This window comes from Pseudorhizobium halotolerans, from assembly GCF_902153235.2.
GTDB classification, from domain to species: Bacteria; Pseudomonadota; Alphaproteobacteria; order Rhizobiales; family Rhizobiaceae; genus Neorhizobium; species Neorhizobium flavum.
Genome location: NZ_CABFWE030000008.1, coordinates 99,710 through 152,057 on the forward strand (window position 1 = coordinate 99,710; position 52,348 = coordinate 152,057).

General features: G+C 64.0%; 60 protein-coding genes and 1 pseudogene (2 of these 61 cut by a window edge). 36 read left to right on the forward strand and 25 right to left on the reverse strand.

The annotated features are described in order from the left end of the window. Window positions 1–228: the start of a putative bifunctional diguanylate cyclase/phosphodiesterase gene (locus FN060_RS14545; protein ID WP_142588873.1), read on the reverse strand. The gene continues 1,755 nt to the left of window position 1, outside the view; the window shows 228 of its 1,983 coding nt (coding positions 1–228); the start codon lies at window positions 226–228; the stop codon falls past the left edge of the window. A 267-nt stretch (window positions 229–495) separates the two neighbouring features. On the opposite strand from FN060_RS14545, the gene FN060_RS14550 reads away from it, so the two are divergent. Continuing rightward, window positions 496–1,539: a class I SAM-dependent methyltransferase gene (locus tag FN060_RS14550; RefSeq protein ID WP_142588733.1), complete on the forward strand. Its 1,044-nt coding sequence runs from the start codon at window positions 496–498 to the stop codon at window positions 1,537–1,539. A 103-nt stretch (window positions 1,540–1,642) separates the two neighbouring features. Here FN060_RS14550 and msrB read toward each other — a convergent pair whose 3' ends face one another. Then, window positions 1,643–2,053, reverse strand: coding sequence for a peptide-methionine (R)-S-oxide reductase MsrB (gene msrB, locus FN060_RS14555; RefSeq protein WP_142588734.1), 411 nt, complete (start codon window positions 2,051–2,053; stop codon window positions 1,643–1,645). Window positions 2,054–2,218: 165 nt separating this feature from the next. Here msrB and FN060_RS14560 point away from each other — a divergent pair, with 165 nt between their 5' ends. The 10 genes and pseudogenes from FN060_RS14560 (at window position 2,219) to FN060_RS14605 (ending at window position 10,716) form a co-directional block, all read left to right on the forward strand. Next, on the forward strand, window positions 2,219–4,594 hold the full coding sequence (locus FN060_RS14560) for a putative monovalent cation/H+ antiporter subunit A (protein ID WP_142588735.1): 2,376 nt from the start codon (window positions 2,219–2,221) through the stop codon (window positions 4,592–4,594). After that, window positions 4,591–5,010, forward strand: a complete 420-nt coding sequence (locus tag FN060_RS14565; protein WP_077547707.1) for a Na+/H+ antiporter subunit B — start codon at window positions 4,591–4,593, stop codon at window positions 5,008–5,010. The genes FN060_RS14560 and FN060_RS14565 overlap by 4 nt, the downstream gene beginning before the upstream one ends. Then, entirely contained in the window at window positions 5,010–5,387 is a 378-nt protein-coding gene (locus tag FN060_RS14570) for a Na+/H+ antiporter subunit C (RefSeq protein WP_052637534.1), read from the forward strand. Before FN060_RS14565 ends, FN060_RS14570 begins: the two co-directional genes overlap by 1 nt. A 16-nt stretch (window positions 5,388–5,403) precedes the next feature. Beyond that, a complete protein-coding gene (locus FN060_RS14575) occupies window positions 5,404–6,990 on the forward strand; it encodes a Na+/H+ antiporter subunit D (protein ID WP_142588736.1) in 1,587 nt (528 codons plus the stop codon). Continuing rightward, entirely contained in the window at window positions 6,987–7,460 is a 474-nt protein-coding gene (locus FN060_RS14580; protein ID WP_142588737.1) for a Na+/H+ antiporter subunit E, read from the forward strand. The genes FN060_RS14575 and FN060_RS14580 overlap by 4 nt, the downstream gene beginning before the upstream one ends. Beyond that, window positions 7,460–7,729 (forward strand): annotated as a pseudogene (locus FN060_RS14585) (cation:proton antiporter); the annotation flags it as partial. The gene FN060_RS14580 and the pseudogene FN060_RS14585, both read left to right, overlap by 1 nt. A gap of 395 nt (window positions 7,730–8,124) precedes the next feature. Beyond that, window positions 8,125–8,469 carry a monovalent cation/H(+) antiporter subunit G gene (mnhG, locus tag FN060_RS14590; RefSeq protein ID WP_172973615.1) on the forward strand — a complete coding sequence of 115 codons (345 nt, stop codon included), beginning with the start codon at window positions 8,125–8,127 and terminating at the stop codon, window positions 8,467–8,469. 388 nt (window positions 8,470–8,857) lie between these two features. Next, window positions 8,858–9,286: a Ros/MucR family transcriptional regulator gene (locus tag FN060_RS14595; RefSeq protein WP_142588739.1), complete on the forward strand. Its 429-nt coding sequence runs from the start codon at window positions 8,858–8,860 to the stop codon at window positions 9,284–9,286. A gap of 220 nt (window positions 9,287–9,506) precedes the next feature. Then, window positions 9,507–9,926 carry a helix-turn-helix domain-containing protein gene (locus FN060_RS14600; RefSeq protein WP_142588740.1) on the forward strand — a complete coding sequence of 140 codons (420 nt, stop codon included), beginning with the start codon at window positions 9,507–9,509 and terminating at the stop codon, window positions 9,924–9,926. Then, on the forward strand, window positions 9,916–10,716 hold the full coding sequence (locus tag FN060_RS14605) for a DUF6456 domain-containing protein (RefSeq protein ID WP_142588741.1): 801 nt from the start codon (window positions 9,916–9,918) through the stop codon (window positions 10,714–10,716). The genes FN060_RS14600 and FN060_RS14605 overlap by 11 nt, the downstream gene beginning before the upstream one ends. A gap of 3 nt (window positions 10,717–10,719) precedes the next feature. Here FN060_RS14605 and FN060_RS14610 read toward each other — a convergent pair whose 3' ends face one another. Both FN060_RS14610 and FN060_RS14615 read right to left on the reverse strand, forming a co-directional pair. Beyond that, a complete protein-coding gene (locus tag FN060_RS14610) occupies window positions 10,720–11,142 on the reverse strand; it encodes a SufE family protein (RefSeq protein WP_052641854.1) in 423 nt (140 codons plus the stop codon). 183 nt (window positions 11,143–11,325) lie between these two features. Further along, the gene (locus FN060_RS14615; RefSeq protein ID WP_142588742.1) at window positions 11,326–11,754 is read right to left on the reverse strand and encodes a DUF5330 domain-containing protein; all 429 of its coding nucleotides are present in this window, start codon (window positions 11,752–11,754) and stop codon (window positions 11,326–11,328) included. Window positions 11,755–12,242: 488 nt separating this feature from the next. Here FN060_RS14615 and FN060_RS14620 point away from each other — a divergent pair, with 488 nt between their 5' ends. Genes FN060_RS14620 through FN060_RS14630 form a run of 3 tightly spaced genes read left to right on the forward strand, consistent with a single transcriptional unit; the run spans window position 12,243 to window position 15,109 of the window. After that, a complete protein-coding gene (locus FN060_RS14620; RefSeq protein ID WP_142588874.1) occupies window positions 12,243–13,766 on the forward strand; it encodes a sensor histidine kinase in 1,524 nt (507 codons plus the stop codon). Then, a complete protein-coding gene (locus tag FN060_RS14625; protein WP_142588743.1) occupies window positions 13,735–14,706 on the forward strand; it encodes a peptidoglycan-binding domain-containing protein in 972 nt (323 codons plus the stop codon). The genes FN060_RS14620 and FN060_RS14625 overlap by 32 nt, the downstream gene beginning before the upstream one ends. Window positions 14,707–14,761: 55 nt before the next feature. Next, window positions 14,762–15,109 (forward strand): DUF1491 family protein, encoded by a 348-nt coding sequence (locus tag FN060_RS14630; protein ID WP_142588744.1) that lies wholly within the window; start codon window positions 14,762–14,764, stop codon window positions 15,107–15,109. Between the two features lie 4 nt (window positions 15,110–15,113). Here FN060_RS14630 and FN060_RS14635 read toward each other — a convergent pair whose 3' ends face one another. Continuing rightward, window positions 15,114–16,130, reverse strand: a complete 1,017-nt coding sequence (locus tag FN060_RS14635; RefSeq protein ID WP_183949923.1) for a DUF2336 domain-containing protein — start codon at window positions 16,128–16,130, stop codon at window positions 15,114–15,116. A gap of 479 nt (window positions 16,131–16,609) precedes the next feature. Here FN060_RS14635 and FN060_RS14640 point away from each other — a divergent pair, with 479 nt between their 5' ends. After that, a complete protein-coding gene (locus FN060_RS14640; protein ID WP_244665817.1) occupies window positions 16,610–16,798 on the forward strand; it encodes a hypothetical protein in 189 nt (62 codons plus the stop codon). Between the two features lie 19 nt (window positions 16,799–16,817). Here the strand turns inward: FN060_RS14640 and FN060_RS14645 are convergent, their stop codons facing one another. The 3 genes from FN060_RS14645 to FN060_RS14655 all read right to left on the reverse strand — a co-directional run bounded on the left by FN060_RS14645 (window position 16,818) and on the right by FN060_RS14655 (window position 20,254). Continuing rightward, entirely contained in the window at window positions 16,818–17,381 is a 564-nt protein-coding gene (locus FN060_RS14645; protein ID WP_077547718.1) for a DUF1254 domain-containing protein, read from the reverse strand. Then, window positions 17,374–17,961, reverse strand: a complete 588-nt coding sequence (locus tag FN060_RS14650; protein ID WP_142588746.1) for a DUF1214 domain-containing protein — start codon at window positions 17,959–17,961, stop codon at window positions 17,374–17,376. The genes FN060_RS14645 and FN060_RS14650 overlap by 8 nt, the downstream gene beginning before the upstream one ends. Window positions 17,962–18,028: 67 nt before the next feature. After that, a complete protein-coding gene (locus tag FN060_RS14655; RefSeq protein WP_142588747.1) occupies window positions 18,029–20,254 on the reverse strand; it encodes a transglycosylase domain-containing protein in 2,226 nt (741 codons plus the stop codon). 147 nt (window positions 20,255–20,401) lie between these two features. Between FN060_RS14655 and FN060_RS14660 the strand changes: the two genes are divergently transcribed. Then, entirely contained in the window at window positions 20,402–20,866 is a 465-nt protein-coding gene (locus FN060_RS14660) for a YcgN family cysteine cluster protein (RefSeq protein WP_142588748.1), read from the forward strand. 6 nt (window positions 20,867–20,872) lie between these two features. Here FN060_RS14660 and FN060_RS14665 read toward each other — a convergent pair whose 3' ends face one another. Together FN060_RS14665 and FN060_RS14670 are read right to left on the reverse strand one after the other, a co-directional pair. Further along, window positions 20,873–21,538, reverse strand: a complete 666-nt coding sequence (locus tag FN060_RS14665; protein WP_142588749.1) for a DUF6064 family protein — start codon at window positions 21,536–21,538, stop codon at window positions 20,873–20,875. Window positions 21,539–21,656: 118 nt separating this feature from the next. After that, window positions 21,657–22,316, reverse strand: a complete 660-nt coding sequence (locus FN060_RS14670; RefSeq protein ID WP_142588750.1) for a dihydrofolate reductase family protein — start codon at window positions 22,314–22,316, stop codon at window positions 21,657–21,659. 146 nt (window positions 22,317–22,462) lie between these two features. Between FN060_RS14670 and FN060_RS14675 the strand changes: the two genes are divergently transcribed. The 3 genes from FN060_RS14675 to FN060_RS14685 are packed head-to-tail and all read left to right on the forward strand — an operon-like array spanning window position 22,463 to window position 25,531. Next, entirely contained in the window at window positions 22,463–24,844 is a 2,382-nt protein-coding gene (locus FN060_RS14675; RefSeq protein WP_142588751.1) for a heavy metal translocating P-type ATPase, read from the forward strand. A gap of 12 nt (window positions 24,845–24,856) precedes the next feature. Next, entirely contained in the window at window positions 24,857–25,279 is a 423-nt protein-coding gene (gene cueR / locus FN060_RS14680) for a Cu(I)-responsive transcriptional regulator (RefSeq protein WP_142588752.1), read from the forward strand. A 54-nt stretch (window positions 25,280–25,333) separates the two neighbouring features. After that, complete coding sequence (locus tag FN060_RS14685) at window positions 25,334–25,531, forward strand: heavy-metal-associated domain-containing protein (RefSeq protein ID WP_052637563.1); 198 nt, start codon at window positions 25,334–25,336, stop codon at window positions 25,529–25,531. Between the two features lie 76 nt (window positions 25,532–25,607). Here FN060_RS14685 and FN060_RS14690 read toward each other — a convergent pair whose 3' ends face one another. Beyond that, entirely contained in the window at window positions 25,608–26,012 is a 405-nt protein-coding gene (locus FN060_RS14690; RefSeq protein WP_077547726.1) for a response regulator, read from the reverse strand. Window positions 26,013–26,374: 362 nt separating this feature from the next. Between FN060_RS14690 and FN060_RS14695 the strand changes: the two genes are divergently transcribed. Further along, window positions 26,375–27,091: a Crp/Fnr family transcriptional regulator gene (locus tag FN060_RS14695; RefSeq protein ID WP_142588753.1), complete on the forward strand. Its 717-nt coding sequence runs from the start codon at window positions 26,375–26,377 to the stop codon at window positions 27,089–27,091. A gap of 69 nt (window positions 27,092–27,160) precedes the next feature. Beyond that, entirely contained in the window at window positions 27,161–27,406 is a 246-nt protein-coding gene (locus tag FN060_RS14700) for a DUF6894 family protein (protein WP_413037877.1), read from the forward strand. Window positions 27,407–27,409: 3 nt separating this feature from the next. On the opposite strand, the gene FN060_RS14705 is transcribed toward FN060_RS14700, so the two are convergent. Beyond that, window positions 27,410–28,123, reverse strand: coding sequence for a Crp/Fnr family transcriptional regulator (locus FN060_RS14705; RefSeq protein WP_142588754.1), 714 nt, complete (start codon window positions 28,121–28,123; stop codon window positions 27,410–27,412). Between the two features lie 291 nt (window positions 28,124–28,414). On the opposite strand from FN060_RS14705, the gene FN060_RS14710 reads away from it, so the two are divergent. Both FN060_RS14710 and FN060_RS14715 read left to right on the forward strand, forming a co-directional pair. Next, window positions 28,415–28,669 carry a hypothetical protein gene (locus FN060_RS14710; protein ID WP_052637568.1) on the forward strand — a complete coding sequence of 85 codons (255 nt, stop codon included), beginning with the start codon at window positions 28,415–28,417 and terminating at the stop codon, window positions 28,667–28,669. A 69-nt stretch (window positions 28,670–28,738) separates the two neighbouring features. Further along, window positions 28,739–29,023, forward strand: a complete 285-nt coding sequence (locus tag FN060_RS14715) for an acylphosphatase (protein ID WP_077547731.1) — start codon at window positions 28,739–28,741, stop codon at window positions 29,021–29,023. A 90-nt stretch (window positions 29,024–29,113) separates the two neighbouring features. On the opposite strand, the gene FN060_RS14720 is transcribed toward FN060_RS14715, so the two are convergent. Further along, a complete protein-coding gene (locus FN060_RS14720) occupies window positions 29,114–29,746 on the reverse strand; it encodes an outer membrane protein (RefSeq protein WP_142588755.1) in 633 nt (210 codons plus the stop codon). Window positions 29,747–30,068: 322 nt separating this feature from the next. On the opposite strand from FN060_RS14720, the gene FN060_RS14725 reads away from it, so the two are divergent. Then, a complete protein-coding gene (locus FN060_RS14725) occupies window positions 30,069–31,553 on the forward strand; it encodes a protein adenylyltransferase SelO (protein ID WP_142588756.1) in 1,485 nt (494 codons plus the stop codon). Here the strand turns inward: FN060_RS14725 and FN060_RS14730 are convergent, their stop codons facing one another. Further along, on the reverse strand, window positions 31,554–32,168 hold the full coding sequence (locus FN060_RS14730; protein WP_142588757.1) for a carboxymuconolactone decarboxylase family protein: 615 nt from the start codon (window positions 32,166–32,168) through the stop codon (window positions 31,554–31,556). Window positions 32,169–32,260: 92 nt separating this feature from the next. Further along, window positions 32,261–33,580: a solute carrier family 23 protein gene (locus FN060_RS14735; protein ID WP_142588758.1), complete on the reverse strand. Its 1,320-nt coding sequence runs from the start codon at window positions 33,578–33,580 to the stop codon at window positions 32,261–32,263. A 238-nt stretch (window positions 33,581–33,818) separates the two neighbouring features. On the opposite strand from FN060_RS14735, the gene FN060_RS14740 reads away from it, so the two are divergent. The 3 genes from FN060_RS14740 (at window position 33,819) to FN060_RS14750 (ending at window position 35,349) form a co-directional block, all read left to right on the forward strand. Next, complete coding sequence (locus FN060_RS14740; protein WP_142588759.1) at window positions 33,819–34,367, forward strand: type II toxin-antitoxin system PemK/MazF family toxin; 549 nt, start codon at window positions 33,819–33,821, stop codon at window positions 34,365–34,367. Between the two features lie 284 nt (window positions 34,368–34,651). After that, on the forward strand, window positions 34,652–35,134 hold the full coding sequence (locus tag FN060_RS14745) for a VOC family protein (RefSeq protein ID WP_142588760.1): 483 nt from the start codon (window positions 34,652–34,654) through the stop codon (window positions 35,132–35,134). Then, complete coding sequence (locus FN060_RS14750; protein ID WP_142588761.1) at window positions 35,131–35,349, forward strand: DUF4287 domain-containing protein; 219 nt, start codon at window positions 35,131–35,133, stop codon at window positions 35,347–35,349. The genes FN060_RS14745 and FN060_RS14750 overlap by 4 nt, the downstream gene beginning before the upstream one ends. A gap of 10 nt (window positions 35,350–35,359) precedes the next feature. Here the strand turns inward: FN060_RS14750 and FN060_RS14755 are convergent, their stop codons facing one another. Continuing rightward, on the reverse strand, window positions 35,360–36,250 hold the full coding sequence (locus FN060_RS14755; protein WP_142588762.1) for an AraC family transcriptional regulator: 891 nt from the start codon (window positions 36,248–36,250) through the stop codon (window positions 35,360–35,362). Between the two features lie 135 nt (window positions 36,251–36,385). Between FN060_RS14755 and FN060_RS14760 the strand changes: the two genes are divergently transcribed. Then, the gene (locus FN060_RS14760; RefSeq protein WP_142588763.1) at window positions 36,386–37,141 is read left to right on the forward strand and encodes an SDR family NAD(P)-dependent oxidoreductase; all 756 of its coding nucleotides are present in this window, start codon (window positions 36,386–36,388) and stop codon (window positions 37,139–37,141) included. 276 nt (window positions 37,142–37,417) lie between these two features. Further along, window positions 37,418–37,684 (forward strand): hypothetical protein, encoded by a 267-nt coding sequence (locus tag FN060_RS14765; protein WP_142588875.1) that lies wholly within the window; start codon window positions 37,418–37,420, stop codon window positions 37,682–37,684. On the opposite strand, the gene FN060_RS14770 is transcribed toward FN060_RS14765, so the two are convergent. Continuing rightward, the gene (locus FN060_RS14770) at window positions 37,657–38,598 is read right to left on the reverse strand and encodes an AraC family transcriptional regulator (RefSeq protein ID WP_142588764.1); all 942 of its coding nucleotides are present in this window, start codon (window positions 38,596–38,598) and stop codon (window positions 37,657–37,659) included. The genes FN060_RS14765 and FN060_RS14770 overlap by 28 nt on opposite strands. A gap of 93 nt (window positions 38,599–38,691) precedes the next feature. Between FN060_RS14770 and FN060_RS14775 the strand changes: the two genes are divergently transcribed. Beyond that, window positions 38,692–39,435 carry an SDR family oxidoreductase gene (locus FN060_RS14775; protein WP_142588765.1) on the forward strand — a complete coding sequence of 248 codons (744 nt, stop codon included), beginning with the start codon at window positions 38,692–38,694 and terminating at the stop codon, window positions 39,433–39,435. A 229-nt stretch (window positions 39,436–39,664) separates the two neighbouring features. On the opposite strand, the gene FN060_RS14780 is transcribed toward FN060_RS14775, so the two are convergent. From FN060_RS14780 to FN060_RS14800, 5 genes are all read right to left on the reverse strand, one after another. Beyond that, window positions 39,665–39,934, reverse strand: a complete 270-nt coding sequence (locus FN060_RS14780) for a hypothetical protein (RefSeq protein ID WP_142588766.1) — start codon at window positions 39,932–39,934, stop codon at window positions 39,665–39,667. 157 nt (window positions 39,935–40,091) lie between these two features. Then, window positions 40,092–41,234 carry a catalase family protein gene (locus tag FN060_RS14785; protein ID WP_210310774.1) on the reverse strand — a complete coding sequence of 381 codons (1,143 nt, stop codon included), beginning with the start codon at window positions 41,232–41,234 and terminating at the stop codon, window positions 40,092–40,094. Then, window positions 41,231–43,483, reverse strand: a complete 2,253-nt coding sequence (locus FN060_RS14790) for a xanthine dehydrogenase family protein molybdopterin-binding subunit (RefSeq protein WP_142588767.1) — start codon at window positions 43,481–43,483, stop codon at window positions 41,231–41,233. Before FN060_RS14790 ends, FN060_RS14785 begins: the two co-directional genes overlap by 4 nt. A gap of 11 nt (window positions 43,484–43,494) precedes the next feature. Beyond that, entirely contained in the window at window positions 43,495–44,511 is a 1,017-nt protein-coding gene (locus FN060_RS14795; RefSeq protein ID WP_142588768.1) for an FAD binding domain-containing protein, read from the reverse strand. After that, window positions 44,508–45,029 carry a (2Fe-2S)-binding protein gene (locus tag FN060_RS14800; protein WP_077547743.1) on the reverse strand — a complete coding sequence of 174 codons (522 nt, stop codon included), beginning with the start codon at window positions 45,027–45,029 and terminating at the stop codon, window positions 44,508–44,510. The genes FN060_RS14795 and FN060_RS14800 overlap by 4 nt, the downstream gene beginning before the upstream one ends. Before the next feature lie 219 nt (window positions 45,030–45,248). Here FN060_RS14800 and FN060_RS14805 point away from each other — a divergent pair, with 219 nt between their 5' ends. Continuing rightward, window positions 45,249–45,485 (forward strand): hypothetical protein, encoded by a 237-nt coding sequence (locus FN060_RS14805; RefSeq protein ID WP_077547744.1) that lies wholly within the window; start codon window positions 45,249–45,251, stop codon window positions 45,483–45,485. Window positions 45,486–45,511: 26 nt separating this feature from the next. Here the strand turns inward: FN060_RS14805 and glsA are convergent, their stop codons facing one another. Continuing rightward, window positions 45,512–46,492 (reverse strand): glutaminase A, encoded by a 981-nt coding sequence (gene glsA, locus FN060_RS14810; RefSeq protein ID WP_142588769.1) that lies wholly within the window; start codon window positions 46,490–46,492, stop codon window positions 45,512–45,514. A gap of 109 nt (window positions 46,493–46,601) precedes the next feature. Beyond that, window positions 46,602–46,886 carry a DUF3892 domain-containing protein gene (locus FN060_RS14815; protein WP_142588770.1) on the reverse strand — a complete coding sequence of 95 codons (285 nt, stop codon included), beginning with the start codon at window positions 46,884–46,886 and terminating at the stop codon, window positions 46,602–46,604. Window positions 46,887–47,368: 482 nt separating this feature from the next. Between FN060_RS14815 and FN060_RS14820 the strand changes: the two genes are divergently transcribed. Together FN060_RS14820 and FN060_RS14825 are read left to right on the forward strand one after the other, a co-directional pair. After that, window positions 47,369–48,073: a hypothetical protein gene (locus FN060_RS14820; RefSeq protein ID WP_183949925.1), complete on the forward strand. Its 705-nt coding sequence runs from the start codon at window positions 47,369–47,371 to the stop codon at window positions 48,071–48,073. After that, window positions 48,042–49,559, forward strand: a complete 1,518-nt coding sequence (locus FN060_RS14825; protein WP_244665818.1) for a DNA-packaging protein — start codon at window positions 48,042–48,044, stop codon at window positions 49,557–49,559. Before FN060_RS14820 ends, FN060_RS14825 begins: the two co-directional genes overlap by 32 nt. Before the next feature lies 1 nt (window position 49,560). Here FN060_RS14825 and FN060_RS14830 read toward each other — a convergent pair whose 3' ends face one another. Continuing rightward, window positions 49,561–49,701: a hypothetical protein gene (locus FN060_RS14830; RefSeq protein WP_172972334.1), complete on the reverse strand. Its 141-nt coding sequence runs from the start codon at window positions 49,699–49,701 to the stop codon at window positions 49,561–49,563. A gap of 155 nt (window positions 49,702–49,856) precedes the next feature. Between FN060_RS14830 and FN060_RS14835 the strand changes: the two genes are divergently transcribed. The 3 genes from FN060_RS14835 to FN060_RS14845 all read left to right on the forward strand — a co-directional run. Continuing rightward, complete coding sequence (locus FN060_RS14835) at window positions 49,857–50,489, forward strand: hypothetical protein (protein ID WP_142588771.1); 633 nt, start codon at window positions 49,857–49,859, stop codon at window positions 50,487–50,489. Window positions 50,490–50,561: 72 nt separating this feature from the next. Continuing rightward, window positions 50,562–51,176 (forward strand): hypothetical protein, encoded by a 615-nt coding sequence (locus FN060_RS14840; RefSeq protein ID WP_142588772.1) that lies wholly within the window; start codon window positions 50,562–50,564, stop codon window positions 51,174–51,176. Window positions 51,177–51,254: 78 nt separating this feature from the next. Then, window positions 51,255–52,348, forward strand: partial view of a phage portal protein gene (locus FN060_RS14845; RefSeq protein ID WP_142588773.1) — the 5' portion only. Its footprint extends 82 nt past the window's final position; the window shows 1,094 of its 1,176 coding nt (coding positions 1–1,094); it begins with the start codon at window positions 51,255–51,257; its stop codon lies off the right edge, out of view.

Genomic DNA, 52,348 nt, shown 5'->3' on the forward strand with positions numbered 1-52,348 from the left:
AGTGATTCCGACGATCAGCCGGCCTGCGATCGTGTTCGATGCGACGTCGGGAATGAAGAGATAGTCGGTTCCCGAATAGGCGATGTAGGAAAAGACTGCGACCCACAGACCATGCCGTGTCGTCCTCTTCCGTACGTCCTCGCTTTCCTGTCGGTACAGGCTGCGCATCTGCTCGGTCGACAGCGTCGGCCGGACAGTGGGCACACTCGTATCGGTTAACACGTGCATCATGCCCTGTTTACCCAATATGGTTCGGCTGCGCCTGATGCACACCCTTGGCTCGCAATGAGAAGGTTAGTTGCCTCAGACATTCATGAAGGCAACCATGATCGGTCTCCTAGACGCGGCCTGGGCGCGATTATGCGCAAAAGGGCTTAACGGTTTCTAAACTTCTTGAGGGCGCCGGTTGAAGATGATGCTTCTAAGCTTGACGTCCCTGAAAATACTGCAGATTTTAAGAATCGGATTCATTATCGGTTAATCAATGAGGTGCGTGTGGCCCAGCCTTTGTTTTCTCTCGATGGCGAGAGCCTGATCACCCCACAGTCCGTCAGCAGACAAATCCCTGTAGAACAGAAAGATGACGACGCGGATCGGCTGCTCGCCGCCGAGGCCGAGTTTGCGTTGATCATCAGCATTGCGATGCAGAGGTTCGAGGCCGGCAGGAATTTACCGGACGCGGTCAAGTGGTTGATCACGCAGATGCATGAGCTGCGGCACAAGTCTGGCCCGGTCGTCTGGCAGAAGCTCATTCCGATCATTCAGGCCCATCCTTCTGCAAGGATCATGCAGCAGTGCCCTTTCACCCGCTGGTCCTATGACAAGCCGCGCGGATATTCCGGGGATGCCAGCCTCATCGACTTCATCTATGGCCATCCGGACGTTGCCGACGAGGTGGCGAAATCCACGCCTCAGGGATTGAGCATCTTCGAATACACCATCAACGCACCCGGCCCCGTAGCCGTTCGGGAAAGGCGGGACATCCTGACGCGCTACGTGGACGAGACTGCTGCGCGGACAGGGCCGGGAACCGAGATCCTGACCATCGCGGCGGGCCATCTGCGGGAAGCGGAGAGGTCGCAGGCGTTAGGTGAGGGCGCCATCAAGCGATGGGTCGCACTCGATCAGGACCCGCTGAGCATAGCCACGATCGCGGGCCAGTTCCCGGACACCTGCATCGAACCCGTCGACGGGTCCGTGCGTGGCCTGCTTGGCAAGAAATATCGGCTGGGCACGTTCGACCTGATCTATGCAGCAGGCTTGTACGATTACCTGTCCGACAAGGTCGCCATTCGCCTGACCGAGGTCTGCATGGATATGCTCAAACCCGGTGGCGTCTTCCTTTTCGCCAACTTCTCCGATGAAATGGCCGACGACGGCTACATGGAATCCTACATGAACTGGGAACTCTTGCAGCGGTCGGAGCAGGACATGTGGAGGGTCGCCAGCGCAAGCACGGATACAGCATCCGTCGACATCGATGTCTGGTTCGGCACCAATCGCAACATCATCTACAGCACCATCCGGAAGAAGGCGTGAAGACAGGCAAGCCTTCTTAAGCGTTTCCTGTCTGAGCACTCTGCGCATCATCCGGCCGGGCGAGCTGCGGGATCCTGAGGAGGCGGGGCTGCCCCGCCTGCCGCTATTCGATCGGCTCGAACACCATCGAATGGCCGTTGATGCAGTAGCGCAGGCCGGTCGGTGGCGGGCCGTCGGGGAAGACGTGGCCCAGGTGCCCGCCGCAATTGGCGCAGCGCACCTCAGTGCGGACCATTCCGTATGACATGTCCCGGTGTTCCGTCACCGCCCCCGGCTTTACCGGCTCGAAATAGCTTGGCCAGCCGCAGCCGGCATCGAACTTGGTGTCGGACACGAACAGCGGCTCGTCGCAGGCCGCGCAGCGGTAGAGGCCCTTTTCCGTGCTGTCCCAATAGGGTCCGGTGAAGGCGCGTTCGGTGCCGTGTTCGCGAAGGATGCGATACTGTTCCGGCGTCAGCTGTTCGCGCCATTCGGCCTCGGTCTTCTGGATGCGGGGAGTGCTGGTGTCTGTCATGCGAGAACCTTTCTTCGACTAAAGATAGGTTGCGCGCCGCCTTCCGAAAAGCCTCAACTATTTGTGGGTTGACCGTTAATGGCTTGAGGCAGCGGATTCTTTGTCCTAAGTGGTGTGGGGCTTACGTCCGCTGGGGGGCGATCCGCAAAAAAAACGGGAGACGAAATGGCCGAGACAACGGCATTGACGTTCTTTTGTCTTATGCTGCCATTTCTGGCCGCCATCCTTGCGCCGTCTGCGGTCGGCCGGCTTGGCCATGCAGCCTCCTGGGTCCTGGCGCTGGCGCCGTTCTTCGCCTTCCTCCACTTCCTGACCTTCCTGCCCGAGATCGCCGCTGGCGGCGTGGTGACCGGCGGCTATGCCTGGGTGCCGAGCCTCAACCTGTCCTTCTCGTGGTTCCTCGACGGTCTTTCGCTGACCTTTGCGCTGCTGATCACCGGCATCGGCACCCTGATCGTGCTCTATTCAGGCGGCTACATGAAGGGCCATCCGCAGCAGGGGCGCTTCATCTGCTTCATCCTGCTCTTCATGGGAGCGATGCTCGGGCTCGTCGTCTCCGACAGCTTCCTGATGCTCTTCGTCTACTGGGAGCTCACCTCGATCACGTCCTTCCTGCTGATCGGCTTCGGTCACGAGCGGGAGGCTGCGCGCCGCTCGGCGCTGCAGGCGCTGGTGGTGACGGGTCTCGGCGGGCTGTCGCTGCTGGTCGGCCTCATCTTCCTGTGGAACATGACCGGCGTGACGCAGCTCTCGCTGCTCGTCAATGTCGACGACACGCTGCGCAACAGTCCTTTCTATCTCGCGGCGCTGCTCCTGCTTCTCGGCGGCGCTTTCACCAAGTCGGCGCAGTTCCCGTTCCATTTCTGGCTTCCCAATGCCATGGAGGCACCGACGCCGGTTTCCGCCTACCTGCATTCCGCCACCATGGTGAAGGCAGGCGTCTATCTCTTGATGCGGCTGAACCCGGTCATGGGCGGCACTCCGGCCTGGGAAATCCTGCTGCCCTTCTTCGGCGGCGTCACCCTGATTGCCGGTACGCTGCTTGCAATCCGTCAGACAGACCTGAAGCTGATGCTGGCCTATACGACCATGGCCTCTCTCGGCCTGCTCGTCATGCTGACCGGCTTCGGCACGCCGCATGCGGTGGAAGCGGCCGTACTCTATCTCGTCGCCCACTCACTCTTCAAGGGCGCGCTCTTCATGGTCGCCGGCCTCGTCGACCATGAATCCGGCACGCGCGACGTGACGAAGCTTGGCGGCCTGCGTGGCGACATGCCGATCACCTTCGCCGCGGCATTGCTTGCGGCGCTCTCCATGGGTGGCCTGCCGCTCTTTCTCGGCTTTCTCGCCAAGGAGGAAATCTACTACGCGCTCGCCAGCGGCGATCTGCGCTCCATCCTCTTCACACTGGTGGCAGTCCTCGGCAATGCACTGATGTTCGTCGTCGGCTTCGCCGTTGCGCTGAAGCCCTTCCTCGGACCCCATCTCGAAACGCCCAAGCACGCGCATGAAGGTCCTCCGCTGATGTGGATCGGTCCTGCTGTGCTGGCGGCGCTCGGGCTGCTTGCCGGCATCCTCTCCGGCGTAACCCATCGCTTCGTTTCGACGCCCATGGCAAGCGCCGTCGCCGGCGAGCCGACCCTCGTCGAGATCACTACGATCCCGCACATCGGCATGCCGCTGCTGCTCTCGATCGTCACCGTTGCCCTCGGTGTCCTCGTCTATCTCAAGCTCGACCAGGCTCGCGACCTCATGGTTCGGGTGCTGGCGGCCATCGGCAGCGGTCCCGATCGCGGCTTCGACCACTTCGTCTCCGGTCTCGTGCGCACTTCGGTCGCGGTGACCCGCGTCGTGCAGCCAGGCCGCCTGGAGATTTACATCACCGTTACCTTCATCCTGCTGGCATTAACGCTGCTCGTCCCGCCGTTCGTCTACGGTGAACTGCCGGACATGCCGCAATGGCCGTCCGATGTCCTTTTCCACGAATGGGCGTTCTTCGTGCTGGCGGTGATCGGACTCGTCGCGGTGCTGCGGGCCAGCGACCGCCTGACCGCGATCGTCTCCCTCGGCATTCAGGGCTTCGCCGTTGCGGTGATCTTCCTGCTGTTCGGTGCGGCCGACCTTTCCTTCACGCAGTTCATGGTGGAAACGCTGTCGGTCGTCATCCTTGCACTGGTCATGACCCGGCTTCGGCTGTCGCCCCGCGACCACCGTCCGCTCGGGCAACTCCTGTTCGACACTGTGATCGCCGTCGCCTGCGGTCTCGGCTTCGCCCTTCTGCTGATGAAGTCCACCCAGCTGCCGTTCAATGCGGCGCTGACCGAGTTCTTCAACGCCTATTCGAAGGTTATCGCTCACGGCGCCAATGTCGTGAACGTCATCATCGTCGACTTCCGCGGCACCGACACGCTGGGCGAGATCTCGGTGGTGATGATCACCGGCCTCGCCGTACTCGCCCTCATCCGCGTCCGCCTGCGCAATCCGCTCCCCGACACGGCCGATACCCGTGTCGAGGCTCCGGTGAAGGAGTCCGCCCGATGAATACACTCATCCTGCGCACCGTCGCCCCGCCGATCACGGCCCTGATGCTGGTCTTTTCCGTGTTCGTGCTCCTGCGCGGCCATAATGAACCGGGCGGCGGCTTCATCGGTGGCCTGATCGCCGTTTCGGCGCTTGCAATATACGGCATCGCCTATGGTGTGTCGGCTGTCCGACGAGCCATCCGTTTCCATCCCCTGGCCATTGCCGGCTTCGGCCTGCTTATCGCCACGCTGTCCGGCTTCCTGTCGCTTTTCGTCGGCGCGCCCTTCATGACCGGCTTGTGGATCTATCCGAGCTTCTTCGGCGTGGAACTGGCGCTCGCCACCGTGATCTCCTTCGACATCGGTGTCTACTTCGTGGTTCTCGGCGCGATTTCCTCGATCGCGCTCGCGCTTGAGGAAAGGGAGACGGATTGATGGAAGCGATCTTCTCGATTCTGATCGGCGTCTTCTTCGGCGCCGCCGTCTACCTGATGCTCTCCAAGCACAGCGTTCGAATCCTGCTGGGCATCGCCATCCTCGGCAATGGGGTCAACCTCTTGCTCTTTACCGCCGGTCGCCTGACGCGCGAAGTGCCGCCGATCATCCCGGGCGGCATGGACGTCCTGCCGGCCGGTGCCGCCAACCCGTTGCCGCAGGCCCTGATCCTGACGGCAATCGTCATCTCATTCTCCTTCTTCGCCTTCCTGCTCGTGCTGACCTATCGCGGCTATCAGGAACTCGGCACCGACAATACCGACGAGATGCGGCTTGCCGAGCCGCAGAACGAACCCGTTCCGCCGCTCGGTTACTGACAGGACACACTGACGGATGGCCGCAACCACTTCCGCCCCTATCGATCTGTCCGCAGCCATGGTGATGGCGCCGACGCCTATTGCCGATTGGCTGGTGATCGCCCCCATAGGCCTGATGATCGCGCTTGGCGCCATCCTCGTCATGGTCCGCCACAGGGTGCATCTGCATGGCTGGATCGCCATTCCCGGCCTGGTGGCGCTCGTCGTGCTCGACAGCCTTCTGCTCTGGCGCGTCGCCCATGACGGGCCCTTCACCATGACCGCCGGCCGCTGGCTGCCTCCCTTCGGCATCTCCTTCACTGCCGATCTCTTGGGCGCACTCCTGGCGCTTGCGTCCGCGCTCGTGGCGCTCGCCGCCGGCATCTATGCCCTGCGCGACATCAACACGACCGGCCGCCGCTACGGCTTCTTCCCGTTCCTGATGCTGCTGATGGCCGGCGTGACCGGCGCATTCCTGACCGGCGACATCTTCAACCTCTATGTCTGGTTCGAGGTGCTGCTGATCTCCTCCTTCGGCCTGCTGATCCTGGGATCGGAGCGTGAGCAGATCGATGGCGCGCTGAAGTATGCCATTCTCAATCTCATCGGCACGACGCTTTTCCTGATTTCGGTCGGCTATCTCTACGCCATCTTCGGCACCCTCAACATGGCCGACATTGCCCGCCAGGCGAGCGCGCATGCGGACACTGCCCCGCTCATGACACTGAGCGCGCTGTTCATCCTTGCCTTCGCCATGAAGGCTGCCGCCTTCCCGGTGAACTTCTGGCTTCCTGCCTCCTACCACACGCCGCGCATCGTCGTCGCGGCGCTGTTTGGCGGCCTCCTTACCAAGGTAGGCGTCTACGCGCTTATGCGGGTCATGGTCATGCTCTTTCCGCTGCAGCGGGAGGAGTTGAGCTTCGTCATCGCCGTCTCGGCTGCGCTTACCATGGTCATCGGCGCGCTCGGCGCGCTGGCGCAGAACGACCTTAGGCGCATGGCCGGCTTTGCAGTGATAGCCGGCATCGGCAACGTGATGGCCGGCATCGCGATCGGCGGCACGGCCGGCACAAGTGGCGCCATCCTCTATGCCCTCCACTCAATCGTCGCGATGACAGCGCTCTATCTCATGGTCGGCGAAGCTGCCCGCATCGGCGGTTCCTGGTCCCTCCAGACGCTTGGCGGGATCTATCGCCAGGCGCCGTGGGTGGCTGCGGGCGCCTTTGTCATCTTCTTTGCGACGGCCGGCCTACCGCCTTTTTCGGGACTCTGGCCGAAGATCGTGCTCTTGAAGGCGGCGCTCGACATCGGCGCCTGGTGGCTCTCGGCCGCGATCCTCGTCTCCGCGTTCCTGATCACGCTGGCGCTCGGCCGCGTCTTCCTGCTCGCTTTCTGGCGGCCGCGACCGGGCGGTGATGCAGCCGAGCCCGCGGCCGCCGTCGCCGCGCCGCTCGCTGCGGGGGCGTGGGAGCGCTCCGGGCCGCTTGCGGGGCTCGTCCTCCTTCTCGTCTTCTTCGGCCTGTTTCCGGAAGTGCCGGTACGGCTGTCCCAGGCGGCCGCCTTGAGCCTTGCCGATCCGGCCGCCTATATCCAGTCGGTCTTTCCGGCAGGAGGTGTCGAATGACGACCTATATCTTCAACGTCCTCTTCGCGGTCATCTGGGTGGCGATCACCGGTAGCGCTACCCTCGTCAACCTGGTGTTCGGCTTCTTTATCGCGACGATCGCGCTATGGATCGTGCGTGGCGAGATGGGCGGGCCGCAATACTGGCTGCGCGTTCGCCGCATCCTGTCTCTGCTTCGCCTTTTCCTGAAGGAACTGGCGATGTCCGCCATCCGGGTCGCGATCATGGCCTTTCGCCCGAGACTTGATCTGAAACCGGGCATATTCGCCTTCCCGTTGACGGTCGACCGGGATTTCGAGATCACGCTCCTGGCAAACCTCATAACGCTGACGCCCGGCACGCTTTCGGTCGACGTCTCCGCCGACAGCAAGGTCCTCTACGTGCACGCGCTCGATTGCTCCGATCCGGATGGTGCGCGTCGTGACATCGCGGATGGTTTTGAACGCAAGATCCTGGAGGCCTTCCGCTGATGGCGGCCGACACCATCACCCAATTCGCCGTCCATGTCGGCCTCCTCGTCCTCGGTGCTTCCTTCCTGTTGACCGTCTGGCGCGTCATCAAGGGCCCGACCCTGCCCGACAGGGTCATCGCGCTCGACATGCTGGTCGGCATCGTCATGGGCTTCATCGCGCTGATTGCGATCCGCACCGGTTTCACGCTCTATATCGACATCGCCATCTCGCTCGGCCTGGTCGGCTTCCTGGCAACCGTCGCCTTTGCCCGCTTCATCCTGTCGCGAAAGCGCCGGGGAGGGGAGGACGGTTCTCCTCCCGAGCCGGTGGAGTCGGAGCTGAAGCCTGCGACGCAGGACGCGTCAAAGCCTGCCGCGGTGAAGAGCCGCGCCAAGGACCGGCGGGCCTCCGCTACAGCTCCAGGCACTGCTCCAGAGCAGGCCGAAGTCGGCCTCGTGCCCGTGGTTGCCGATGCAAGCCCGGCAGGAGCGCCGGCCAAGCCTGCCACCCGCAAGGCGGATGCGACCAAGGCCAGCGCCGCAAAGGTGAAGATCGCCAAGGCCAAGGCAGCGGGCAAGGCTGCTGGCGCCGCGGAGGCGGCTGCGGGCCCGGCCAAGGCCACGAAGCCCCTTACGGCAACCAATCCCACCAAACCCGCCAGGCCGGCAAAGAAGGACACACCGTGATGGACATCCTGTTTGCGCTCGTCACTGCGGCACTGATCCTCGTCGGCGCCGTCTTCGTCCTCGCGGCTGCCCTCGGTCTCAACCGGTTCCCGGATCTCTATTCCCGCATGCACGCGGCGTCGAAGGCCGGCACGGTCGGATCGGCGCTGATGCTGATCGCCGTCGGGATCCATGCCGCCGATCTCGCCATTCTCGCGCGCTCCTTCGCCGGCTTCTTCTTCTTTGTCCTCACCGCCCCGGTCTCTGCGCATCTTCTCGCCAAGGCCGCCCATGAGACGGGCTATCCCCTCTCAGGTATCTCAGTACGAGATGACATGAACAAAGGCCGGGGAGAAATTTAATACTAGCCATTTTCTTTTGATTTATTGCAAATCCGATGTGACAAAAGCTCACATATCAGGTCAGTCCGCGGTAAAATCGGAAAATATTGCTGCGGCTTGAACTTCATTCTTTGAATTTCCATTTACTTGGTGCTACGGCAGTATCTGCCAAGTGTGATTGCTTGCATGAAGATGCATGTCCCGATTCGGAGACGAGGCATTCCTTTATTGCAAAGGTTCCCCTCCGGATTTCATCTTCCTGCAATGCGATGAGGCTTTATTGCGGTGCGGGCCGCAAGCGAGCGGACATCTTGCGATGTCTCACCTCTGGCGATGTCCATAATGTACTGTGGCGCGGTTTGCTTTGGACGCGTCACGACAACGATAAGAAAAGACAGGAGACGTCCAAATGACAGATGTGGCACCGATCAAGGGAGATAGTCTCCTGGTCGAACTGACGGCGGATATCGTCGCGGCTTATGTTAGCAATCATGTGGTTCCGGTAGGCGAATTGAGCCACCTCATTTCCGACGTCCATGCGGCGCTCAACAATACGTCGAGTCCGACGCCCGTGGTTGCGGTCCCGGAGAAGCCGAAGCCGCCCGTGCCGATCAAGAAGTCGATCGAGGAGGATTACCTCATCTGTCTGGAGGACGGACAGAAGTTCAAGTCTCTGAAGCGGCACCTGATGACCCACTACAACATGACGCCCGACGAGTATCGCGAGAAGTGGGGTCTCCCGGCCGATTATCCGATGGTGGCGCCCGCCTATGCGGAAGCCCGTTCCCGTCTCGCCAAGCAGATGGGGCTCGGACAGCGCCGCAAGCGCGGCAAGTAAGCGCGACTGCCATACTGAGACCTAAAGGGTCGGAAGCATTGCTTCCGACCCTTTCCTTTTTGGGGCAAGCGGGGATAGAGGAAGGAAGAAATTCACATCATGTTTGGCGGAAGCGGTGAAATGTGATGGGAAATCAGCTGCAGGCGCGCTAAAGCCTCATTTTCCTTATCCCCCTTTGCACCCAAGGATGTATGAATAAATTCCTATTTGAGGAGTTGTCATGTCATCCGAAAGAACTTTCCAGTCCGGTGCTTCCGGTCCGCCCCTGCCTCCCATGGAGGTGCGCTGGCCTCCGCACCGCATCCACTCGCTCCCGCTCAGGACCACGTGCCGCATCGTCAGGCAGGTGGTGGGAGAGATGGTCCTCCTGTTCGGCGACCGTGTCCTGGTCCGCCGCGACCGTCGTCGGCTCGCCTGCCACGTCCGGCAGATCGCCATGTATGTCTGCCATGTCGCGCTAAGGATATCGCAGACGGATATCGGCGATGCTTTCGGCCGCGACCGCACCACGGTGCGCCACGCCTGCCATGTGGTCGAGGATCGCCGCGATGACCCGGTCTTCGACGATTTCATCTCCGCCATCGAGCGCATCGTCGTTGCGGTCTTCGGCACGCTGGAGGTTGCCGCCCATGACGGATGAGTGGACCAAGAGCGAGATGCGCGACCTGCAGCGCCTGCTTCGCCGCCTCCTGCGCGGCCCCTGCGAGTTCAGCACCGGTGACGGTGGCACGCTTCACCTTGCCGACCTTCCAGGTGCCTTTCCCGCCGCCCTTATAGCGCGGATCGAGCGTCGTGGCCTGCTGGTCAAAGGCGCCGGGGGACTGGCCGCAACCGGCGCGACCGCCGCCTTCCTGCGGCGCGCCCTCCTGCCCGAAGATACCTTCGCAGGGCAGCACCGGATCGAGGTCGACGTGTCCGTGGACTATGAAGGCCAACGACAGTCCGCGCGACGAAACCTCGCGGAATCCCCTCTGTCGCTGCTGGCGCGCCTCAAGGACAGGACCGGACAGGACTTCTTTCCCGAAGAGGCGCGGGAGGCGGGCGAGCGGCTTCTGTCGGACTTCCACCGGGCGCAGCTGCGCCCACGCGTCACAGCCACATGGGAGCCGCGGCTTTCCAGTCGCGGCAAGGGTCAGGCCGGCGGACAGGCGGTACTGGCCGATAGCGCCATCGCTGCCCGCCAGCGTTTCTTCCGCGCCGTCGAAGCGATAGGACCGGAGCTTTCCGGCGTCGCCGTCGATGTCTGCTGCTTCGAGAAGGGTCTCGAGACGGTCGAGCGGGAGCGGCAGTGGCCGGCGCGTTCGGCCAAGCTGATGCTGCGGACGGCACTGCTGGCGCTTGCTCGCCACTATGCGCCGCCGGCGCCGCAGCGCCGCAATAGCCACCATTGGGGAACCGAAGGCTATCGCCCGCCGCTCTCCCAACCATGAGCCTCAGGCCGCCGCCTTCAGTCGCGCCTCGTCGCGGATGCGCTTGACCATCGAGCGCAGGCCGTTGGCGCGCTGCGACGAAAGATGCTCCACGAGACCGATGCGATCGAAGATCTCGATCGCGTCGGTCCGGGCGATCTCCGAGGCGTGCTTGCCGGAATAGACGGCGAGGACGATCGCCACCAGCCCGCGCACGATATGGGCGTCGGAATCGCCTTCGAAGGTGAGGACGGGATCGGCGCTGCCATCTTCCGGATGGCTGACGAGCCAGACCTGGCTGGCGCAGCCCTGGACCTTGTTCTGGGCCGTGCGCTTCTCCTCCGGCAGTTCCGGCAGGGCCTTGCCCAGTTCGATCACGTAGCGGTAGCGATCCTCCCATTCGTCGAGGAAGGCAAAGTCGTCGATGATCTGCTCGAGCGTCGCCATGGAGTGCTCCATCCTTGTCTTAGCCACGCATATAGGAAGGATCGGCGCCGGGGTGAACAGAAAAAAGGCCGTGAGGCGAAAACCTCACGGCTCAGCAAAGGCTGAAGTCGGGCAGGCAGTCCGACGCCGGGACCCGGACAATGGTCTCCGGCGCAAGAGGTGAATTCGAAGGCGGTAGCCGGGTCAGTTCTGCGCCGGTCGCTTCATGGGGAGCGGGACTGTGGTGGCCGGCGCCACAGCGGTCTCGGCCGGGAGAGGGCGGGTGGAGGCGGTCGTCAAGGGCTTTTCCGGCATGGGCTGCGGGTTTGCGACCTCAGCCACCGCCGGCGTATCGTCGGCAAACTGCTTGTCCAGCAATTCGAAGGCAACGCGAGCGCCTTCCTTGGCGCGCTGGCCGAGAACGGCGATCGATTCGGCGCCCTTTTCGCAGACCTGCGGCTTCTCGATGCAGATGGCGCTTAGATACTGATAAGCCTGCGCGGCGGCACTGACGGCATCCTGCATCTCGATCTGCTGGCTGCCGCTCACCTCGGCAACCGGGCGGCCGCTGAAGTAGGAGAGCCCCACCAGCACCATCGCAAATGTCAAACCGGTCTTGATCAGAAACCACATTTCCCTGTCCACCACCCGTGAATGCCCAAATGCCCTTGAATGCCTTTGGGGCCGCCGGGTCGTTCCCGGTCTTGACGCCAACCTAGTCGCGAGAAGCAAATCCGCCTTTGACGCCGGTCGGCAAATTTTCGCGGTATTTATCTAAAATGCGATCTTTTCTCCCGTTCGGGTGGCAGTCGGCAGCATTCGTCGCAAATCCTGCTGTCCACCGTTAAGCATAATTGCGGCGCTTCGGCGGAGTTCCCTGTGCTTTCTCCGCCCGTGCTTGCCCCAATTCTTAACGCGATAGGGAAAATGCAAGCAAATCCGCCGCTTACGCCCCGTTAACCACGAGCGGAAAAGGCTCGCCCGAGGCGTGTCAAAACGGGAAACCGGGGGCTTTCGGGGTGGCTGGCGGCCCCTGCTTTTATACTTTCCTTAAGCCGGCGGGCGGTAATGTCGGGCGGTATCAAACGGCGTCAGGGTATTGCGTGCGCACAGTTGCTGAAATGGCTGGAAAGGCGGTCGCGGAGATCGATCGGACCGCCGCCCGCTGGCTGGAAAGCCTCGGGCAGCCACAGGAAAACCGCGCCCGTGACGTCGCCCTCTTGCGCATAATGCTTCTTTGCGCCGTCGCGGCGGCCCTTGCTGCCCCGATCGCGCTTACGCTCGTTCTGCCTGCTTCGCTCGCCCTTCCGGTCGGCGCCACCCTGGTCGTCGCCGTCTTCCTCGCGCTCGTCGCTGCAACCTTCGCCTCCGCCCGCGCGCCGGCCGTCGCCGATAGCCTCGCAAGCGCCGACACGCTCGTCTTCGATGCCTGCCCGGGCCTGTCGCTGATGCTCGACGCCCGCGGCATGGTGACGAAATGCGGTGGCCGCGACCGAGTGGGTTTTCCGCCGGTCCTGCAGGAATCCTGCGGCCAGCGCCTTGCCGAACTCGTCCACGTTTCCGATCGCATCGCTCTCATCCATGCCCTCGACACGCTTCGCCAGGGTGCCGATGCGGCTTCCGCCTCGGTTCGGGTCCAGGGCCTCTACTGCGCTTCGGAAGGGCGGCAGTTCCTGCACCTCGGCCTCGAGTTGACGGCCTTGCGTCAGCCGGATGGCGAGCTTTCCGCAATCTTTGCACAACTGCGCGACATCTCGGCCGACGAAGCCCTGCGCCGCGAGGCTGCCGAGCGTGTCTCGGAGGCACACTCCGCCCATGAGGCGAAGTCGCGCTTCCTCGCCGCCGTCAGCCACGAACTGCGCACGCCGCTCAATGCCATCCTCGGCTTCTCGGATGTGCTGGCCGGCGAATATTTCGGCCGGCTGGAGAACGACCGCCAGAAGGAATATGTGGGCCTGATCCGCCAGTCCGGCGCCCATCTCCTGTCGCTCGTCAACACCATGCTCGACATGAGCAAGATCGAGGCAGGTCATTACGAGCTCCTGGCGGAGCCGTTCGGTGTCGCCGATGTGGTGGAGTCCTGCCGCGCCATGCTCGACCTGCAGGCAAGGGGCAAGGGCGTCACCCTGACCGCGCGCACCGCAAAGGGGCTCGGCGATGTCGTCGCCGACCGCCGGGCCGTCAAGCAGATACTGATCAACCTTGCCGGCAACGCCATCAAGTTTACGGGCGACGGCGGGATCGTCACCATTGATGCCGCGCAGTCGGGCAGCGACTTCGTCCTCACCGTCAGCGACACAGGCATCGGCATTCCGGCCGAAAAGCTGGAGCTTCTCGGCCGGCCCTTCATGCAGGTCCAGGATGGCTTTACGCGCGAATACGAGGGAACGGGGCTTGGGCTCGCGCTGGTGAAGGGACTTGTTGCATTGCACGGCGGACGGCTACATATCAGGAGCACGGCCGGCGAGGGGACCGTGGTCACCGTCACGCTTCCCGCAGACGGCCGTGGGATCGGCGCGCCCGGCGAGGCGGGAGAGGCTTCGTCCGTGGAGTTTCCCCCACGCCTGCGCAATGCCACCCGACCGGCCATGAAGGACGTACAGGACATAGAGAATGACGACGCCGCGAAAGCGAAAATCGCCTGACAGGAAGAAGAAGGCCCAGGAACCAGGTATCCTGTCCCGGCTTTTCCAGGCAACGGGGCGGATGGCGGCGCGTCATCCGCGCGTGGTCCTTGGCGTCTCCGGCTTTGCCGTAGTCTTCGGCTTCGTGGCAGCAAACGCCCTATGGTATCAGCCCTCAAGCCATCCCTCGCCTTTCCTCGCGACCCGTGATCCGGAAGATCCGAACGGCATTGCCGGCTATCGCCCCGCGCGCCCGGTCCCACCGCAGGACATGACCACCTTCCGCATCGCCCGCGACGAGGCAACCGGCGCGACCCACGCATTGCCGCAACCAGTCTCTCCGGTGGAGGCCCCTGCGGCGACCGCCGGCCCGCCACGCGAGCTCGTGGCCGAGGTGCAGCGCCAGCTCACCCGCCGCGGACTCTATCAGGGGGCCGATGACGGGCTTGTCGGTCCGCAGACGACGGCGGCCATCCTCTTCTTCGAGGAGGCCGAGGGCCTGCCGCAGACCGGCGAGGCCACGCCTGCCCTGCTTGCGGCACTTAGCGCAGCACCCCAGCCCGCGGCAGAGATCATGACGGCCTCGGCCGAGCCTTCGTCACCGGAGGTGGTTGCCGTCCCCAAGATGCGGCCGCGTGAGGATGTGAGCCTCACCATCGAGGATCCCGTCGCCGCCGCGATCCGTGCGGCAGAACAGGGCCGCGGCAGTGCCGCTTCCGCATCGCCCCGCCCGTCATCCGCCGGCGAAATGGCCGCGGCCATTCCGGCATCCGGGGACCTTGTGGTGCAGATCCAGCGCGGCCTGTCGAACATCGCCTATACCGACATCACCGTCGATGGCGTTGCCGGTGCCCAGACCAAGGCGGCGATCCGCCGTTTCGAGAAGCATTACCGGCTTCCGGAGACGGGCGAGCCCAACGAACTGGTGCTCAAGAAGCTGAAATCGATCGGCGCGCTCTGAAATCCGTGGCGCGGCCAGGCTCGTCCCGCTCTCGGCCATCAACCGGAGAGAACCCATGCGTATCCGTTCCGATATCTTCGTCTCCGCGCTGATGCGCCGCGTCTTTTCGGCGGGCGGCTTTGCGGCGATCGAGCACAAGGGGGCGGAAGCAGCTGGCGCCGTCTTCATCCGGCAGCGGTTCCGGGACGGCACGGAAACGCTTTATGCTCCGGCGCCACAGAACGTCTTCGAAGATCCCGGCGATGCCACGGAGCGACGCTTCGAGAAGCGGCTGGAGCGGCAGGAGCCCGCCCGCATCGCCGAGCATCTGAGCGGCGAGAGGCGCTTCGATAGCGATCTCTGGGTGGTGGAACTGGAAGCGGACGACATCAACGGTCTGTTCGCCGTCGTCGACGCGGGCTGAACGGTCACGCCTGGCGGCGCAGCACCGTCCTTGACCGCAGCGGCCGGCTGCCCGACTGGTTTGCCGGTGCATCCTGTTGCGCCGGGGTGGCAAACTCGCTCTCCCGGGCCGTGTAGCCGTCTGCACGCCGCCATGCCTCGACGCGGCGGCCGCACTCGTCCGCATCGAGTGCGTTCCACAGGAATTCGCCACGCGGAGTGGCGTTCACCGGATTGGCGAGATGCGGGTAGAAGCGCTCCAGCACAAGCAGCGCGTCGGTCCGCTCCATACCCAGTGCCTTGAGCGTCGTGGCCAGCTGCTGGCCGGAAATGTCGAGAAGGATGCGCTCGGCGAGCCAGCGGCTGGTGGACAGGCTGTCGGCCAGGACGCTGGCAAACATGCCGCCGTCGCGGCTGCGGGCGAACCGCACCAGCAGCGCCTCCTGGACCGGGCTCAGCGTCCTCAGGCCGAGCCGATCGTCGTCGCTGCGATGCACGTGGTTGGCGAGCGCCTTGATGCGCTGGCGCAATTCCTCTTCGCGCCAGCGACGCTCCGCCTCATGGGCGGCAGCGGCGGAAGGCGAGGGCGCATCCTCGACCTCGGCGGTTGCGCCGGGCGGTGCCGCCGGTCGATCCTGTCGCAGGCTCACCAGCGCATCGATCACCTTGGGGGAAAGGTTCTCGCGGCGCACGATGGCTCGCACATGGGCCGCACCCTGCGTGCGGGCGACCGCAATCAGCGTATCGTCGTCGAGGCAGGGGGACGAAGCAAGGAAAGGCGCCGCGATCGCGATCGGCTGGCTGGCAATGAAGAAGACGACCGTAGGCGGCAGGGTAGGGGACCTGGAAAGGGCGGCGACAGCCTGGCGCCTTGCCTCCTCGCTGGAAGCCGAGAACAGCGGCACGAACAGTTCTGCGAACTGTCTCAGCTCGTTTCGCGATGGATGCGGCAAGGCCTCGAAACTGGTTACCGTGGCCATCAGAACCACATCCTTCCTGCGCATGGCAGAGGGCCTTTCAAGATCTCGAAACTGGTCCGTCACGGCCACACTCACGTTACGCAATACACTGTCGCGGCAGAAACTCCGGTGACGTCCCGGCGCCGGGCACTCGCCCTCGCTCCAGGCATACCGGACCGTCATGGTAAACCGAACGGTAACTGGCCACGGTTAATGGCGGGTGAATCTGTGCCGGGCCGGCACGTCTCTCCTCAGAATTGAAGGTGTGAGCATTTTGCCACGCTGCCGGCCTTTCACGCTCGCAAGTCGGCGGTAGCGCCGTGAAGCTTTATTAGCATTAACGAATGGTTTACCCAGAATCGGCTGAATGGACCTGTTCGCAGCAGAAAGAGCACGCTCGGCAAGTCCGGGAGCGGCTGCGGGTCGTGGTTGAGTGTCGGTGGCGCGTTGTGCGCATCGGCGAGAAAGGCGCAGATGCCCGCTTGGAGGGATGCGTCGGCCTCTTGTGAGGCAGGGTGAAGCTGGACCGTCTTTCATCCGTCTCGAATTGTCAGGAGACGAGCATGGCAGAAATAGTGATATTGCAGAATTGGCGCGACCGGCAGCCGAGGCGCGCGGAGATCCGCATCGGCAAGGCGGACGAAGTGGTCTCCGGCAGGCTGCTTCTGTTTACCGGCATTCGCTACGAGAGGCTGGAACAGGCTCCTCCCTCGCTTGGCGCTCTGATGGTTCTGGAGCAGGGCCAGACCTGACCCTCGGCCTTGGAGGATTTCAGAACTGCTGGCGCGGTCGCCAGTCGAACGGTGCGCAGACGGCTTGCGACAGGAATTCCGTCGCCGCCGCGTTGAAACTCCGCTGCGGCACCATTGTCCGCAACACCATGTAGCCGTCGGCCTGCTGGGTCTCCACCAGGATCGCCTCGCTGATCGGCTCCGGCAGCGCCTTGCGCAACAGAGTCAGCTGGACCGGGGTTGCCAGGACGACATCGAGGACGCCGTTCGAGGCGGTACGGTCGTTGATGCTGAAGACCTCGTTGGACCCGGCGTCGTAGATGCCGAGCGACCAGAACGGCACGTCCCCCCGCGCATAGATCCGGATCGGCCCCTGAGAGATGTCGTAGGCACAGACCGACAGTTCCACGAACGGATCGTCCTGCACCAGCCCGGCGCGGTCGCGGATGTCGGGCAGCCGGTGGAAGCTGTGTCGCTCCCCTTCTGCAAGCACGCGCGTATAGGCATCCTTCTCGCTGAAATAGGGAAGCGACAGGATGATGATGAAGTGCAGCAGCGCGGCCCCGAGCAGCCCCGTGACGATCGCGAGACCAAGCTTAAGCATCGCGGCATCCGGTCTGCTGGATGTACGGCATGGAGAGGTCGATCAACCCGGAACTGCCGGCTGCTGGCGTGTCGAGCAGCGTCATCCGCAGTCGCAAACGGCGGTCGCCGGGAACGGCAAGCCAGTTGCCGGGCTTCGCATCGGCCGAGACCTCGATTTCGAAGGAGCCGTCCGCATGGCGCAGGATGGCGCGGGAGTTGAGCGCGACCGGAAGTCCTGCATCCTCGGCCTTTCTCATCGTCTCCGTCCGCACGCTGTGCAGGGTCCACAGCCGTGTCGGCGGGGTATGGCCGGAAATGCGATAGGAGCAATCGCCCCGCAACGCAGCACCGCTGTCGTCCACGTTGGCGGTAAACTGCAGGCCCTCTGCCGTGGCATAGAGCAGCGCGCCGGCGCTCGCCCGGTGCGATTTCGCGTAGGGGTCAGCCGCAGCGGTCTGTGCGTTCGGAAACGCTTCCCAGGCTCCGAGGCGGATGGCGCCGAAACCGGCGGTCGCCTCAAGGGCCCGGAGCGTCGACCAGATGCCGCCGCCGAAGGCAATGGCAAGCGCGATGGCGACAAGGAATGGCACACGAAACACGGAAAGGCTGCCCTCGATGATTGCGGTCGAGGGTTACCACTGATTCCCCCGGAAAGAAACGCCCCGGCTACCGCACCGGCGCTGCGACAGGCGTGGCCTCGACCGCGCCGGTAATGGTGGAATCGGCGACCTTGGCTGTTGCCGGCAGAAGCGGGGCTGCCGCCTTCAGCTGGTCGGCGATCCTGCGCAGGACGCGGGTGGATTCCGCCGACATGGAGCGCGGCCTCACCAGCGGCGGAAGCGCCTCCTCGCCCTCCGGCTTTTCGGCGACGACCACATCCTTTTTCTTCTCGCTCTCGGGGAAGGGGTTCTCGATGCCCGGGATCGGCTTCAGCTCGATGCCCTGGTGGGCATAGTCCATTAGCTTCTTGAAGGTCATCGCCGGCAGCGAACCGCCCGTCATGTTGTTCATCGGCGTGTAATCGTCGTTCCCGAACCAGACAGCAGCGGTGTAGTTGCCGGTAAAGCCGACGAACCAGGCGTCGCGATAGCTTTGCGAGGTGCCGGTCTTGCCGGCTGTCAGAACCCCGTCGAGCGCTGCCCGTCGTGCGGTGCCGTTATAGGGAATGTTGGTGAGGATCCGGTTCATGGACGAGGTCGCCTGCTCCGAGAGCACGCGGCGCGGCGGCGGCTCGTCGCGCTGGAAGTCGTAGAGCACGTCACCGCCATAGCCCACCACCTGCGCGATGCCGTGGCGGCGCGACTGCAGCCCGCCTGCCGGCATGACCGCATAGGCCGTCGCCTGGTCGAGCACGGTTACTTCGGAGGTGCCGAGCGGAATGGTCTTGTCGGTCCTGAGCGGCGTCTCGATTCCCATGTCCTTTGCAAGTTGGGCGATCCGCTCGGTTCCGAGCTCGTCCTTTGCCAGCCGAACCGGCACGGTATTGTAGGATTGCGACATGGCCGTCATCAGCGTGACCCGTCCCTTGTAGGAGCGGCCATAGTTCTGGGGCGACCAGCCGCGCCATGTCACGGGTGCGTCGGAGACCACCGATTCCGGTGTAAAACCCTTCTCCATGGCGGCCGCATAGGTATAGAGCTTGAAGGATGAGCCCGGCTGCCGCAGCGCCCGCGTTGCGCGGTTGAACTGGCTCTCGCCGTAGTCGCGCCCGCCGACCATGGCGCGCACGGCACCGCCGTTCTCGACCAGCACCAGCGCGCCCTGCTTGGAGCGATAGCTTTCGCCATATTCCCGCAGGCTGGATTCGACCGCGGCTTCCGCCGCCTGCTGCAGGCCCATGTCCAGCGTGGTGCGGACGATCACCGAGCGCTCCTTGACCTTGCCCGTCTTTGCCAGGCGCTGGACCTCGTCGAAGGCCCAGTCGAGGAAATAGTCCGGTGCCTTCACCTCGGCGCGGTCGATGACGGTGGCGGGGCTGCGCCGGGCGCCGATCACCTGTCCCTCGCTCATCATGCCGCCCTGCACGAGGTTGGTCAGCACCTCGTTGGCGCGGGCGCGGGCAGCCGGCAGGTTGACGTGCGGCGCATATTTCGCCGGCGCCTTGAAGAGGCCGGCCAGCATGGCGCTTTCGGCAAGGTTCACCTCGGTGATGTTCTTGCCGAAGTAGAACTGCGACGCCGCCGCCGCACCAAAGGTGCCGCCGCCCATGTAGGCGCGGTCGAGATAGTAGGCGAGGATCTCCTTCTTGGAGAGGTTGGCCTCGAGCCACAGCGCCAGGAAGGCTTCCTTGATCTTGCGCTCGAAGGAGCGCTCATTGGTCAAAAACAGGTTCTTGGCGAGCTGCTGCGTCAGCGTGGAGCCGCCCTGGACGACGCCGCCCGCCTTGGCGTTCTCGTTCATGGCGCGGGCGAGCCCGAAGAAGTCGATGCCGAAATGGTCGAAGAACCGGCGGTCCTCGGTCGCCAGTACCGCCTTGATCAGGTGGTCCGGCAGTTCGTCGATCGGCACGGAGTCCTCGTGGATGATGCCGCGATGGCCGATCGTATTGCCGTAGCGGTCGAGGAAGGTGACGGCGAAATCGCCACGATTGCGCCAATCTTCCTTGGTTTCCTCAAAGGCGGGCATGGCAAGCGCGAGCAGCACGACCGCGCCGGCCGTACCGAGCGTCATGGCCTCGCCGGCGAGTTCGAAGACGGCCTTCTTCCACCCGCGGACGCGGAACCGGCGGAAGAAGATGGTGATCTCTTCCCAGATTTCGCCGAGCCGGAAGCCGAGGTTCCAGACGGTGGAGTCGATCCAGGAATCGATGCGCAGCAGCAGGTGGCGCTTCCTGCGCGGCTGCTTCTGGCTGTTTGTCGGATCGTCCTGCACCGTGTATCCCCCGATCGTCATGCCGGTTGCTTGACGTCGCCATCATGAGCGGCCAGAGCAGCGGGCATGCATAATCAGCATTAGCTGATGAAATGTTGAAATGCGATGACAGAATCGCAACAGGCAAAAGCGGCGACCGCCTTATCGGTTCCCGGCACGGATATGTGAATGACCGAACTGCCCTTCTGGAAGACGAAATCGCTGGAGGAGATGGACCAGCGCGAATGGGAGAGCATCTGCGACGGCTGCGGCCTTTGCTGTCTCAACAAGCTCGAGGACTGGGAAACCGGCGACGTCGTCTTTACCTCCGTCCGCTGCCGGCTGATGGATGGCACGAGCTGCCGCTGCACCGACTACGATAACCGCCAGGCGACGGTGCCGGAGTGCATCCAGCTGACGCCGTCGGCGGTCGACGAGATCGTCTGGCTGCCGCCCACCTGCGGCTACCGCCTGCTGCGCGAAGGCCACGACCTCTACTGGTGGCACCCGCTGGTTTCCGGCGATCCCGAAACCGTCCACCAGGCCGGCATCTCCGCCCGTGGCCACGAGACCGTCTGCGAGACCGAGGTGCCGGTGGAGGCTTTCGAGGAATACGTGGTGGACTGGCCGTGGAAGGTGGGTGAGGAGGCGTGAGCGATATCACGGCGCTCCCGATGTTTGTCGCGGTAGAGGCCTCCGGTCTCTGTCCAACATCGTAAGGAGAGCGAGCGAGGCCACGCCGCTGACGAGCAGCATCCAGTCCTGCGGGATATCCAGCAGGAAGGCGGCGCTTCCGCCGATGAGCGACCAGAGCAGGGGGACGACGAGAAGCGCAACCGGTACCCGCCGCGTTGCAAGCAGCAAAACGCCGAACGTGAAGATCGTCACGGGGCATGGCGTCACCCCGAAGGCGGGAAGCGCGAACACGTCGTGCCCCAAGAAAAAGCCGATCAGCGGATAGAGCACCACGGCATAGCCCGCGAGAAAGTAGCCGACATAGGTCCTGAGCGGGGGAGCATCACCGTATTCCAGGTCCCGCCGGGCAGCGGCCCGCAGGAACAGCAGTCCCTGGAGAAGGAAGCCGGCGCCGAACACGTAGGCGGCGCCGTTGATGCTGCTGAAGAACGCCAGATGATAGAACAGACCGGTCCAGAGCCACATGGCGCCCAGCCCGAGGCTCACGAGCACGCCCGCCGATTTCGTCTGCCTCACGACGGCGTAGATGATGGCGACGCCCAGAGCCAGAGCAAAGAGCTGTGCGGGCCATATCGACTGATTGTACGCGGCAAAGACCGCCAGGAACTGGTCGCGGGCAAAGGGCAGCATGTCGAAACCTCCATGCACCCAGTATCACTGCCGCCATTCCTCCCGCATTGATCAGGCGCAACAATAGCCGTTGACGGCGTCGTGGAAACGGACTGCGACTGCTCCAGAGGCTGTCCCCCTAAGTCAGCTTCCGCCTCCGCTCCAGTTCGGCTTCACTCGGCTGCTCGAATTCGAAGGAGCCGGTGACGACCGGGCCGGCGGCGGCGTAGCGGTTCACCACGATGCCGGTGCCCGAGGTCTTCGAGCCGAGGAGCTTCAATGTCACCGGAGTGGCGCCGTCGGCGAACAGCCGCTTGCCGCCGCCGAGGATGACGGGGAAGACCGAAACATACATTTCGTCCACCAGTCCGTGCCGGAACAACGTCTGCAGGAAATCCGTCGAGCCCTGGGTCAGGAGGTTCGGGCCGTCCTCCTTCTTCAACACCTTCAAAGTTTCGACCACGTCGCTGCCGAGCGTCCGGCTGTTCTGCCAGTCGAGCGTCATCCCCGGATCGCGGGTCGCCACATATTTCGTGATCCGGTCGAACAGCGAACCGATCGGATCATCGGCGCCGGCATAGGGCCAGTGGGCGGCGAAGATGTCGTAGGTCTTGCGCCCGAGCAGCAGGTCGAAAGGTTCGGAAAACATCTCGTCCACCGCCTTGCCCATGTCCTCGTCGAAGAAGGGGAAGGCCCAGCCGCCGTGCCGGAAGCCGCCGGTCGGGTCCTCGTCCGGGCCGCCGGGTGCCTGCATGACGCCGTCGAGGCTGGTGAATGCGCCGACAATGATCTTCCTCATCGCACTACTCCCGTCTTTGATGAATTCCGGCTCAAGGACGCGGGCAGAAACACGCTTCCGACACCCCTGGCGAATTTCTCTGCACATCGTGCTTGACCTTCCCATGATGGGAAGGTCCACCTATATGCGGAACAGAGGATTCCGCCATGAACCAGACCGTCAAACTGCCCCATATCGAACCGATCAGCATCCCCGTCGAAGGCATGACCTGCGCCTCCTGCGTGCGCCGCGTGGAAACCGCCGCCGCCAAGGTGCCGGGCGTGGCGACAAGCTCCGTCAACTTCGCGACCAAGAAGCTGACCGTCGAACCGACCGAGGACTTCTCACCCGAGGCGCTGACCGCGGCGATCGAGAAGGTCGGCTACGAAGTTCCCGCCGGCGCCATGCAGCGGGCGCTTCGGGACGCTGGCTACGCGGTGCCCGCGGCCGGCCCGCATGCCGGTCACGGCGCGCATGACCATGTGCACCAGGACCATGCGTATCATCAGCACGCCGGCCATGCCGCCGCCGATGAGCCAGCCGGTCATGACCACATGCATATGCATGGCGACGCAACGCTGAAGCGCGACCTTGCCATTGCCGCGATCCTCACCCTGCCGCTCTTCGTGCTGGAAATGGGCAGTCACGTCTATGATCCCATGCATCACTGGCTGATGGGCGTCATCTCCACGCAGAACCTCTATTACCTCTACTTCGCGCTGGCGACGGTCGTCATCTTCGGCCCCGGCTTCCGCTTCCTCAAGAGCGGCCTGCCGGCGCTTTTGCACGGCGCGCCGGAAATGAACTCGCTGGTCGCCGTCGGCGTGCTGGCCGCCTACGGCTATTCGCTGATCGCGACCTTCCTGCCCGGCCTGCTGCCGGAAAATGCCCGCTATGTCTATTACGAGGCCGCGACCGTCATCGTCACCCTGATCCTCTTCGGACGCATACTGGAGGCGCGTGCCAGCGGTCGCGCCAGCCAGGCAATCTCCAAGCTCGCCGGCCTGCAGGCCAAGACCGCCCGCGTCGAGCGCGACGGCAAGGCCGTCGACATCCCGACCGAGGAGGTCGTGGTGGGTGACGTGGTTGTCATACGGCCCGGCGAGCGCGTGCCCGTAGACGGCACGGTCATCGACGGCGCCTCGCATGTGGATGAATCGATGATCTCCGGCGAGCCCGTACCGGTTGCCAAGGGCGAGGGCGCCACCGTTATCGGCGGCACCATCAACAAGACCGGCTCCTTCCGCTTCCGGGCGGAAAAGGTCGGCCGCGATACCATGCTGGCGCAGATCATCCGCATGGTGGAGCAGGCCCAGGGCGCAAAGCTGCCGATCCAGACCATGGTCGACAAGGTGACCGCCTGGTTCGTGCCGGCCGTCATCGCACTCGCTGTCGTCACCTTCTTCGCCTGGCTCGTCTTCGGCCCCTCGCTCAGCCATGCGGTGGTCGCCGCCGTCGCCGTCCTCATCATCGCCTGCCCCTGTGCCATGGGGCTTGCCGTGCCGACCTCCATCATGGTGGGCTCCGGCCGCGCCGCCGAACTCGGCGTCCTCTTCCGCAAGGGCGATGCGCTGCAGGAACTGCGGTCCGTCGACATGGTCGTCTTCGACAAGACCGGCACGATCACCAAGGGCCAGCCGGAGCTGACCGATCTCGTCACGGCCGAAGGCTTTACCCAGAACGAGGTGCTGGCGCTCGTCGCGGCCGTCGAGGGGCGCTCGGAACACCCGATTGCCGAGGCCATCGTCCGGGCGGCAGAGGAGAAGGGGCTGGCCGTCGAGCCCGCCACCGGCTTCCAGGCAACCGCCGGCTACGGCATCGAGGCGGAGGTCGCCGGTCGTCGGATCGCCGTCGGCGCCGACCGCTTCATGGAAAAGCTCGGGCTTTCCGTCGCGTCCTTCGCCGAGGCTGCCGGCCGGCTGGGCGACGAGGGCAAGACGCCGCTCTATGCCGCCATAGACGGCAAGGTCGCGGCTGCGATCGCCGTTACCGATCCTATCAAGCCCGGCAGCGCCGCAGCGATCGCTGCGATGAAGGAGATGGGGCTGACCGTTGCCATGGTCACCGGCGACAACCGCCGCACCGCCGAAGCCGTCGCCCGCCAGGCAGGCATCGACCGCGTCGTGGCGGAAGTCCTGCCCGACGGGAAGGTCGCCGCCATCCATGAGCTTCGCGCCGGAGGCCGCAAGCTTGCCTTCGTCGGTGACGGCATCAACGATGCGCCCGCACTGGCCGAAGCTGATATCGGCATTGCCGTCGGTACCGGCACGGATGTTGCAATCGAAAGTGCGGACGTGGTGCTCTCGGGCGGCGCGCTCTCCGGCGTCGCCGATGCCATTGCCGTCAGCCGGGCGACCATCCGCAACATCAAGGAGAACCTGTTCTGGGCCTTCGGCTACAATGTCGCGCTGATCCCGGTCGCCGCCGGCGTTCTCTATCCGGCCTTCGGCATCCAGCTGTCGCCGATGATCGCCGCCGGCGCCATGGCCTTCTCCAGCGTCTTCGTCGTCCTCAATGCGCTGAGGCTGCGCGCGGTCAAGGTCAGTTAAGGAGAGATTGCGATGAACATCGGCCAGGCATCCGACGCCTCCGGCGTCTCCGCCAAGATGATCCGCTATTATGAGCAGATCGGCCTCATCCGGCCCATGGGCCGCACCGGAAACAATTACCGCGTCTATGGAGCCGAGGAGGTGCACATCCTCCGCTTCATCAAGCGTGCCCGCAATCTGGGCTTCTCGCTGGAGGAAACGGAGACGCTCCTGAAGCTCTGGCAGGACAAGGGCCGCACCAGCGCCTCCGTCAAGGAGGTGGCAGAGGTTCACATCGTCGATCTGGAGCGGCGCATTGCGGAGATGCAGGGCATGGTCAAGACGCTGAAGCATCTCTCCCATTGCTGCAGCGGCGACGACCGCCCCAACTGCCCGATCCTCGACGATCTGGCGGGTGTCGCTCCGGCTCCCGTCCGCGCGAAGAAACGTGCTTGACCCTCCCACTGTGGGAAGGTGCAGAAGGCAACAACAACAAAAGGAGACTGCTCGATGACCACCACTTTCAACGTCCCGGACATGACCTGCGGCCACTGCGAGAAGAGCGTCCGCTCCGCCCTTGGCGAGGCACTGCCGGGCGCTGCCGTGACCGTCGACCTCGACGCCAAGCGGGTCACCGTCGAAGGCGATGCCGCCCGCGCCGAAGAAGCGATCCGGGATGCCGGCTATACGCCGGAAAAGGCTGCCTGAGGCTCGCAAGGAGAAGCCGCCCTGCGGAAGCGATCCGGCAGGGCCGTGGGGGATCGCCCCCTCTCTCTGCTCGGACTTAGACCGGTGCGGCAGTTTTCAGGTGGGGGCGAAGGGCCTCCACGACCTCCTCCGGCTCGAACGGCTTGCTGAGGCAGGGGCTGCCCTGGAACCGCTCGGGAAGGAAGTGGCACTCGTATCCGGTCAGGAAGACGAACGGGATTCCCTCTTCTGCAAGACGCTCGGCGAGCGGGAAGACGTCTTCGCCGCCGAGTTTTACATCGAGTGTGGCAGCATCCACGCGAATGCGCTCGTTGTTCAGCAAGTCGAGTGCCATGCGCAGATCCGACACCGGCCCGACGATGTCCGCGCCGGCATCCTCGAAGGCATCCGTAATCATCGAAGCTACCAGATACTCATCCTCCACGACCAGGACCGCTTTTCCTGCGAAGGTGGTGTCGATCTTCTCTCGTCTCGTCTCCATTTTCTTGCCTCCGGTCTCTCCGGTTGCAGCCCGCTATGACAACCTGCTTTTGCGAGGATACGCAGAGGGAAGGGAGATCGTTCCCGTACGTTAGCGAACGGAGATAACCATGGGGCCTTTGAAACCGGCTCAAATAGTTCCGCGAACCGGAGGAGGTTTGCCTCCTTTCCGGCGTCAGTGGATTTTTTGATCCGTCAACCCATTGGAGCAACAACCTTCTTTGATGCGCAGGAGGCCCTGCGGCCAAAGCGGCCTTTCCTCCCGGTAGGTGACCTCTATATTCGCCCTATCGTCTGCAGACTAAAAAGGGCGCAGACGGCTGAGGGACCAAACGCGCTCTTGCCCCAATTTGGAGGCGCGCGATGGAAACTCCGCTCCAAACCACCATTTCCAACAAGCTGCTTTCGCTGCTGCCGCCCGACGACTTCGAGCGGATCAGCGGCAAGCTCGAGCATGTCCTGCTGCCGCGAGGAACTTCGATCGGCAAGTCGGGACAGCCGATCGACTACCTCTATTTCCTGACTTCTGGCATCGGTTCGATTGTTGTGGAAACGCCGGAGGGACACCGGGCCGAAGCGGGCATGTTCGGGTTTGACGGCTATGTTCCCACCTCGGCCGTGGCCGATGTGGAACTCCACGCCCATGACGTGAGCATTCAGGTGGATGCTGAAGCCTACCGGATGAGCTTTGCCGATTTCCGGCATGCCATGGAGACCAACCGGAGCTTTTCCCGCGTCGTCATCCGCGCCATGGAAGCCTTCTCGATCCAATTATCCTATACGCTCGCCTCGAATGCCATTCATGACGCCACCGAGCGGCTCGCTCGATGGCTGCTGATGTGCCACGATCGCGTTCCCGGCGACGAGATCGCCCTGACCCACGAATATCTGGCGGTAATGCTTGCTGTCCGCCGCCCGAGCGTCACGACCTCCCTCCATCTTCTGGAAGGCAGCGGCTTCATCAAATCGGAGAGAGGCAAGGTCATCGTCAGGAACAGACCCGGTCTCCAGGAGTTCGCACGGGATGCCTATGGGCGACCGGAAGAGGAATACCGGCGTCTGATGAAGGACTTGTTCTGAGCAGGATGGTGCAGCCGGCAGGTCCTCACCATCCATCAAGGGGGTCCCCGAAGGAGACGTCCCGTGTCGATGAAACGATACTACTTTCATATCCGCGATGAAGGCGGCACCGTGCTGGATGAAGAAGGGGAGGAACACCGGAGCCTTGAGGAGGCACGCCAGAGTGCTGTCGATGCCATCAAGGAACTCGCCGCCGCCCGGATCAGGACGGGCGAGGTGATCGGCAACACCTTCCTGGACGTCTGCGACGAAACCGACGCGGTGCTCAAGAGCATCTCGTTCCGGCAGGTGATTGAAGAGCAGTTGAAGCGCTGAGGGTCAGAACTCGCCGATCAGACGGCGGTACTCCTCTTCCGGCTTGCCATAGGCGGTTGCGGCGAATTCCTGCAGGCCCCGGCGGTCGCGGATGGTAATGCGTCCGCGCTCGGCCTGGATGAGCTTCCGGCCCTCCAGCACATGCAGTGCTGTCGTGACGCTCGGCCGCCGGACGCCGAGCATCAGCGAGATGAAGTCGTGGGTGAGCGCAATCTCGTCGCCGTCCACCCGGTCATGGCACATCAGCAACCAGCGCGCGAGCCGCTCGTCCACCTGGCAAGTTACATTGCACAATGCCGTAAACGAGATTTGGGAGGAGAAGGCTTGGATAAACCGCGCCAGCAGGTTGGAGAAGGTGGGGTGTTCCGGCAGCAGCGCCTTCGCCGCGTCGAGGGGCATCCGGAATCCGCGACCTTCCACCTGGATCAGCACCTGATGCACGCTGATCGTGCCGCCCACGCCGGCAGAGGTCGGTGCGAAGCCTTCGCGGCCGAACATGCCGGCCTCCGCGCGCTGCGCCTCGGCCGCGACGGTGACCACCGAACCGATGCCGCTGCACAGGAAGTAGACATGCTCGATCTGCCCATCGGCGCCGACGATCTCGAAGCCTCGCGGAAGCTTCACCGCCTCCAGGTGGTGCGATACCGCTCCGAACTCGCGTTCGGGCAACAGGGCTAGCAGTCGGTTTTGCGCGGCCGGGTGGTATGCGATGGACATTTTTCTCATTGATGTCGGGCGGAAGGTCCGGCCGCCATGCCCATGAGTCCCCTGGCGGTTCAGAATCGTATAGCACCGCGATTTTGCTGCGGATTTTGGGTACGGTGGCGGACAATCATGGCGCGTGCACGGCTGCTCTCCGGCGGCTTCCGGGGCTGGTGCGATCCTGACGATGCAGTTCTTGGTCCCCTAGCGTACAAAGCCACATCGCCCGATCATTTCCTGATAGCCTGTCATAAGCGTCGAACGATCTTCTCGACGGGCTCCTGCAGACATGGAAGGAGGTGCGGCATGTTGACGAGACAGGACGGGCTTCAGGTTGGTGTATTCACGCCTGATGATCTCGAACTGATGCGCAATGCCTTTCACCTTGCCTTGAGCTCGGAGAAAGGCCTGGATGGAAGCGACAAGGGCGAGGACCTAGGGCGCTCCATCATCCGGCTCTACAGGATGGGCCTTCACGAGCCCCAGAAGCTTGGCGCGGTGGCCGCGCTCATGACCTCCACGAGGCTGGTTCGCAATACCGGGCGCCTGCATATCTCGTGACCGGTTCGGGCCCCACGAGACAGCAGCCTCGCCGGCTGCCGTCCGCTAGATCCGGCTGAGGGGGCAGCGATGACCGACGACCAACGGATCCTGGGCGCACGCATTTCGGGAAGGGTGCAGGGGGTAGGCTTCCGTGCCTGGACACAGGGCCAGGCACGGAAGCTGGGTCTTGCCGGATGGGTGCGCAACGAACGGGACGGAACGGTCGCCGTCGTGTTCGCGGGTCCGCCCGCGGCGGTTGCCGCCATGGTGGAATGCCTGTGGCAGGGTCCGCCCGGCGCATTGGTTTCGGCCGTGGAGACCTGGGACGAGAAGCTGGCCGATCTGCCGCCGGAGTTCCGCGTCACGCGGTGACGCGGTCTTGTCGTCTGAGGCTTGAAATCCGCTGTTCGCAAATGAAAAGGGCCCCTGACGGAGCCCTTTTCGCATGCTTCTCGGGAAGGATCAGAACTTCACGCCAAGACCGACCTGTACGACGTGCTGGTCGAAGTCGACGTCGAAGCCGCCGAGGTCGCCTTCGCTGTAGTCGTTGTAGCGGTATTCCAGGCGTCCGAACATGTTGTCGGTGAAGGCGTAATCAACGCCGGCGCCAAGCGTCCAGCCGTGCAGGGTGTCGCTCTCGCTGCCGAGCGCGCCGCCGTCAACCTCGACATTGGTTGCCGTCCAGCCACCGGCTGCGTAGATCAGCGCGCGGTCCATCGCAAAGCCGACGCGGCCGCGAACGGAGCCGGAGAGGCCGGTCTGCCCATCGACGCCTGCAACGATTTCCTCTTCGTTCCAGTCGTAGTTGAGGTCACCCTCGATACCGGCGACGAAGCCGTTGGAGACTTCCCAGTTGTAGCCGGCGAAGGCGCCGAAGCGACCGCCGTCGAAGTCGCCGTCGCCGACGCCGTCAACGTCTGCGCTGCCCCAGCCGTAGCCGCCGTGGACACCGAGATACGGGCCGCTCCAGCTGAATGCGGCCGGCATTTCAACGGCAGCCGGTGCTTCCGGAACATATTCCACGGCGTCGGCGGCAAGAGCCGAGGTGGATGCCAGCATTGCAACGCTTGCTGCCAGGATGAGAGTTCTCTTCATGATGCGTCTCCTTACTCGAATGCGGATGCCCAAGATGTAGTCTATCTCACTGATAAAGCTGTAGCTGAATTACAACAGCTTTTTGTAAATGAGAAATGACAGTTTGTTGCCCCGGCCGTCCGTAGTTGATGATGGCGAAAGAACGAGCCGGAAGCCGCCGCGTTCCGCCGGTTCCGGCCCCTCGCATCAAACAAGTTCCGCTGTTGCGAAATTGCATCAGGCAGGTTGAGCCGCCAGGTCACCGCCGCACCGGCTCCGCCGACGGGAAACCAAGCAGCGCCCTTGTTTGTTGAACGGGCAGGAGTCCCCATATCCATGCCTGATGAGGCGAAGGAGTTTTCTCTTGTTCCAGTTCGATAATTCCTATGCGCGCCTGCCCGAGCGCTTCTACGCTTCGGTCTATGCGGAGCCCGTGGAGGGCCCGGTCCTCCTGAAGTTCAACGAGGGCCTGGCTGAGGAGCTCGGCATCGAGGCAGACGTGACCGACCCACAGCGGCTGGCCGCGATCTTTGCCGGCAATGTCGTACCGCAGGGTGCCACCCCGCTCGCCATGGCCTATGCCGGCCACCAGTTCGGTTCCTTCGTCCCGCAGCTCGGCGACGGACGGGCGATTCTGATAGGCGAGGTCATCGACCGGAACGGAACCCGCCGCGATATCCAGCTGAAGGGGGCAGGGCCGACGCCGTTCTCCCGCCGCGGCGATGGCCGTGCGGCACTCGGCCCGGTGCTGCGGGAATATATCCTCTCGGAGGCAATGCATGCGCTCGGCGTCCGCGCTACACGCGCGCTGGCCGCCGTCGCGACAGGCGAACAGGTCTATCGCGAGACGCCGCAGCCGGGCGCCGTCTTCGTGCGGGTGGCGTCGAGCCATGTGCGCATCGGCACGTTCCAGTATTTCGCCGCCCGACAGGATGTCGACGGATTGAGGACACTGGCCGACTATGTGATCGAGCGCCACTATCCCGAGCTTCGCGAGGTGGAGAAACCCTATCTGGAGCTGCTGCGCGCCGTCGCATTCGCGCAGGCCGATCTCGTCGCCCGCTGGCTCGGCGTCGGCTTCATCCATGGCGTGATGAACACCGACAACATGACGCTCTCGGGCGAGACGATCGACTTCGGCCCCTGCGCCTTCCTGGACGAATACGACCAGATGAAGGTCTTCTCCTCCATCGACCAGGGCGGCCGCTACGCCTATCGCAACCAGCCCGGCATCGCCCAGTGGAACATCGCCCGGCTCGCCGAATGCCTGCTGCCGCTGATCGACGAGGATCAGGACAAGGCGGTGCTGACCGCCAACCACGTGCTGAGCGAATTCGGCCAGCGCTTCCAGGCGGCATGGCTTTCGGTCTTCCGCAACAAGACCGGCTTGTCATCGGAGGAGGAGGGAGACGGCGAACTCGTCCAGGCGCTGCTCGCCGCCATGCAGGACGGCGAGGCCGACTTCACGCTGACCTTCCGGCGGCTCTGCGACGTCGCAGCCGGCGCGGGTGAGGAGGCCTTCCTCTCGTCCTTCAAGGAAAAGGACAAGGCAACCACCTGGCTCGAAACCTGGCGCCAGCGGCTCGAGCGGGAGAGGGCTTCGCAAGAGGAACGCGCTGCCGCCATGCGCGCCGTCAACCCGGCCATCATCCCGCGCAACCACAAGGTTGAGGAGGCGCTGGCTGCCGCCAACTACGGCGACCTCAGTTTCTTCAACAGGCTGCTGCAGGCGGTGGAACGGCCCTACGAGGATCGTCCTGAATTCGAGGCCTATACGGTCCCCCCGAAGCCGGAGGAACGGGTGCTGCAGACCTTCTGCGGCACGTGATCACGGCGTCGCGGTCGCGGTTTGAAAGCTTCCCTCGATCTTGCGCCCGACCGTGAGCGTCTGGACGAGGTTCGCCGGCAGCCGCTCGCGATAGGCTGCATCCGGCTCGGCACCCAGTGCGTCGAGCGTCTTGCTGAAGAAGCAGCGGACGGCGGCTGCCGCGGTGATGTCGAAGATTTCCGCATCGGTGAAGCCTTGCGCCTTCAGCCTGCCGACATCCTCTCGGGTTATGGAGGTGGCGTCGCGCACGACCTTGGCTGCAAAGCGCATCATTTCCCGCTCCGCCTCGTCGAGCGGAGCGTGAGCGCCGTCGGTGGCGGTGTCGGCCAGCTGGGTCTCGCTGAAGCCTTCGCGCAGCAGCACGGAGCCGTGCGCCAGCATGCAGTAGGATGACTTCAGTTCCCTGGCCGCCGCCAGCGTCACCAGTTCGTAGCGGCGCAGGCTCATGTGCCCGCGGATGCTGGCGAGCAGCGCCCCCCATTTTTCCATCACCTCCGGCCGGTGGCCGAAGATGCGGTACATGTTGGGCAGGTAGCCATAGCTCTCTTCCGCCGAGACATACATGGCGGCGGTGGCGTCGCCCGCTTCGGGGCCGGGGGTGGAGATGAAGGCCATCGGAACTGCTCCCCAAAACGGGAAGCATACCCCCAAAGCGCGGTCATGGGAATGCGGCCGGGGCTCTCCCCCGGCCGCGATCTTGTGCCCGCTTACGCCTTGCCCGGCTTCGCCCAGCCGAGCGCATGGTAAAGCGCGATTGCGCCGATGGTCGCCGTGCCGATGCCGTCGAGCGTGAAGCCGGCGACCTCGAGCTTGAAGTTGCCGGCACCGAGCACCAGAGCCACGCCAACGGTGATGAGGTTGCGCGGCTCGGCGAAATCCACCTTGTTCTCGACCCAGATCCGCCCCGCCGTTGCGGCGATCAGGCCGAAGACGACGATCGACAACCCGCCAAGCACCGGCCCGGGGATGGTCTGGATCAGCGCCCCGAACTTCGGCGAGAAGCCGAGCAGGATGGCGATTGCGGCCGCCACGAGGAAGACGAGCGTGGAGAAGATACGCGTCACCGCCATCACCCCCATGTTCTCGGCATAGGTGGTCATGCCCGTGCCGCCGAAGGAGCCGGACAGCATGGTGGCGACGCCGTCGCCGATGAAGGCGCGGCCGAGATAGGGATCGAGGTTGCGGTCGGTCATCGCGCCGATCGCCTTGATGTGTCCGAGGTTCTCCGCAACCAGGATGACGACGACCGGCGCAATCAGCGTGATCGCCGGAACCGAGAAGACCGGCGTGGTGAAGCTCGGCAGGCCAAACCAGGCGGCCGCGGCGACGCCGGAAAAGTCCACCGGCATACCCATCCCGAAACCGTTGGCGAGGACGAGATAGAGAAGGTAGGCGAGCGCGCCGCCAATGAGGATCGGCAGGCGGCGGGTCATGCCGGGGGCATAGACCGCGATCAGACCGACCGCCGCGACCGTGAGGATGGCCACCCAGCGCGACAGCTGGCTGCCGTCCGGGCTGTCCGGGCCGGTTCCGGACGCGCTGGCGATGGCGATCGGCGCGAGCACGAGGCCGATGGCGGCGACGATGGCACCCGTCAGCACCGGTGGCATCAGCCGCTCGATCCAGCGATGGCCGGCCGCCATGACGATCACGCCGATCAGCGCATAGAGCGCGCCTGCGACGATGATGCCGCCGAGCGCCAGGGCGATGTTCGGATTGGGCGCTCCGGCAGTCGCTGCGGTCGCGACCAGGACCGGACCGATGAAGGCGAAGGAGGAGCCGAGATAGCTCGGCACCCGGCCGCCGACGGCAATGAAGAAGATCAGCGTCGAGATACCGGAAAACAGGATCGAGACGTTCGGGTCGAAGCCCATCAGGATCGGCGCCAGCACCGTCGAGCCGAACATGGCGACGACATGCTGCAGGCCGAGCACCATGGTCTGCCCCGCCGGCAGCCGCTCATCGGGCAGGATGCGCCCCTCCGTCTTCAGCCGCCACCGCGGAAAATAACCGCCACTCTCGCCCATTGGTATGCCTCTTGCTTGTCCGTCTCGCTCTGCGCCGTCACGATCTGCGGCCGGCGCGCCGCAGACGTCGTTAGCGACAACGGCAGGCGCTGTCATTGGCGTGGAAGGATTACCCACAGGCGGAGGACCCTCCATGGGTGGCAGAATGCGACAAGTAATACCCGTTTCTTGCAGAGCCAATATTTTCAACAGATTGATGTAGCCAAGAATTATTGTACCTTTGGCCGGTGGAGGGCCAATGGCAAAAGCAGTCACAGTAGTGGTGAACCAAGATTCAGATGAGGCCGTCATTCAAGAACTGGCGAACTGTCTGCGCTCTAACGATAGCTTCTCCAAGCAACTACGAGATTTCGCAGATTGCCTGGAGAAAGAGCAGCGGGTCCACGGGATAAGCTGGCAGCCGAGCCCTGGGCAGATTTTGATATGCCACTTTGGCCTTGGTTTTCGTTCGCCTGAGATGGTGAAGACGCGACCTGTCGTAGTGATCTCGCCTAAAGTCAATCCTTGGACGAGGCTATGTGTGGTCGTACCTATTAGTAGCCAAGCGCCGGAACCTGTCCTTCATCACCATTATAGATTGCCCGACGGCATCGTTCCCGGCGACAAATATGAGCAAGCATGGATCAAGGGCGATACCCTGATGGCGGTAAGTTGCCATCGTCTTGACCGGATCAAGGTTGGCTTCAGAAATTACGTTGCGCCTATGGTCCCTGCTGAAGTGCTGAGGGAAGTCCGTCGTTGCGTGTTGCATTCGACGGGCATGCATTCATTGACCATTCATTGGTAGATGACTATATTCACGATGTTACCGCTTAGGCGGATTGAAAGACCACTTCGGTGGCAGGTCGTTGCGAGGGCGATAACAAGTCTGCAATGGCCTTAAGATAACCCCGCCGTAACTGGCGGGGTTTTCGTTTGCGCAGGTGGTGAGCGACACGTGCCATATCGCTTTTCTGCGCTAGTGGCAGCCACAAAAATCTGTTCGTGGGATGTCGGCGCGACGGGAGTAGCCTCGTCCTTGGGCTATCGATCGCCGATGGGCGTGCGATCCAGCTTCGAGAGGAGAGCGACATGGCCAAGAACACGATCTGCATCTGGTACGACAAGGACGCCGAGGAGGCGGCCAGCTTCTATGCGGCGACCTTTCCCGACAGTGCGGTCGGCGCTGTCACCCGTGCACCCTCGGACTTTCCATCCGGCAAGGCGGGGGACGTGATCGTCGTGGAATTCACGGTCGCCGGCATTCCCTGCATCGGGCTGAACGGCGGCCCGACCTTCAAGCACAGCGAAGCCTTCTCCTTCCAGATCATGACCGAAGACCAGGAGGAGACCGACCGCTACTGGAACGCCATTGTCGGCAATGGCGGGCAGGAGAGCGAATGCGGCTGGTGCAAGGACAAGTGGGGCATCTCGTGGCAGATCACGCCGCGCGTGCTGACCGAGGCGCTCGCCGCCGGCGGCGCGGAAGCCAAGCGCGCCTTTGACGCGATGATGACCATGCAGAAGATCGACGTTGCGAAGATCGAGGCGGCGCGACGCGGAGAGGCGGCATGACGGCGGGCCCCAAGGGCCCCGCCTCCTACTTCCCGTCAATCGAGAAGACCTATGGCAGGCCGATCGCCGAGTGGCAGGACGTGGTTCGAAAGCACTATCCGGCGGCGCACATGCAGCTCGTCGCCATCCTGAAGAACGAGCATGGGATGGGCCACGGCCATGCAAACGCGGTCGTGGCGCACACGCTGGCTCAGGACCGGCCGAAAGGTGCCTAGATATTCCGGTTCACGCCGCCTGCTGACGGGCGCGGGCGGCCTGGATTTCCTTCACCGGCGGCAGGCCGAACATGCGGCGGTATTCCCGGGTGAACTGCTGGACGCTCTCGTAGCCGACGGCAAAGGCCGCGCTGCTCGACGTCGCCCCTTCCGTTAGCATCAGCCGCCGCGCCTCGATGAGGCGGAGCTGCTTCTGGAACTGCAGCGGCGACAGCGACGTGATTGACCGGAAATGCTGGTGGAAGGAGGAGACGCTCATCCCGGCCACGGCGGCGAGTTCGTCGACGCTGATCGTCCGTGCGAACGCGTTGCGCAACAGGCTCACGGCGCGGCCGATGCGCTGCATGTGGCCGTCGGCGAAACCGAGCCGCCGGATCGCCGGTCCGTGGCGTCCGGCAAGCAGCCAGTAATGCATCTCGCGCACGAGTTGGCCGTGCAGCACGGGGATCGCCGTCGGACGATCGAGCAAACGCATCAGCCGCAGGGCGCAGTCCGCCACCTCCGCATTCGTCTGGTCCACCCGGACCGGCGCGCCGCCTTTATCCGGGACGTCCGACATCTCCTGCGTCAGTTCGGCGATGACCGCCGGATCGAGGTCGATCACTATGGAGAAATAGGGCTCCGCCACGCTTGCCCTGGTGATCTGGCTGACTGTCGGCACGTCGGCGGTGATCAGCATGGAATCGCCGGCCTGGAAGTCGAAGGAGCGCTCGCCCATCATCACATGCTTGGTTCCCTGCAGCACCAGACAGGCGAGCGGACGGGAGATCGCATACTGCAGTTCGCTACGGGCCGTCGTTCGGATCACCGTCAGGCCCGCAATCGGAGTTGCGGCCACCCCGGTGCGGTCGGCGTGGTTCAGCGTATAGCGGCGAACGGCATCGAGCAGGGTGTTGGTCATGAGCCTACCCTAAGGCAGCGGAGCGGTCGCGTAAACGGCATCTGGAGGATCAGGCAAAGAAGGCAGAGCTTCCGGCAACCGCAGGAGGGGAGGGACGATCATATTCCGACGGTCACCAGCCAAAGGAGTTCTGCCATGACAAAGATCGCACTCGTCACCGGTTCCAGCCGCGGCCTTGGCCGCAACACGGCGCTCAGCATCGCCCGCCGGGGCGACGGCGTCGTCGTCACATACCGCACCCGCGTCGACGAAGCCGAGGCCGTCGTTGCGGAGATCGAGGCGCTTGGTCGAAAAGCTGTCGCCCTGCAGCTCGACACCGGCGACGTTTCGGGCTTCCGGTACTTTGCCGAGGACCTGCGCGCGGCGCTGAAGAAGACCTGGGGCCGCGACAGCTTCGACCATCTGGTCAACAATGCCGGCCATGGCGACATGGCGATGATCGCCGATACCACCGAAGCGCAGTTCGATGCGCTGGTGAACGTCCACCTCAAGGGCGTTTTCTTCCTCACCCAGGCGCTGCTGCCGCTGCTCGCCGATGGCGGCCGGATCGTCAACCTGTCCTCCGGCCTGACCCGCATCTCCTATCCGGGCTTTGCCGCCTATTCGGCGATGAAGGGGGCGGTGGAAGTGCTGAGCATCTACATGGCCAAGGAATTCGGCGGACGCGGGATTGCCGTCAACAGCGTCGCCCCCGGCGCGATCGAGACCGACTTCCTCGGCGGCGCGGTCCGCGACATGCCGGACCTCAACAAGGTCTTCGCCGACATGACCGCGCTCGGCCGCGTCGGCGTGCCGGATGACATCGGTCCGATGGTCGCAAGCCTGCTCAGTGAGGACAATCGCTGGGTCAATGGCCAGCGGATCGAGGTCTCCGGCGGACAGGTGATCTGACCTGCCGAGAGTGAGGTTGAAGGAGCGCCTTGTCCCTCATTTGGGTTGGACTTGGCGCTCCCTCTCTGTCACAAGCCACCCGGGACGCGACTGCCGTTATCTTTAGAACGGGGTCGGGCGACCGATTGACGTCACGTTGCTGCCGCGAGATCACGCTGGCCGTCCCGCTTCAATGTCTTTCGTCGAACAGCTGCTAGCCTTGCGGGAACCACGCAGGCCTGCGGAACCTCTTGCAGCAGCCATTGTTGAAGCTCCGACCGACAGGAGAACACAATGATGCGCCTCTTGATACCCGCCCTTAGCGTTGGCCTCACCCTCGGATTGAGCGGCTGCACGACCGCCGGCGAACTGGAGCCGGTTCCCGGCAGCATCACCTATGGCGGCCAGCCGGCAACGCGGCTGACCAAGGCGCCGGTCGGAAGCACGGTCACCCATCGGTTCCGCGACCAGTTCAACCAGGAATGGGGCGAGCGCTACGTCATTCAGCCCGACCGGTCGCTGCGGCTCGTCAGCCGCTACCGGATCGAATATCCCGACGACTGAGCTTCTGCCGTCCGCAACCTCTCGCGCCGCGCATAAAGGCCAGGCGCCAATCCGATCCGCCGGCTGAAGGCGGTGCTGAAGGTGGTGGCGGAGCCGTAGCCGACGCGCTCGGCCACCTGCTCAAGCGGCATCTTCCCGCCGCGCAGCATGTCCTTCGCAACTGTCATCCGCCAGCCGAGAAGATAATCCATCGGGCTCACCCCCACCACGCGGGCGAAGCGTTCGAAGAAGGCCGAGCGCGACATGCCGGAGAGCCGGGCGAGTTCGGGCACCGTCCATGGGTGGGTGATGTCATCGTGCATGGACCGCAGCGCGTCCGCGATCCTCGCGTCCGCCAGCCCCCTCAGCAGTCCCGGTTCGGTTTCCTGTGCCGGGACCGCTCGAAGCGCTTCCACCAACAGGATTTCGACGAGGCGCTCGAGGATGAAGTCGCGTCCGACGCCCTCGTGTGCCGTCTCGTCGCCCACCAACCGCACCAGTTGTGACAGCCTTGGATTGCCGCGCACATGGATCATCGCCGGCAGGAGCGACACCAGCATTCCGGCATCCGGCGAACCGAAGCGGAAGTACCCTCCGAACTGCCGCATGTCCGGTGGTCCGTCGGGACGACCATAGCGGACTTCCGTCATCGGGAGGGTGGCCGTCTTCGGGTCCACATGCAGCGGAATGCCGGGCTCCAGACTGGACATGGTGAAGGCGGGAGTGCCCGGCAGCAGCACGAAATCGCCCTCTTCCACGATAACCGGAGGCAGTCCGTCCACCGCCAACCGGCATTCTCCCTGGGTCACGGCGCAGAAGCCCGGGTGGCCGAACTCAGAATAGCGGACGGCCCAGGAGCCGGCACCACTGATCCCCTTCGAGAACACGGCCTGCGGCTTCAGAAGCTGGATCAGCTGCGTGAGTGGATCGGACATCTGGACGATCACCAATGAAAGACGGACTTCATGTTGAAGATCGTCTTGGATACCGCTGCTAGAGGGGAGGCGTCAACGTCAAAGGAGATCGACATGAACACTGTCCTCATCACCGGATGCTCGTCCGGCTACGGGCTTGCAACGGCCCGGCACTTCCATGAGCAGGGGTGGCGCGTCATTGCCACCATGCGCAGACCTCAGGAAAGCCTGCTTCCGCAATCTGACCGTATCCGCCTTCTGCCGCTGGACGTCACGCGGCGGGAGAGCATCGAGGTTGCGCTACAGGAAGCCGGCCCGATCGACGTACTGGTCAACAATGCCGGCATCGGCGTGGTGGGCGCCTTCGAGGCGACCCCGATGTCTCATATCCGCAAGGTGTTCGACACTAATACCTTCGGCACCATGGCGATGACGCATGCCGTCATCCCGCAAATGCGGGAGCGCCGGTCGGGGATCATCGTCAACGTCACCTCCAGCGTCACGCTGGCGCCCATGCCGCTGACGGCCGCCTACACCGCCAGCAAGCAGGCGATCGAAGGCTTCACGGGCGCACTTGCCCATGAACTCGCCCATTTCGGCATAGGGGTGAAACTGGTGGAGCCCGGCTATGCGCCGACCACCCGATTTGCGGCGAATACCGACATCCCTGTCGCGGATCTTATCCCTGCCGCCTATGCCGATTTCGCGCAGCCCATCTTCGCAGGGTTCGCCAATCCTGCCCTCACGACCACGGAAGCCGATGTGGCGGCGGCGGTGTGGTGCGCGGCGAATGACAGATCGGACCGGCTTCGCTATCCCGCCGGCGCCGATGCTGTCGCACTTGCAGGGGCGGCTTAAACCCCGCACGACGCGAGGAACTTCCGGCGCGCTCGAGGCGTTGTGGGATCGAACCAAAGGAGAAAGAAGATGCTCAAAGGTATCGTGTTGTGGGCGATGGGTGTGCCCATCTTCGTCATCATCCTGCTCTACTTGTTCATCTTCTAGGATGAACCGCCGGGGCGGCCGTGGCGCAGGCTACGGTTGCCGTTCCGGGCCTAGGCAGGATGCCGGTCGATGCGCTTGAGGCTCAGTGCACGGACTCTTCGTCCGTGTCCTCGTCACCAAAAAACGAGTGGATGCCATCCTTCTCGGCGGTGGCGAGAAACTCTTCCCAGGCATCCTTGTCCGTCTCGAACGTCCCTTCCCAGGTGGTGACGTCTTCTTCCTGAGAGATTACCTCCAGCGTCCATCCGCCCTCGCTTCCGACCGGCCGATGGATGTCGACGAGCACGGTGATGCCATCGTCCTCGAATTCTCCTGAAAAATCCGAATATTCCAGCTTCGGCTCTTTGGCCATCGGGCGCTCCTTTGCGTCGGTTGCAGCGCTCCTGAACTGGCTGCGACTGGCATTCATGTAGCTGCTTGCCGCGCTTCGATCCAGCATCGTCGGTGCCGTGGAAGGATTTCTTCCCGCCACGCACCGATGCCTGCCGCATCCCCCATGCGGAAGAGGCTTACAACCGGCGCATTGGCTGGCCTTCCATCTGCGTAGGAACGCCATGGCCGAAGGGGCATGTCAACGGCTCCCTGACAGAAGTCTCGTTCCTCTCCGAGCGGAAGGCCGCCGAGCGTTCATAGGAGAGTTTTCTTAGCCGCATGATCGAGCCGAGCGGCTGGTGGGCCGCAAGCCCGTTCCAGGGGCTGAAAAGCATGCCGTCGTCGACCTGTCGCGACAGCTCCTCGCTCCAGGCCTGCTGAGGCCCCACAGTGAGGGTAGCGACGGTGATGAAGGGGCTTTTCGCCTCGTCCCAGGCATCGACGCCTTCGACCGGCATGGCGTCTAGATCCGTGCAGAGCTGCACCTGCAGGTGCCAGACCGCGGTTTCTCGGGTGAAGAATTCTTGCGTCTCGTGCCGGATGACATCCGGGTCCTTCCCGGTATCGACGGTGGTGCCGGTCAGCGCCTTCAGGTTGGCAGAGGCGGGGACGACGCCGATCTTGGCGATATAATCTCCGTAGCGCAGAGGCAGCTGGGCGAAGAAGCTCTCGCCGAGGATATGCGTCTCGGGGTTGCCGCCGAGCGCCTTCAGCGCCGCACTCTCCTTGCCCACGCTCTCAAGTGCGCCTTCGACCGTCTTGAAGACCTTGGAGATCACCTCCTTGGCGCTCTCCATGCGATCGGTGGTGGCGGCGAGAAGCCGTGCGTTCTGCAGGAAGGCCTTGCCCGAGGGCGAATTGAACTCCTTGCCGTTGACCATCACGAAGTCCTGGCTGGTGGATCGGGCCGAGCCCGGCAGGCGCGGGCCGTCCACGTTGAGGATCTTCAGCGCCATGCCGCGCGGGGTCGAGACGCTGTCATGAAGCAGGTCGCCGGGAGTGGTGGAGAGGCGGACCACGGCCTCGTAGCGTCCCGGTACCGCGAAAAGGCCTTGCGCCAGCTCCGGCGGCAGGTCGTCAAATACCTCCAAACTCGCCGCCAGCAATCCGTGGCTCTTGGCATGGACGGCGCGGATCGCGTGGCCGGAGTTCGCGTAGGTGGTCTCGCAGATCGAGATCATCGTTTCGGCGATCTTGCGGCTGGTTTCCGCTTCATCCGCCTCGAGCGTCTCGACGTCCGGCGTATACCGGACGGGGGGGATGGCAAGGCGGCTGATCATCTGACGGGAAGTCCTTCCATGATCTTGTCGATGGTGATCGGGAAATGCCGGTGGCGGGTACCGGTGGCGTGAAAGATGGCGTTGGCGACGGCAGCACCGACGCCGATGATGCCGATCTCGCCGAGGCCCTTGACGCCGATCGGGCTCGCCATCCTGTCCTCCTCCTCGATGAAGATCACGTCGATGTCGTGGACATCCGCATGGGCAGGGACGTGGTATTCGGCGATATTGTGGTTCATGATCCGGCCGGCCCGGTGGTCGATCATGCCTTCCTCGTGGAGCGCCATGCCGAGCCCCATGACGACGCCGCCGAGGATCTGGCTGCGGGCCGTCTTCGGGTTGATGATGCGGCCGGCGTCGATGGCGCTGACCACCCGCGTCACCCGCGGAACGCCTAGCTCGGCATCGATCCTGACTTCCACAAAGACCGCGGAATGGGTGTAGCTCGTGAACTTCTTGGCCTGCTCCTGATCCGGCGCCACTTTGCCGTGGCCTTCCACGGAGGCCATGCCGTGGTGGCCTAGGATATCGGCGATCGAGAGCCCCACCTGGTCGTTGCGATCGAGCACGAGGCGGTTATCGCGGATCGCCAGTTCCTCGACGGGAGCATTGCCGAAGGGATGATTGTCCATCTTCTGGGCCAGCGACAGGAGCGTCTTCCTGATCTCCAGGCAGCCGGCCTGGACGGCGGAACCGGAGGAGGCGGCAGTCCAGGAACCGCCTTCGACGGAAGTCTTCGGCAGGCTGGAATCGCCGATCAACACGCTGACCCGTTCGGCGCCCTGGCCGAGTTCCTGCGCCGCGACCTGGGCGAGGATCGTATAGGTGCCGGTACCAATGTCGGAGGCCGCCGCCATGACGGTGATCTTGCCGTCGGGGAAGAGGCGCACCTTGGCTTCCGCCTGCGTCAGCGTCGCTTCCCAGACGCCGGTCGCGACGCCCCAGCCGATCAGGTCGTTGCCGTCGCGCATGGACCCGGGTTCGTGGCTGCGCTTGTCCCAGCCGAAGCGTTCCGCGCCAACGCGGTAGCAGGTGTCGAGCTCCTTGGAGGTGATCTGCAGGTCGTCGTTCTGGTCATAGCTGACGAAGTTCTTCCCCCTGAATTCCAGGGGGTCCATGCCGACTTCGTAGGCCAACTCGTCCATCGCCGATTCCAGTGCGAGGAAGGCGGTGGCGGCACCGGGTGCGCGCATGTCGCCGGGCGTGGAAAGCGTGGTCTTTACAAGCTCGTAGGACAGCTTGACGTTGTCGCACTTGTAGGTGAGGCCGGACCAGTTCACGAGGTTTTCCTGGTAGTCCTCGTGGAGCGAGGTGGTCTGGATCGCGTGGTGGCGGACCGACATCAGCTGGCCATCGGCACTTGCCGCAAGCTGCATGCGCTGGATCGTCGCCGGCCGCCAGGTGAGGTAGAACATCTCGCTGCGGCTCATCTCGACCTTCACCGAGCGTTCAAGATCGAGGCTTGCCATCACCGCGAAGAACAGCTGGTGCTTGGGGCGAAGGCCGGAGCCGAAGGCGCCGCCGACATAGGCGTTGACGACGCGCACATCCTCTGGTTTCAGGCCGAAGACGTTGCAGACATAGTCGTGGCTGTTCTGCGAGCCCTGCGTCTTGTCGTAGACGGTCAGCGTGCCGTCCTCGTTGCGGATGGCGGTGGAGGCGAAGAGCTCCATCGGGTTGTGGTGCTCGCCCAGCTGCAGGTATTCGACGTCGATCTTGAAGGGCGCGGCCTCATACGCACGCTCTGCATCACCGCGCGGATCGGTCGGGCGCATCTCCTCCTTGCGCGCCTCCGGCGGCACATAGCTTTTCGCCCGCTCCACCGTGATGTCGGTATGCGGCTCGTCCGGATGATATTCGACGCGGATGAGGTCTGCCGCGTCGCGGGCGGCCTCGAAGCTTTCCGCCACCACGAGCGCGATTGGCTGTCCACCAAAGAGAATGCGGTCGTTTTCCAGCGGACGGAACGGGTGGCCGGGAAGCGCGACCTCGTCCTTCCACTTCTTGTCGCTCCGGGCGGCCGAGGGACGGTTCTTGTAGGTATAGACCTTGACCACGCCCGGATAGGCTTCCGCTTCCATGGTGTCGATCGAGGCGATGCGGCCGCTCGCGATGGTCGCCTGGGCGGCATAACCGAAGAGCATGCCGGGATCGTGGTATTCGGCGGCATAGGGGGCGGTGCCGGTGACTTTCAGCGGGCCGTCGATGCGCGGCAGCGGAAATCCGAAGACTGGTTTTTCGTTCAACATCTGGAACTCCTTCACCGGATCTGCTTGTCGGACTGGACCTGCGGCGTGCCGGCGGCGGCCTGCTTCAGCGCCCGGACGATGGCCTTGCGGGCCATGGGGATCTTGAAGTCGTTGTCGCCCTGGCCTTCGGCGCCGGCGAGCAGTCGGTCGGCGAGCGCGGCAAAGGTTTCTTCCGTGGCCGGCTCCCCGGCGAATTCGGCTTCCGCCAGGCTGTCGCGCCACGGCTTGTGGGCGACGCCGCCGAGCGCCACGCGCATGTCGACGATCATGCCGTCCTTGACGTCCAGTGCTGCAGCGACCGAGACGAGCGCGAAGGCATAGGAGAGCCGGTCGCGCAGCTTCAGGTAGCTGTGATGGGCTGCGAAGTGATTGCCCTCCAGCCGGATGGCAATGATGATCTCGCCGTGGCGCATGGTGTTGTCGCGCTCGGGGTGGTCGCCGGGCAGACGGTGGAAATCGGCGAAGGGAATGTCGCGCCGGCCTTCCGGTCCCTCGACCTCGACCACAGCCGCGAGGGCGCCGAGCGCCACGCACATGTCCGACGGGTGGGTGGCGATGCAGTGTTCGCTGGCGCCGAGGATGGCGTGGATGCGGTTGACGCCGCCGATCGCGCCGCAGCCGGAGCCGGGGTCGCGCTTGTTGCAGGGCGTCGAGGGGTCGTAGAAATAGTAGCAGCGGGTCCGCTGCAGGAGGTTTCCGCCGGTCGTGGCGGCGTTCCTGAGCTGCGGCGAGGCGCCGGCGAGGATGGCGCTGGCGAGCAGCGGAAAGCGCTCGGTGACCGCTGGGTGATAGGCAAGCGCGGCGTTGGAGACGAGCGCGCCGATGCGCAAAGACCCATCCGGCAGTTCCTCGATCTCCTTCAGCGGCAGGCGGTTGATGTCGACGATCGCGGCCGGGCGCTCGACATCATATTTCATCAGGTCGATGAGATTGGTGCCGCCGGCAAGCACGCGGGCCGTCGGGTCGGCGGCAAGGGCTGCCATGGCATCGCCGAGCGTTTCGGCACGGGTATAGGAAAAGGGCCTCATTCCGCAGCCTCCCGCATGCCGACTTCCACTTCCTGGTCCATGACGTCCTGGATTGCATCGGCGATATTGGTATAGGCGCCGCAGCGACAGAGATTGCCGCTCATCATCTCGCGGATCTCTTCGCGTGTGCGGGCATGACCCTCCCGAAGAAGGGCGACGGCGGAACAGATCTGGCCGGGCGTGCAATAGCCGCACTGGTAGGCGTCGTGCTCCACGAATGCCTTCTGCATCGGGTGCATCTCGTCCAGGGTGCCGAGGCCTTCGATGGTGGTGATGTTCGTGCCGTCGAGGGTGACGGCGAGCTTCAGGCAGGAGTTGATGCGCTCGCCGTCGATCAGCACTGTGCAGGCGCCGCACTGGCCGTGGTCGCAGCCCTTCTTCGTGCCGTTGAGCTGCATGGGGCCGCGCAGCAGGTCGAGCAGCGTAACCCAGGGGTGGATTTCGAGGTCGTGTCGGTGGCCGTTGATGGTCAGCGCAACCCGCGTCTTCGGCTGCGCATGTGCCGTGGCGATGTCCATGGAAAGCCCTTTCCGGAAAGTGGTGCCGTGGTAACGGAAGGGCTTTGCGATTGTTCCGGCCCGGCCTGGATCATCCCAGCGGGCGGCAACAGGAGACGTGGCGAGGGTAGCCGAATCGCTTTCGCGCCGGCGCCTGGGCGTTTCCAGAACTTTGCAGGGAACCTAGACTTTAGTATAGTGTTAACTGCGGCATCACCCACTGCGACAAGGTGACCGATCATGCTTCGATTGAGCCAACTCGGATTTTGTGCGCTGGCCTTCATCGCGCTTCAGCTTGCCATCGGCACCGGGCTTCGCGTCGGTGGCTGGACGGGGTTCTGGATGGCGGCGGTATCCATCTTCCTGCTGTTTCTGCTGGTCATCGAAGAGATGGCCGGGGTAGACCTCAAGAAATCGATGATATCGCAGCCGCAGGAAGAGCGACGAAGGCGGGAACGCAATCGCGACCGCTGGTGAGGTCGAACCCCTTTTCCTGTTTCCACTCAATGCCTTGCACGGCCGAAGACGGACCAGTCGGTCTTCTTCGACAGAAGCTCCAGCCCGAGCGTGCCGAGCCAGCTGTTGCCCATCGGATCGAGCGCCGGCGACCAGACGGCAATGGATGCCCGATGCGGCGCAATCGCCAGGATGCCACCGCCAACGCCCGACTTGGCGGGAAGGCCGACGCGATAGGCAAAATCTCCCGAGCCATCATACTGGCCGCAGAGCATCATCACCGCGAGGATGCGCCGTGCCCGGCGCGCGGCGGCGACCGTCACCTCGTCGCCATCGTCCGGATCATCCAACATCAGGAAGCAGCCGGCCTTGGCGAGCCCGCGGCAATCGAGCGTGATGGCGCATTGGTGGATATAGGCGTCCAGCACCTTTTCCACCGGGTGGTTCAGGTTGCCGTAGTGGCGCGCCATGTACATCAGCGAACGGTTGAGATCGCCGCCGGTTCGGTCGCTCTCCAGCACCGTCTTGTCGAAATCGATCGTCCGGTCCTCGAGCAGGTTTTCGAGGAGTTTCACCACGTGGCGGTTCGGCCCGGCATTGCCGCCAATGCCGACGAGGATGTCGCAGACCACCAGTGCGCCGGCATTGATGAAGGGATTGCGCGGAATGCCGCGGTCGCGCTCCAGGTCGATGATCGAGTTGAAGGGGTCGCCCGAAGGCTCGCGGCCCATGCGCTTCCAGAGCTTTTCGCCGACCGCCTCCAGTGCCACTTCCAATGCGAACACCTTGGAGATCGACTGGATGGGAAAGCCGACGCCGGCATTGCCGGCCGAGACGAGTTCGCCCATGCGGGTATAGACGGCGATGCCGAACTTCTCGAAATCGGCCTTCTTTGGCGACGGCTTGTCGTTCTCCTCCGCTTGCCTGACCGCCTTCTCGTAGATGCCGGGGGCGGCCTTGCGGACATCCTCCACCACCTCCTCGAGGATCGCCTTCAGCGCTTGGGTGTCCTGCAAGGGGTTGTTCATGCCGTGCCCGCCTTTCGTTTCCGGGCGGGCATTTAGGGCGGGGCTGGGGAGGGGGTAGTGTTTGACCTCAGTTCCGGGCGGCTTCACGCCGCCCGGGTTCGTCCCTGAACTATGGGCATTCAGGTAGGCTTAGTAGATTGTTCGGCTCATCGCCGTCACTCTCTGTTCTAAGATATTTGTTCCCGTACTTTGAGACGGCAACTTGAACCCATACTCGATCTCCTTGGGGTCGATCCACATAGAACTCCCATTCGTTTCGTTCTATCTTCCCAATGGCGTCTTCTAACGTCAGCTTCCATTGCTTTGTTACAAAGCCACCCACGTGAGTTATCGCGCGATATGGATCTAGTCTTGGATCTTTATTGATGCATTTGATCTGAGCCGTACTGGTCATGCTCTATATCCTCGTTTGGCCAAAGCAGTGGCTTGACGAGACTCATCCGGAGATTAAAAGTCAGCTTGTTCATATCGAGCCGCCCTTTGGCTTGGTTACAGGGGTGACGGTGAATCGCAACTTCGTCCGTCACCCCCATTGGCAGCTGATTCTTATTCAAAATCAACGAAGGCGGCAGAGCCAGCTTTGTTCATTAATTGTTCTCCACGTTTTCCACAGCCGATGCGTCGATCCACGAGAGCCATCAACCTTCTCATAAAATCACCGTGATAGGAATTTAATCCTTGACGGCGTCACGGTCGTCTGGTAGGGTGCAGGCATAGTCGAAGATCTGTAGCTGGCCGGCAGCCGGGTTGCAGAGCTTCCAGTCAAAGCTGGCCCGGCCCCCTGCGCCGGGCCTTTTTTCGTTCTGACGCCGGATGTCTTCTCGCCGGAGCCTTTTTCGGGCTCGCCGGGCGCCGGCGCGTGGCTGGAGATTTGCCGTGGATCATGCCGATCAACCCGACGCCTTCGATCCGCTGGCGGTGGACCTTGCGCTGTTTGGCTGCTGGGAGGCCGCACCCGCCTATCGCGACGCGCTGCCGGAAGGCGATGTGCTGGCCGAGGATGTGCGGGCACTGGTGCTTGAAACGAAGTCCGCGGAGGGGGTGCTGGTTTCCGCGGCCGAAGAGCTGCGGCGGCTTCTGAACGAGATGACCGTGGAGATGCGCGGCCAGTTCGACGCCTTCCGCAAGATGCGGATTGCGGCCGAGGGCCTGCTTGCCGGTGGCGACGAAACGGCGGGAAAGCTTGCCCGCGCCGACATCAAGGCGGCGACGGACGCCATGTCACTGATCGTCCGGACCTTGGAAAAGGTCGACAGCCTGCAGCGCCAGCTTGCCCGCGACCGCGAGGACGAGGCCGAGCGCGCGGCGGAGGCAAGCGGCTATGGGGAGGCGAAGGAACGCTTCATCCAGATGATCAAGGACCGTGCCGATGAAGATGCCTTCCGTCTTTACGAGGCCTGGAAGCGGGATGGCCCGCCAGCCTGGGTATCGGAGCGTCTCGGCGACCAAGCCAGACAGCCAGCGGACGATCAGGCTGCGAAACGAGAAGCTTTTGGGCAAAACGGTGAAGGTGTCGTCCGACATGGGCCGGGGCTTCGAGAGGATTATCGTGGCCCGGGAAACGGCGAAGCGCACGGCTGACCTGGGTGCGGCGCTCGTCGGATCGATGCACGACGATGCGAAGTCAGTGTCGCCTGAGACCTCTACTCCTGAAGGTGAGATGTCGCGGGAGACAAGAGAGCAGATTGTCTTCCCTAGCGGTTTGCAGGAGCTTAGCTCGGGCTACGCAGGGATACCCCCCTCTGCCCTGTCGGGCATCTCCCCCTCAAGGGGGGAGATCGAAGGACCGGGTGCGCCGCCTTTTCTCGCCTCCGGGAGCGAGGATCCGTACGAAGAGTTCCACATCGGGTTCGAACGCGAGTGGCGCTTTGCCGGTCGCCGCGAACAACGGCCGCCGCCGGGCGACTGGCGGACATGGCTGGTCATGGGCGGGCGCGGTTCGGGCAAGACGAGGGCCGGGGCGGAATGGGTGCAGGCGCTGATCTCTGCGGATGGGGACCGCTCGGAGCTTCGGATCGCGCTGGTGGCGGAAACGCTGGGCGAGGCGCGCGAGGTGATGGTGGACGGGGTTTCCGGCATCTGCCGGATCGCCCGCGGGCGCCACAGGCCCGAGTTCGAGATCTCGCGGCGGCGGATCGTCTGGCGCAACGGCGCGGTGGCGCAGATATTCTCCTCGGAAGACCCGGAAAGCCTGCGCGGGCCGCAGTTCCATTATGCCTGGTGCGACGAGCTGGCGAAGTGGAAGCATGCGGAGGAGACCTTCGACATGCTGCAGTTCGGCTTAAGGCTCGGCCGCGACCCGCGGCAACTGGTGACGACCACGCCGCGACCGGTGCCGCTCCTGAAGCGGCTGATGGCGGACGCCGGCACGCGGCTGGTGCGGATCGCGACCAGCGACAATGCAGGAAATCTGGCGCCCGGCTTCCTCGTCGAGCTGCAGAAGCGCTATGGCGGCACGAGGCTCGGGCGGCAGGAGATCGACGGCGAACTGATCGAGGACCGCGAGGACGCGCTGTGGAAGCGCGCCGAGATCGAGGCCTGCACGGTGAGCGTGACGGAGGCGCTGCGGCGCATCGTCGTGGCGGTCGATCCGCCCTCCGGTTCCGGCGAGCATTCCTGCTGCGGCATCGTCGTGGCGGGGCTGGATGCGGGCGGGCGGGCGGTGGTGCTGGCCGATTGTTCGGTAGAGGGCATGACGCCGGCCGGCTGGGCGAGGGCCGTGGCCAATACCTATCGGCGGTTTGCCGCCGACCGGATCGTCGCCGAGGTGAACCAGGGCGGAGAGATGGTGGCGGCAATGCTGAGAAGCGTCGACGTGTCCCTGCCGCTGACGCTGGTTCGGGCAACGCGTGGAAAATACCTGCGCGCCGAGCCGGTCGCGGCCCTCTACGAGCAGCGGCGGGTGGTGCATGCGGGGCGGTTCGTGGAACTGGAAGACCAGATGTGTGATTTCGGGCCGGAGGGCTTGTCCTCGGGCCGCTCGCCCGACCGGCTGGACGCGCTGGTCTGGGCGCTCACGGCTCTCCTGATCGAGGGGCAGGGAGAGCCGCGGGTGCGGGGAATCTAGATTATTCGGCTGCAGCCAAGCGCGGCTGTGGAGCCGCGTTTTCGCGCATCTGGCGCCATTCGGATTCAAGACGATCGAGAACGTGCTGGGGAATCGGCTGCTGCTTGGGCTGCGGGGCCGGGGCTTGCGGGTTCATCATCATGATCTCTCCATCTCAAAGGCCGACCAAAACGTCCTGTGGCGCCGTTGGTTCCACAAGATGAAGGAATTGTAAATCAGCGTCTAACCACTTCAAACGATTTAGTTTTTCTAAACCGATTGAAAGATCGCCGAATTTCTTCAACGGAGTTAACAGCCATGGTTTCCAGGGCCATCGACCGCCCGTCCTTCTTCGCCAGGGCGCGGCAGAAGCCGTTCCGCGGTCGCCTGATGCAGAGGCAGGTCGAGGGGCTCTCCGCCATCCTCGACGGCTGGTGCGCCCGCACCGGCGACGATGGCGCCGAGGCCGGCCGGCGGGAACTCGCCTATGTGCTGGCGACCGCCTTCCACGAGACGGCGGCGACCATGCAGCCGGTGCGCGAGACGCTGGCGCGGACGGATGCTGAGGCGATCCTCAGGCTGGACGCCGCCTTCGCCGCCGGGCGGCTGGGGTCGGTCAGGACGCCCTACTGGCGGCGCGACGGCGAGGGCAAGTGCTGGCTCGGCCGCGGCCTGGTGCAGCTGACCCATCGGCGAAACTACGAGGCGATGTCGGAAGTGACGGGGGTGGACCTCGTCGCCGATCCGGGCCGGGCGATGGAGATGGACGTGTCGGTGGCGATCCTGATCGAGGGCATGCGCCGCGGCAGCTTCACCGGCCACCGGCTGGACGACTATTTCGGGCCGGGCCGCGAGGATTGGCTGGGCGCGCGCAGGATCATCAACGGGCGCGACCGGGCCGACCTGGTGGCGGGGCATGCGCGGGAGTTCGCGCGGGCGCTGGGATGTTGATGTGCCCCTGACCCGGAACCTGATCTGCGGCCGCCTCGTTGCGTCCGCTGACGATGGTGAGGAATAGGCCGCATGTCGACTTGGCTCAGCGAGAATTACGGGGTGGTTTCGGCAGTGGCGAGCGTTGCGACGCTCGGCGTCTGGGTGGCCTATCTGCAGCTCTTCTACATGAGCTACCGCCACCAACTGCGGCCGAAGATCCTGATCACGCGCGGTGGCGGCCACAAGCTGTCCGCCCGCTGGATCCTGACCAACATGAGCCCGGAAATCGTCTTCATCCAGGGCCTGCTCGTCAGGCTCGGCTTCGATGACAGGGAGCTCTTCTGCTCATTGAGCGACGTCGAGAAGGTGGCGAGCGAGGAGCGCGACCCGCGCAGCGAGCTCTTCCAGGGGCCGCTGTCGGTGGGGGAATATCTTGATCTCGGGACCTTCGAGGATATAGCCCGGGCGGCCATGGACAGTTGCGGCGGGGCGGCTGAGATCGACGACCTGCGCGAACTGGGGCTGACGGCGGTCGGCATCTATCCCTGGAAGGACGGCATGGTGGCTGCGGAGCGGAACTTCACGGTGCGCCACGAGCACGGGCGGCGCGCACTGGTTTCCGACAAGCCGACCGCGCGGCAGATCCGCTCGCGGCGCGAATTGCGGCGGATCGAGCGGATCATGTGGGAAAAGGCGCAGGATTGAGCAGCTCGCGCTCCCGCTCCGTGTGAACGGCAGGGCGGCGGCGAGGCTTTGGCTAGCGACGGGGAAAGGACCGATATCATGAAATCTCCATTCAGGCTGCCGTGGGCGACTGCGGCGGGACGTGGGCGCATGGCCGAACCACCAGCTGTCGAGGCCAAGGCGGCGACGGCCTTCGCGCTGGTTGCTGGCGAGGGGATCGCCCACTGGTCCGGCCGCTCCTATGGCGGGCTGGCGCGGGCGGGCTTCATGAAGAACCCGGTGGCGCACCGGGCCGTGCGGCTGGTGGCCGAGGCGGCGGCTTCGGTGCCGTGGCTGGCCTACGAGGGCGAGGCGGAGGTGAGCGCGCACCCGGCGCTGGCGCTGCTTTCGCAGCCGAACGCGCGGCAGGCGGGGCCGGACTTTTTCGAGGCGCTTTACGGCCACCTGCTGCTCTCCGGCAATGCCTATGTGGAACCGCTGGTGCTGGGCGACACCCTGCGGGAACTGCATCTTTTGCGGCCGGACCGGATGAGTGTGGTGGAGGGCCGCGACGGCTGGATCACCGCCTATGACTACCGTGCCGGCCATGTGAGCCGTCGGCTGCCGGCGGAGAGCGAGGGGCGGCTTTCGCTCCTGCACCTGAAACTCTTCCATCCGCTCGACGACCACCTCGGCTTTCCGCCGCTGGCAGCGGCCGGTGCGGCACTCGACCTGCACAATGCGGCGGGCGAATGGAACAAGGCGCTGCTCGACAATTCCGCCCGGCCCTCAGGCGCGCTGGTCTACCAGCCGAAGGAGGGCGGCAATCTCTCCGCCGACCAGTACGAGCGGCTGAAGGCCGAACTGGAGAGCGGCTATGCCGGCGCGGTGAATGCCGGTCGGCCGCTGCTGCTCGAAGGAGGGCTGGACTGGAAGTCCATGGGCCTGTCGCCGAAGGACATGGATTTCATCGAGGCGAAGAACGCCGCCGCGCGAGATATCGCGCTGTCGCTCGGCGTGCCGCCGATGCTGATCGGCATTCCGGGCGACAATACCTATGCGAACTACCAGGAAGCCAACCGCGCCTTCTACCGGCTGACCGTGGTGCCGCTCCTGACGCGCACCGCCGCAAGCTTTTCCGCCTGGCTCTCGGAGGCCTATGGCGGGTCGATCAGGCTGGAGCCGGACCTCGACCGCATCGCGGGCTTGTCCGC

What these genes read in the sequence shown, in the direction of transcription:
- msrB (WP_142588734.1), bottom strand. Translation starts at nt 2,053, where the DNA reads ATGACAGACACCAGCACTCCCCGCATCCAGAAGACCGAGGCCGAATGG.
- FN060_RS14560 (WP_142588735.1), top strand. Translation starts at nt 2,219, where the DNA reads ATGGCCGAGACAACGGCATTGACGTTCTTTTGTCTTATGCTGCCATTT.
- FN060_RS14565 (WP_077547707.1), top strand. Translation starts at nt 4,591, where the DNA reads ATGAATACACTCATCCTGCGCACCGTCGCCCCGCCGATCACGGCCCTG.
- FN060_RS14570 (WP_052637534.1), top strand. Translation starts at nt 5,010, where the DNA reads ATGGAAGCGATCTTCTCGATTCTGATCGGCGTCTTCTTCGGCGCCGCC.
- FN060_RS14575 (WP_142588736.1), top strand. Translation starts at nt 5,404, where the DNA reads ATGGCCGCAACCACTTCCGCCCCTATCGATCTGTCCGCAGCCATGGTG.
- FN060_RS14580 (WP_142588737.1), top strand. Translation starts at nt 6,987, where the DNA reads ATGACGACCTATATCTTCAACGTCCTCTTCGCGGTCATCTGGGTGGCG.
- FN060_RS14595 (WP_142588739.1), top strand. Translation starts at nt 8,858, where the DNA reads ATGACAGATGTGGCACCGATCAAGGGAGATAGTCTCCTGGTCGAACTG.
- FN060_RS14600 (WP_142588740.1), top strand. Translation starts at nt 9,507, where the DNA reads ATGTCATCCGAAAGAACTTTCCAGTCCGGTGCTTCCGGTCCGCCCCTG.
- FN060_RS14605 (WP_142588741.1), top strand. Translation starts at nt 9,916, where the DNA reads ATGACGGATGAGTGGACCAAGAGCGAGATGCGCGACCTGCAGCGCCTG.
- FN060_RS14610 (WP_052641854.1), bottom strand. Translation starts at nt 11,142, where the DNA reads ATGGCGACGCTCGAGCAGATCATCGACGACTTTGCCTTCCTCGACGAA.
- FN060_RS14615 (WP_142588742.1), bottom strand. Translation starts at nt 11,754, where the DNA reads ATGTGGTTTCTGATCAAGACCGGTTTGACATTTGCGATGGTGCTGGTG.
- FN060_RS14620 (WP_142588874.1), top strand. Translation starts at nt 12,243, where the DNA reads ATGGCTGGAAAGGCGGTCGCGGAGATCGATCGGACCGCCGCCCGCTGG.
- FN060_RS14625 (WP_142588743.1), top strand. Translation starts at nt 13,735, where the DNA reads ATGACGACGCCGCGAAAGCGAAAATCGCCTGACAGGAAGAAGAAGGCC.
- FN060_RS14630 (WP_142588744.1), top strand. Translation starts at nt 14,762, where the DNA reads ATGCGTATCCGTTCCGATATCTTCGTCTCCGCGCTGATGCGCCGCGTC.
- FN060_RS14640 (WP_244665817.1), top strand. Translation starts at nt 16,610, where the DNA reads ATGGCAGAAATAGTGATATTGCAGAATTGGCGCGACCGGCAGCCGAGG.
- FN060_RS14645 (WP_077547718.1), bottom strand. Translation starts at nt 17,381, where the DNA reads ATGCTTAAGCTTGGTCTCGCGATCGTCACGGGGCTGCTCGGGGCCGCG.
- FN060_RS14655 (WP_142588747.1), bottom strand. Translation starts at nt 20,254, where the DNA reads ATGACGATCGGGGGATACACGGTGCAGGACGATCCGACAAACAGCCAG.
- FN060_RS14660 (WP_142588748.1), top strand. Translation starts at nt 20,402, where the DNA reads ATGACCGAACTGCCCTTCTGGAAGACGAAATCGCTGGAGGAGATGGAC.
- FN060_RS14665 (WP_142588749.1), bottom strand. Translation starts at nt 21,538, where the DNA reads ATGCTGCCCTTTGCCCGCGACCAGTTCCTGGCGGTCTTTGCCGCGTAC.
- FN060_RS14670 (WP_142588750.1), bottom strand. Translation starts at nt 22,316, where the DNA reads ATGAGGAAGATCATTGTCGGCGCATTCACCAGCCTCGACGGCGTCATG.
- FN060_RS14675 (WP_142588751.1), top strand. Translation starts at nt 22,463, where the DNA reads ATGAACCAGACCGTCAAACTGCCCCATATCGAACCGATCAGCATCCCC.
- cueR (WP_142588752.1), top strand. Translation starts at nt 24,857, where the DNA reads ATGAACATCGGCCAGGCATCCGACGCCTCCGGCGTCTCCGCCAAGATG.
- FN060_RS14685 (WP_052637563.1), top strand. Translation starts at nt 25,334, where the DNA reads ATGACCACCACTTTCAACGTCCCGGACATGACCTGCGGCCACTGCGAG.
- FN060_RS14690 (WP_077547726.1), bottom strand. Translation starts at nt 26,012, where the DNA reads ATGGAGACGAGACGAGAGAAGATCGACACCACCTTCGCAGGAAAAGCG.
- FN060_RS14695 (WP_142588753.1), top strand. Translation starts at nt 26,375, where the DNA reads ATGGAAACTCCGCTCCAAACCACCATTTCCAACAAGCTGCTTTCGCTG.
- FN060_RS14700 (WP_413037877.1), top strand. Translation starts at nt 27,161, where the DNA reads ATGAAACGATACTACTTTCATATCCGCGATGAAGGCGGCACCGTGCTG.
- FN060_RS14705 (WP_142588754.1), bottom strand. Translation starts at nt 28,123, where the DNA reads ATGTCCATCGCATACCACCCGGCCGCGCAAAACCGACTGCTAGCCCTG.
- FN060_RS14710 (WP_052637568.1), top strand. Translation starts at nt 28,415, where the DNA reads ATGTTGACGAGACAGGACGGGCTTCAGGTTGGTGTATTCACGCCTGAT.
- FN060_RS14715 (WP_077547731.1), top strand. Translation starts at nt 28,739, where the DNA reads ATGACCGACGACCAACGGATCCTGGGCGCACGCATTTCGGGAAGGGTG.
- FN060_RS14720 (WP_142588755.1), bottom strand. Translation starts at nt 29,746, where the DNA reads ATGAAGAGAACTCTCATCCTGGCAGCAAGCGTTGCAATGCTGGCATCC.
- FN060_RS14725 (WP_142588756.1), top strand. Translation starts at nt 30,069, where the DNA reads ATGAGGCGAAGGAGTTTTCTCTTGTTCCAGTTCGATAATTCCTATGCG.
- FN060_RS14730 (WP_142588757.1), bottom strand. Translation starts at nt 32,168, where the DNA reads ATGGCCTTCATCTCCACCCCCGGCCCCGAAGCGGGCGACGCCACCGCC.
- FN060_RS14735 (WP_142588758.1), bottom strand. Translation starts at nt 33,580, where the DNA reads ATGGGCGAGAGTGGCGGTTATTTTCCGCGGTGGCGGCTGAAGACGGAG.
- FN060_RS14740 (WP_142588759.1), top strand. Translation starts at nt 33,819, where the DNA reads ATGGCAAAAGCAGTCACAGTAGTGGTGAACCAAGATTCAGATGAGGCC.
- FN060_RS14745 (WP_142588760.1), top strand. Translation starts at nt 34,652, where the DNA reads ATGGCCAAGAACACGATCTGCATCTGGTACGACAAGGACGCCGAGGAG.
- FN060_RS14750 (WP_142588761.1), top strand. Translation starts at nt 35,131, where the DNA reads ATGACGGCGGGCCCCAAGGGCCCCGCCTCCTACTTCCCGTCAATCGAG.
- FN060_RS14755 (WP_142588762.1), bottom strand. Translation starts at nt 36,250, where the DNA reads ATGACCAACACCCTGCTCGATGCCGTTCGCCGCTATACGCTGAACCAC.
- FN060_RS14760 (WP_142588763.1), top strand. Translation starts at nt 36,386, where the DNA reads ATGACAAAGATCGCACTCGTCACCGGTTCCAGCCGCGGCCTTGGCCGC.
- FN060_RS14765 (WP_142588875.1), top strand. Translation starts at nt 37,418, where the DNA reads ATGCGCCTCTTGATACCCGCCCTTAGCGTTGGCCTCACCCTCGGATTG.
- FN060_RS14770 (WP_142588764.1), bottom strand. Translation starts at nt 38,598, where the DNA reads ATGTCCGATCCACTCACGCAGCTGATCCAGCTTCTGAAGCCGCAGGCC.
- FN060_RS14775 (WP_142588765.1), top strand. Translation starts at nt 38,692, where the DNA reads ATGAACACTGTCCTCATCACCGGATGCTCGTCCGGCTACGGGCTTGCA.
- FN060_RS14780 (WP_142588766.1), bottom strand. Translation starts at nt 39,934, where the DNA reads ATGGCCAAAGAGCCGAAGCTGGAATATTCGGATTTTTCAGGAGAATTC.
- FN060_RS14785 (WP_210310774.1), bottom strand. Translation starts at nt 41,234, where the DNA reads ATGATCAGCCGCCTTGCCATCCCCCCCGTCCGGTATACGCCGGACGTC.
- FN060_RS14790 (WP_142588767.1), bottom strand. Translation starts at nt 43,483, where the DNA reads ATGTTGAACGAAAAACCAGTCTTCGGATTTCCGCTGCCGCGCATCGAC.
- FN060_RS14795 (WP_142588768.1), bottom strand. Translation starts at nt 44,511, where the DNA reads ATGAGGCCCTTTTCCTATACCCGTGCCGAAACGCTCGGCGATGCCATG.
- FN060_RS14800 (WP_077547743.1), bottom strand. Translation starts at nt 45,029, where the DNA reads ATGGACATCGCCACGGCACATGCGCAGCCGAAGACGCGGGTTGCGCTG.
- FN060_RS14805 (WP_077547744.1), top strand. Translation starts at nt 45,249, where the DNA reads ATGCTTCGATTGAGCCAACTCGGATTTTGTGCGCTGGCCTTCATCGCG.
- glsA (WP_142588769.1), bottom strand. Translation starts at nt 46,492, where the DNA reads ATGAACAACCCCTTGCAGGACACCCAAGCGCTGAAGGCGATCCTCGAG.
- FN060_RS14815 (WP_142588770.1), bottom strand. Translation starts at nt 46,886, where the DNA reads ATGACCAGTACGGCTCAGATCAAATGCATCAATAAAGATCCAAGACTA.
- FN060_RS14830 (WP_172972334.1), bottom strand. Translation starts at nt 49,701, where the DNA reads ATGATGATGAACCCGCAAGCCCCGGCCCCGCAGCCCAAGCAGCAGCCG.
- FN060_RS14835 (WP_142588771.1), top strand. Translation starts at nt 49,857, where the DNA reads ATGGTTTCCAGGGCCATCGACCGCCCGTCCTTCTTCGCCAGGGCGCGG.
- FN060_RS14840 (WP_142588772.1), top strand. Translation starts at nt 50,562, where the DNA reads ATGTCGACTTGGCTCAGCGAGAATTACGGGGTGGTTTCGGCAGTGGCG.